This window comes from Flavobacterium sp. 2755 (genome assembly GCF_031455715.1).
GTDB lineage: Bacteria > Bacteroidota > Bacteroidia > Flavobacteriales > Flavobacteriaceae > Flavobacterium.
The window spans coordinates 1-57,671 of record NZ_JAVDTG010000001.1; the positions used below are offsets into that span (position 1 = coordinate 1).

The 57,671-nt window shown below is 33.6% G+C and carries 37 protein-coding genes (1 of these 37 running past the window's edge); 24 read left to right on the forward strand and 13 right to left on the reverse strand.

Features of this window, described 5'->3' with window-relative positions; genetic code table 11:
* The first annotated feature begins 358 nt into the window (after nucleotides 1-358).
* From J2Y38_RS00005 to J2Y38_RS00015, 3 genes are all read left to right on the forward strand, one after another.
* On the forward strand, nucleotides 359-1,273 hold the full coding sequence (locus J2Y38_RS00005; protein WP_309838353.1) for a helix-turn-helix transcriptional regulator: 915 nt from the start codon (nucleotides 359-361) through the stop codon (nucleotides 1,271-1,273).
* Nucleotides 1,274-1,351: 78 nt separating this feature from the next.
* Entirely contained in the window at nucleotides 1,352-2,158 is an 807-nt protein-coding gene (locus J2Y38_RS00010) for an inositol monophosphatase family protein (protein WP_309838355.1), read from the forward strand.
* On the forward strand, nucleotides 2,159-2,785 hold the full coding sequence (locus J2Y38_RS00015) for an SDR family oxidoreductase (protein ID WP_309838357.1): 627 nt from the start codon (nucleotides 2,159-2,161) through the stop codon (nucleotides 2,783-2,785).
* Nucleotides 2,786-2,882: 97 nt separating this feature from the next.
* Here J2Y38_RS00015 and J2Y38_RS00020 read toward each other — a convergent pair whose 3' ends face one another.
* Entirely contained in the window at nucleotides 2,883-4,160 is a 1,278-nt protein-coding gene (locus J2Y38_RS00020) for a glycosyl hydrolase family 8 (RefSeq protein WP_309838359.1), read from the reverse strand.
* A 389-nt stretch (nucleotides 4,161-4,549) separates the two neighbouring features.
* On the opposite strand from J2Y38_RS00020, the gene J2Y38_RS00025 reads away from it, so the two are divergent.
* Nucleotides 4,550-6,013, forward strand: coding sequence for an MFS transporter (locus tag J2Y38_RS00025; RefSeq protein WP_309838361.1), 1,464 nt, complete (start codon nucleotides 4,550-4,552; stop codon nucleotides 6,011-6,013).
* Nucleotides 6,014-6,376: 363 nt separating this feature from the next.
* Here J2Y38_RS00025 and J2Y38_RS00030 read toward each other — a convergent pair whose 3' ends face one another.
* The 6 genes from J2Y38_RS00030 to J2Y38_RS00055 form a co-directional block, all read right to left on the reverse strand.
* Complete coding sequence (locus tag J2Y38_RS00030; RefSeq protein WP_309838363.1) at nucleotides 6,377-7,873, reverse strand: RagB/SusD family nutrient uptake outer membrane protein; 1,497 nt, start codon at nucleotides 7,871-7,873, stop codon at nucleotides 6,377-6,379.
* Nucleotides 7,874-7,881: 8 nt separating this feature from the next.
* Nucleotides 7,882-10,890: a TonB-dependent receptor gene (locus J2Y38_RS00035; protein ID WP_309838365.1), complete on the reverse strand. Its 3,009-nt coding sequence runs from the start codon at nucleotides 10,888-10,890 to the stop codon at nucleotides 7,882-7,884.
* Between the two features lie 516 nt (nucleotides 10,891-11,406).
* Nucleotides 11,407-15,537, reverse strand: coding sequence for a two-component regulator propeller domain-containing protein (locus J2Y38_RS00040; protein ID WP_309838367.1), 4,131 nt, complete (start codon nucleotides 15,535-15,537; stop codon nucleotides 11,407-11,409).
* Nucleotides 15,538-15,641: 104 nt separating this feature from the next.
* Nucleotides 15,642-18,236 carry a xylan 1,4-beta-xylosidase gene (gene xyl3A / locus J2Y38_RS00045; RefSeq protein ID WP_309838369.1) on the reverse strand — a complete coding sequence of 865 codons (2,595 nt, stop codon included), beginning with the start codon at nucleotides 18,234-18,236 and terminating at the stop codon, nucleotides 15,642-15,644.
* Between the two features lie 47 nt (nucleotides 18,237-18,283).
* A complete protein-coding gene (locus tag J2Y38_RS00050) occupies nucleotides 18,284-19,972 on the reverse strand; it encodes a sialate O-acetylesterase (protein ID WP_309838371.1) in 1,689 nt (562 codons plus the stop codon).
* 45 nt (nucleotides 19,973-20,017) lie between these two features.
* Nucleotides 20,018-21,748 carry a glycoside hydrolase family 43 protein gene (locus J2Y38_RS00055; RefSeq protein WP_309838373.1) on the reverse strand — a complete coding sequence of 577 codons (1,731 nt, stop codon included), beginning with the start codon at nucleotides 21,746-21,748 and terminating at the stop codon, nucleotides 20,018-20,020.
* 840 nt (nucleotides 21,749-22,588) lie between these two features.
* On the opposite strand from J2Y38_RS00055, the gene bglX reads away from it, so the two are divergent.
* The 8 genes from bglX (at nucleotide 22,589) to J2Y38_RS00095 (ending at nucleotide 38,740) form a co-directional block, all read left to right on the forward strand.
* Nucleotides 22,589-24,868 (forward strand): beta-glucosidase BglX, encoded by a 2,280-nt coding sequence (gene bglX, locus J2Y38_RS00060; protein ID WP_309839712.1) that lies wholly within the window; start codon nucleotides 22,589-22,591, stop codon nucleotides 24,866-24,868.
* A gap of 393 nt (nucleotides 24,869-25,261) precedes the next feature.
* Complete coding sequence (locus tag J2Y38_RS00065; RefSeq protein WP_309838375.1) at nucleotides 25,262-29,413, forward strand: two-component regulator propeller domain-containing protein; 4,152 nt, start codon at nucleotides 25,262-25,264, stop codon at nucleotides 29,411-29,413.
* A gap of 439 nt (nucleotides 29,414-29,852) precedes the next feature.
* The gene (locus J2Y38_RS00070) at nucleotides 29,853-32,957 is read left to right on the forward strand and encodes a TonB-dependent receptor (RefSeq protein WP_309838378.1); all 3,105 of its coding nucleotides are present in this window, start codon (nucleotides 29,853-29,855) and stop codon (nucleotides 32,955-32,957) included.
* A gap of 60 nt (nucleotides 32,958-33,017) precedes the next feature.
* A complete protein-coding gene (locus J2Y38_RS00075) occupies nucleotides 33,018-34,541 on the forward strand; it encodes a RagB/SusD family nutrient uptake outer membrane protein (protein WP_073488549.1) in 1,524 nt (507 codons plus the stop codon).
* 6 nt (nucleotides 34,542-34,547) lie between these two features.
* On the forward strand, nucleotides 34,548-35,651 hold the full coding sequence (locus J2Y38_RS00080; RefSeq protein WP_309838382.1) for a hypothetical protein: 1,104 nt from the start codon (nucleotides 34,548-34,550) through the stop codon (nucleotides 35,649-35,651).
* A 127-nt stretch (nucleotides 35,652-35,778) separates the two neighbouring features.
* On the forward strand, nucleotides 35,779-37,170 hold the full coding sequence (locus J2Y38_RS00085; protein WP_309838384.1) for an endo-1,4-beta-xylanase: 1,392 nt from the start codon (nucleotides 35,779-35,781) through the stop codon (nucleotides 37,168-37,170).
* Nucleotides 37,171-37,225: 55 nt separating this feature from the next.
* The gene (locus tag J2Y38_RS00090) at nucleotides 37,226-38,152 is read left to right on the forward strand and encodes a glycoside hydrolase (protein ID WP_309838386.1); all 927 of its coding nucleotides are present in this window, start codon (nucleotides 37,226-37,228) and stop codon (nucleotides 38,150-38,152) included.
* 204 nt (nucleotides 38,153-38,356) lie between these two features.
* A complete protein-coding gene (locus J2Y38_RS00095; protein ID WP_309838388.1) occupies nucleotides 38,357-38,740 on the forward strand; it encodes a VOC family protein in 384 nt (127 codons plus the stop codon).
* A 64-nt stretch (nucleotides 38,741-38,804) separates the two neighbouring features.
* Here J2Y38_RS00095 and J2Y38_RS00100 read toward each other — a convergent pair whose 3' ends face one another.
* From J2Y38_RS00100 to J2Y38_RS00125, 6 genes are read right to left on the reverse strand one after another with little or no spacing between them, the layout of a single operon-like run.
* Nucleotides 38,805-40,568 (reverse strand): STN and carboxypeptidase regulatory-like domain-containing protein, encoded by a 1,764-nt coding sequence (locus J2Y38_RS00100; protein WP_309838390.1) that lies wholly within the window; start codon nucleotides 40,566-40,568, stop codon nucleotides 38,805-38,807.
* Between the two features lie 12 nt (nucleotides 40,569-40,580).
* The gene (locus J2Y38_RS00105) at nucleotides 40,581-41,561 is read right to left on the reverse strand and encodes a FecR domain-containing protein (protein WP_309838392.1); all 981 of its coding nucleotides are present in this window, start codon (nucleotides 41,559-41,561) and stop codon (nucleotides 40,581-40,583) included.
* Nucleotides 41,558-42,163, reverse strand: a complete 606-nt coding sequence (locus tag J2Y38_RS00110) for an RNA polymerase sigma-70 factor (protein WP_309838394.1) — start codon at nucleotides 42,161-42,163, stop codon at nucleotides 41,558-41,560. The genes J2Y38_RS00105 and J2Y38_RS00110 overlap by 4 nt, the downstream gene beginning before the upstream one ends.
* Nucleotides 42,164-42,199: 36 nt before the next feature.
* Complete coding sequence (locus J2Y38_RS00115; protein WP_309838396.1) at nucleotides 42,200-42,484, reverse strand: hypothetical protein; 285 nt, start codon at nucleotides 42,482-42,484, stop codon at nucleotides 42,200-42,202.
* The gene (locus J2Y38_RS00120; RefSeq protein WP_309838398.1) at nucleotides 42,406-43,437 is read right to left on the reverse strand and encodes a sterol desaturase family protein; all 1,032 of its coding nucleotides are present in this window, start codon (nucleotides 43,435-43,437) and stop codon (nucleotides 42,406-42,408) included. The genes J2Y38_RS00115 and J2Y38_RS00120 overlap by 79 nt, the downstream gene beginning before the upstream one ends.
* Nucleotides 43,438-43,456: 19 nt before the next feature.
* Nucleotides 43,457-44,134: a DUF6134 family protein gene (locus J2Y38_RS00125; protein ID WP_309838400.1), complete on the reverse strand. Its 678-nt coding sequence runs from the start codon at nucleotides 44,132-44,134 to the stop codon at nucleotides 43,457-43,459.
* A gap of 509 nt (nucleotides 44,135-44,643) precedes the next feature.
* On the opposite strand from J2Y38_RS00125, the gene J2Y38_RS00130 reads away from it, so the two are divergent.
* The 12 genes from J2Y38_RS00130 to J2Y38_RS00185 form a co-directional block, all read left to right on the forward strand.
* The gene (locus J2Y38_RS00130) at nucleotides 44,644-48,030 is read left to right on the forward strand and encodes a SusC/RagA family TonB-linked outer membrane protein (RefSeq protein WP_309838402.1); all 3,387 of its coding nucleotides are present in this window, start codon (nucleotides 44,644-44,646) and stop codon (nucleotides 48,028-48,030) included.
* Nucleotides 48,031-48,043: 13 nt separating this feature from the next.
* Nucleotides 48,044-50,044 carry a RagB/SusD family nutrient uptake outer membrane protein gene (locus tag J2Y38_RS00135; RefSeq protein ID WP_309838404.1) on the forward strand — a complete coding sequence of 667 codons (2,001 nt, stop codon included), beginning with the start codon at nucleotides 48,044-48,046 and terminating at the stop codon, nucleotides 50,042-50,044.
* Nucleotides 50,045-50,632: 588 nt separating this feature from the next.
* On the forward strand, nucleotides 50,633-51,424 hold the full coding sequence (locus J2Y38_RS00140; RefSeq protein ID WP_309838406.1) for a polysaccharide lyase: 792 nt from the start codon (nucleotides 50,633-50,635) through the stop codon (nucleotides 51,422-51,424).
* A gap of 233 nt (nucleotides 51,425-51,657) precedes the next feature.
* The gene (locus tag J2Y38_RS00145; RefSeq protein WP_309838407.1) at nucleotides 51,658-52,404 is read left to right on the forward strand and encodes a ThiF family adenylyltransferase; all 747 of its coding nucleotides are present in this window, start codon (nucleotides 51,658-51,660) and stop codon (nucleotides 52,402-52,404) included.
* 272 nt (nucleotides 52,405-52,676) lie between these two features.
* The gene (locus J2Y38_RS00150; RefSeq protein WP_309838409.1) at nucleotides 52,677-53,006 is read left to right on the forward strand and encodes a hypothetical protein; all 330 of its coding nucleotides are present in this window, start codon (nucleotides 52,677-52,679) and stop codon (nucleotides 53,004-53,006) included.
* A gap of 88 nt (nucleotides 53,007-53,094) precedes the next feature.
* The gene (locus J2Y38_RS00155; RefSeq protein ID WP_309838411.1) at nucleotides 53,095-55,095 is read left to right on the forward strand and encodes an adenylate/guanylate cyclase domain-containing protein; all 2,001 of its coding nucleotides are present in this window, start codon (nucleotides 53,095-53,097) and stop codon (nucleotides 55,093-55,095) included.
* Nucleotides 55,096-55,174: 79 nt separating this feature from the next.
* A complete protein-coding gene (locus J2Y38_RS00160) occupies nucleotides 55,175-55,507 on the forward strand; it encodes an NHLP leader peptide family RiPP precursor (protein WP_309838412.1) in 333 nt (110 codons plus the stop codon).
* A 105-nt stretch (nucleotides 55,508-55,612) separates the two neighbouring features.
* Entirely contained in the window at nucleotides 55,613-55,966 is a 354-nt protein-coding gene (locus tag J2Y38_RS00165; RefSeq protein ID WP_309838414.1) for an NHLP leader peptide family RiPP precursor, read from the forward strand.
* A gap of 31 nt (nucleotides 55,967-55,997) precedes the next feature.
* Nucleotides 55,998-56,348 carry an NHLP leader peptide family RiPP precursor gene (locus J2Y38_RS00170; RefSeq protein ID WP_309838416.1) on the forward strand — a complete coding sequence of 117 codons (351 nt, stop codon included), beginning with the start codon at nucleotides 55,998-56,000 and terminating at the stop codon, nucleotides 56,346-56,348.
* 24 nt (nucleotides 56,349-56,372) lie between these two features.
* Nucleotides 56,373-56,741: an NHLP leader peptide family RiPP precursor gene (locus tag J2Y38_RS00175; RefSeq protein WP_309838418.1), complete on the forward strand. Its 369-nt coding sequence runs from the start codon at nucleotides 56,373-56,375 to the stop codon at nucleotides 56,739-56,741.
* Between the two features lie 22 nt (nucleotides 56,742-56,763).
* On the forward strand, nucleotides 56,764-57,120 hold the full coding sequence (locus J2Y38_RS00180; protein WP_309838419.1) for an NHLP leader peptide family RiPP precursor: 357 nt from the start codon (nucleotides 56,764-56,766) through the stop codon (nucleotides 57,118-57,120).
* 520 nt (nucleotides 57,121-57,640) lie between these two features.
* On the forward strand, nucleotides 57,641-57,671 hold the 5' portion of the coding sequence (locus J2Y38_RS00185) for a JmjC domain-containing protein (RefSeq protein ID WP_309838421.1). 1,184 nt of this gene lie beyond the right edge of the window; 31 of the gene's 1,215 nt are visible here — the first part of the coding sequence; it begins with the start codon at nucleotides 57,641-57,643; its stop codon lies beyond the right edge, outside the window.

Consider the following 57,671-nt stretch of genomic DNA (forward strand, 5'->3'; position numbering starts at 1 on the left):
TGTTTTGAAATCTCTTTCAAAACGGCTGTCAATTCAATATGTCTACGAACGTGTCTTATTTTCTTTTTCGCTTGTCTCTCAAAGCGGGTGCAAAAGTAGTGAGTTTATCAGCATTTACAATACTTTTTATCGCTTTTTTTTAAAATATTTTAGCAACTTTTTCTTAACTCTCTGATAATATTAAGTTTGCATCACAATTTTTTATTTTATATTTTAAGATTTTTCCTATTTTTAATATTTTTCAGCAAAAACAATATTTATAAAAACCATATTTCTACACATTTCATAACAAATATTCTGTTTTTAAGAGAGACTTGTTAGCCTTTTGTAATTTGTTTAGGAATGAAATCTGAAACATTTGACATTTTTAATCTCTATTTTTGCAAGCAGTATAAATGATACTATTATAAGCTTGAAAAATCAAAACCAAAATATTCAACAATTTGAACTCCCACCTTCTGCAAGAGCAGGAATTATTATTGTTAATATGGAGGATAAAGAGATAGAGAATCACGACATCTCTAAACCTCATCGGGATGATCATTGTCAATTAATGTTTGCCTTAAACGGAGAGTTTAAATTAAATATTGATTTTGAAATTATAGAATTTACCGGACCTGCCTTACTTTGTATCTTTCCTGAAGAAGTACATCATATTATAACAGTAGAAAATCCGAATGGATGGATGATTAGTTTTGATTCATCGCTGGTTAATAAAGAGCTCCTGCAGCTTTTAGAAAATAAAATCAATAATCCATTTTTATTACGAGAAGAATCTCCCTTTTTTCAACAGCTTAAAATCCTAATGGATTTAATTGAAAAAGTGCAGTCTGAAAATACAAATACCTACATTCAAAAAAGTATTCATTCTTTATTAAATGCACTTTTAAATTTAATTTCAGGGGAACTCGTTTCTAATTCACCTCTTAGTAAATCCAAAGAAAGTCGCAGTATTATCATTAAGGAAGCTTTTATAAAATTAACAAAAGAACATTATAAAACATGGAAACAACCAGCACAGTATGCTTCAGCTCTCTCTATTTCAGCTGCACATTTAAATGATACTGTAAAATCATTAACAGGAAGTCCGGTCTCAGCTCATATTCAAGAGGCATCTATAACAGAAGCCAAAAGACTGCTTTACTTTACAGACAGCAGCGTAAAAGAAATTGCTTATGAGGTTGGTTATGACGAGCCTGTTTATTTTGGAAAACTTTTTAAAAAACTAACCAGCCTTACTCCTCTTGAATTTCGGAAAAAATTCCGTGATTAGGACTATCCTTCCCTTCATTCAAACTACATTAAAGATCATCCTCTAATTAATTTTGCATTGTAATTAATTTATAATGATATGCAAAACGAAATCAATATCCCAATCATACTAGATGCAGTACGAAAAGTGGGAAACGTCTTTTTAAAAGACTATAAGCAAAATGCGATTCCACAATCTATGGATGAGCTTTTAAAAAAATTAGAAGATATTGATACTTTGTGTCTAAGTTCTTTAAAAGAAGATTTAGAGCTGCAGTATCCAAATATCCCTTGGCACATAGGTGACGAGTTTGATACCGATTCACAAAGAAATCCTTCAAGCGATGAAGAGTACTGGCTTTGCGATGCCATGGATGGTGCTATACAATACCTTCATCATATTGCAGGATGGACAATAAATTTGGCGCTCATTCGTCATGGAAAACCTTTATTTTCTGTAATTTTTGATCCATTGGCTAATGAAATGTTTTGGGCAAAAGATGGTGAAGGCGCATTTATGAATGGCAAATTACTCGAACTTAGCAACAAGACAGATCAATCTGTTATGCTTGCTGTTTTTGAATATGGACATCAGGACAAATCAAATAATGATTTAAATAAAAAAATAGGTACTACGGTTACTAATTTGATTCAGAATTTTGGAATTGTTAGAAATTACGGACCACACGGATTGCAATTGGCTTATGTTGGTGCAGGCAGGATTGATTTGTTTGTTCAGGAAGATCTCGACACTTATAACTGGATTGCAGGATTGCTTATTGCCAAAGAAGCTGGTGCCGAAATCCTAACAACAACAGGAACTCCATGGAAATGGGGAAGCGAAAGCGTACTCGTGGCACAAAAAAGTATTACTGAAAAATATCTGCAAATTAAATCAACAAACTAAATGAATATAGCAATTATAGGAGCCGGAGCAGGAATTGGGCTGGAATCTGTTATACTGGCTCTTAAAAAAGGCCACATTGTAACGGCATTATCAACAAATACTGATCAGATTCCAAATCATCCCAATCTTATTAAAATAAATGGCAGCGCAACATCGCTAATAGATTTAAAAAATGCCATAACTGGATCTGATGCGGTACTTATAACCGTTGGGACAAAAAAGAAAAAAGCAACTACGTTATTTTCTGATATTGCTAATACATTGGTTAAGATTACTGATGATTTAAAATTCTCTTCGCCAGTTTTGGTCATTACAGGTTTTGGAGCGGGAGAAAGTAAAAATTATTTGAGCTTTTTTATGCGAACGGTGATTTCGCTATTTCTTAAAGACCAATATATCAATAAAACTATAATGGAAGAAATAATCACCAAAAGTACTATGAAATGGGAAATCATAAGACCTGGAATGCTTACCAACGGAAATGCACAGTCAACTTATAAAGCAATATCAGTACTTCAAAAAGGAATGAAAGTTGGTAAAGTTTCAAGAGCCGATGTTGCTCAATTTTTAATTACCGAAGTAGAAAATCCAGTGAGACTTTATCAATACGTTGCCCTAACAAATTGATTTTACAAAAAGGAGTAACAGCGTTTGTACTGTTACTCCTTTTATACATTTACAATTAGAGTGATTTTTACAAGTTGTTCCTTTTTTACTTAAAAAGCTATTTTATTTCCGGAACTATTATTTGATATTTTCCACTAAGATGCATTAGACTAAAAAGATACATCAGCCCATCATAATACGGATCAAAATAACCATCTTCATAAGGCTCGAGTTTAGCATTCCAGACAGCATGAACAAAATCCATACTTGCTTTATCTTTATTTACCAGAGATGCCGTACCCGCAGTGGCTACTAACCCAATGGAATGTCTTAGTTTTTTTACCGAACCTGCCTGAAGAATAAAATCAGGAGTAGAACCATCCAGATTAAACTGATCTTCATAAGTATCTAATCCTTTTGATCTCAGGAAATTTTGAAATCGCTTCGCATAATCTTCCTGCCATTTTTTATCTTTTCCATACCACGTATAATCCATTGCAATATTCATAGGGACACGCCAGGAATCATAACGGAATCCGGGCGGCATCCAGGGCGTTGGATGTGGTTCTCCGTTAAATTCGGTATAATCTGAATTTAGACCCGTTACAGGATGACAGGCTTTATGTAAAAAATTACGCGAAACAACCGCACATTCTTTATAAAACTGTTCGTGACCGTCTTTAGCATATAATGCCCAGATTTCGTAAAATGCAGGAACATGATAAGAAGGATCTGTCCAATTGTAGCCGCCTCCTTCCGGTACAAAAGAAATCTGCTTGTGTTCTGTATTTATAATATTATAGATATTTCCAGTGCCGTCTTTTTTCCACATGGCATCTAATATTCTTCTGGCTTCTTTGTAGTAATTTATTCCTGTATCATTGCCCCATTTGTTAGAAGCAAAAAGCAGACTGGTTATATAATACAATTCCCCGTCTGAAGCAGAACCGGGAGAATTCTGTTTTTTTGTCTGCGGATTTACACTCCATGCAAAATAAGCTTCTCTTGGTCCATCCTGATGCTGCATGTATTTTACAGACCATCGCCAAAGACGATCAAAAACTTCTTTTTTGTTGAGCTGAACAGCAACCATCATTCCGTATGACATTCCTTCAGTACGGGCATCTTTATTTTTAACATCCGAAACATATCCTAAAGAATCTCCTTCTTCAAAATATACTCTATTTGGCCCTTCAAAAACATCATAATAAGCTTTGGCTAATTTGCTGTCAATTTCAGCCTGGCTGTAACCTGCTGCTGCAAAAAGATTTTGGTACTGAGGTTTATCTGTTTTGTTTTGACTAATGAGAAAAGCAGGAATAATTAAGGTGAAAACGATAATAAAAAATCGGATTTTAACCAAATATTCATTTGTAATAATTTGATATACAGTCATATTATCTAGGTTTATTTGTTAGTCTTTTTATAATAAATTAAATATACGCAAAAACAATAAACACACAACTGGTTGCATAAAAATAATATCAATAAATAAAAGACATAAAAATCAAAATTATATCTTAATTTATTATTCATTAAACAACTGGTTGTGTTTTTAATTAAATCATTTAATAGATTTATTAAAACAAACTCATGCTTCAAATATGTTAATATAGGCTTCAAAAATGATACACTTTTTTCAACTTTCAAGCTATTTTTACATTAAACCTTTCAGGTAAAACAGAGTAAAATGAAGTGTTATTTTTTTGATAGAAATGCGCCTCAAAAATAATTTGCAATTAATATAACAGGCTATAAACCTGTAAAAGCAATCCTTAAATTTTTATGAGTAATACATCCCAAAAGCTTTCTATACTAGAAAAAACAGGTTACGGTTTAGGTGATTTTGCAGCGAATTTGATTTTTCAGACTCTGCTGACTTTTTTAGCTTTCTTTTACACAGATGTTTATAAAATTCCAGCCGGAACAGCAAGCATTATTATCTTTGCCGGAGGTTTTACTGGTGCTTTTTTTAATATCATTATGGGCGTTATTGCTGATCGTACTCAAACGAGATGGGGAAAGTTCAGACCTTGGATATTATGGACGGCTTTGCCTTTTGGAATTGCTGCTGTGCTTTCTTTTTTAACTCCTGATTTTGGAATATCAGGTAAGATAACTTATGCATTGCTGACTTACTTTTTTTTAGTGCTGCTTTATTCCGCAAATAATTTACCGTATGTTGCTTTAAGCGGCGTTTTAACTGGTGATATGAAAGAACGAAATAGTCTTTCCTCCTATCGCTTTGTTGCTGTAATGATAGCTCAATTTATAGTTCAGTCGCTTTTACTTCCTTTTGTTTTGATTTTAGGAAATGGAGATAAAGCAGTTGGTTTTAAAAACACCATGATACTATTTGCTTTTATTGGGATAATTTGTTTTCTGGTTACTTTTTTTACTACTAAAGAAAGAATCATTCCTGCAAAAAATCAGGAATCTTCTGTGAAGCAGGATTTTATTGATTTGTATAAAAACGGACCCTGGCTGGTTATGTTACTGGTCACTATTTTAGTATTTATAACTTTGTCTTTAAAGGGCGGCATGTATGTTTTTTACTTTAAATATTATTTAGATCCTGCTGCTCAGGCTATTTTCTTGAATGATATTGGTTTTACTGCTTTTATTGAAAAAGTAAATAATTCCTTAACAGCAATGGGTTTTGTAGATCTTCAATGGCCAAAAGATGCTCCAACTTCTGCTTTTAGCCTTTTTAATGGCGGAGGGATTATTTTTATGATATTTGGAATCCTGTTTTCAAAATCTCTTGCTGATTCGTTTGGCAAAAGAAATATCTATATCACTTTCATTTTCTTATCTGCTTTGAGTTTACTGCTGTTTAATTTCTACAGCAGAACCGCTATTGCAATGGTTTTTTTAACCCAATTATTACATGGTTTTATTTACGGTGTAACAATTCCTTTATTGTGGGCCATGATTGCTGATGTGGCTGATTACAGCGAATGGAAAAACAATCGAAGAGCTACTGCTACTGTTTTCTCAGCTATGATTTTTGGATTAAAAATTGGCATAAGTATAGGCAGTGCTTTAGGTGCCGCTTTTTTATCTAAGTATGGTTATGTAGCCGAAGAAGTGAATCAGGTTCCGGCTGCTGTTGAAGGTATTAAACTTTCAGTAAGTATTTATCCGGGCTTTATATTTATTATAAGTGCAGTTCTGTTATGCTTTTATGCAATAGATAAAGAAATGGAAATTCAAATTGAAACAGATTTGAAGGTAAGAAGGGTATAGATTGTAGATTGTAGGTTTTTAAACCTGAAACTTTTTTATTTAACGCAAAGCACACAAAGATTTTTCTGCATATAAGATTTTTATAAAAATACAAAGTTCGCAAAGCTGGATCAACACAAAGCTTTGCGAACTTTTTAAATCTAATAGTTTAACACTATAAAAAAGCCTTGCGAACTTTGCGTTAAAATATCCTCAGTTCAACCTGAAACTTGAAACTTAAAACTTAAAACTTTAGACCTGAAATCTAAATTCTAAAATCTAAAATTAACTCTGTCCTTACCAAAAAAATAAACAGTGCATTACAAGTGCACTGTTTATCCAAAATACTAACTTACTTAACTCAAACTAACATAATTTAATCATTTAGTACCCAGGATTATTATCACTTGGTTTTATATTTGGATTAGAAGATGTTTCTCTATTAGGTATTGGCCACAACTCATTTTTACCTGCCTGAAAACCAGTGTTTGCTAATTCTGTGCTGGCATTTCCCCATCTGATGATATCGTCAAAACGGCTTTGCTCTCCTGCAAATTCTACTTTACGTTCATGAACAATTGCAGTGAAAACAGCTTCTTTTGTTGGAGTAATTGTAGTGGTTAAACCTGCACGATCTCTAACTTCTTTTATAAAAGCAATAGCTGCTGTTTGAGAGCCTCCGTCTCTTTGGTTTTCACATTCTGCTTTCATAAGCAATACATCTGCATAACGCATAACTTTAAAGTTAATACTGGATTGTGTAGCTTCATCTTCTTTTTTATAATAGTTCTGATATTTTTTCCAGCCTGCATTTCTAAGACCTGCCGATGTATTAAAGTTTTGTGCTGTCATAGTACGTGTTCCGTTTAAATATTTGGAACCCGGTACATAAAAAGTATCTCCAAAACGTAAATCTCCAGCTTCATAAGAATTTAGCAATGCATCTGGCGGATATACGTTGAACCAGCTTAAATTACCATATTCCTGACCTCTCAACGTTGATTCCGCAAAACCAGTTCCGCCGCTGTTTCCTGCATCATCCCATTTGTTACCAGTTCCGTTGTTTTCATTAAATTCAACTTCAAAAACAGATTCTTTACCGTGCTCCGTTTCTTCCATAAAGTTGTTGTAAAAACTGCCTTTATCTTCAAGGCTGAATCCTGTAACGTTATTAAGGGCTGCTAAAGCCAGATCATATTTCTTTTCGTATAATAATACTTTCCCTAAATAAGCATAAGCCGCTTCTTTAGTCACTCTTCCTACAACTTCTGTACCTCTAGGCAGCAAATTTTGAGAAGCAAATTCTAAATCTGCCCTGATCAAATCAAAAGCTTCTGCTTTAGGGCTTCTTGCTGCACCTGCAATAGTTCCGGTTTTATAAATGGGCACATCCCCAAAACGATTCACTAAAAGAAAATAATAATAGGCTCTTAAAAAATGTGCTTCTCCTAAAAATTTATTCTTTCTTGCTTGTGATAAAACTGAATCTGGTAAATCATTAATTTTACCTTCATTATCTAATACAAAATTTGCTCTGGAAATTCCAAGGAAACAAGATTCCCAGTAATACTGAATAATATCATTTCCTGCATTAAAAGAAAAATCCTGAAAAGGTTTTTTATTACCTTCTAACTGCGGATTTCCTGCTGCATCCTGCGCCATAAGATCCATTGCAAAAGCAAGATTTCGGGCATACAATCCTCTTGTCTGTAAATTTGCATAAGCTGCATTTACAGCAGATTCTACCTGCGCTTCGGTTTTAAAGAAAGTCTCCGGCGATAATGTGTTTGGATTAGTTAATTCTAATTCCGAAGTGTCACATGAACTTATTGCGAAAACTCCCAACAATACTGCAACTATATGTTTTATTTTTTTCATCATCTTATATATTAAAATTTAACATCAAGTCCAAAAATTACTGATTTAGGCTGTGGATACCTTCCTAAGTCGATACCCGCAGAATTTGCATTAGTATCTGCACGTGCAATTTCAGGATCTAACCCAGAATAATTTGTAATCGTAATAAGGTTTTGACCACTTATATAAAATCTTACATTTGAAAAATGGTTGTCAAATGTTTCTCCTGATAAGGTATATCCTAAAGTGATATTTTTTAATCTTGTATAAGAACCATCTTCAATATAACGCTGATTAGCCGAAGACCAGTTGATATCTGCTCCCTGCGCTCTAGGCAAAGTTGCTGATGGATTGGTTACAACACCATTTACAACAATTGCTCTGTCTAAAACTTCTGTACTGGCATTAAACAAACGATTCATCCCTGTTAAGTCAAATTTGTTTGCATTGTAAATATCGTTGCCCTGAACTCCTGTTATGAAACAGTTGAAATCAAATTTTTTGTAGGCTGCTGTAAGGTTTAAACCATAAGTAAAATCAGGATATGGATTTCCAATATTAGTTTTATCATTTGAATTGATGATTTTATTACCATCACGATCCACAATGCGAATATCTCCTGGTTTAATAATAGTTTGACCCGGGCCAAAAACAGCATCTACTTCTGCCTGATTTTGATAGATTCCATTTGTTTCGTAACCATAAAAGTAAAATAACGGCTGACCTACTTCCAGTCTTGAAAAGTTCTCCAGACCAGCTCTTGCTGTTGGACCGCCTAACACACTGGTTACTCCCGGCGCTAAACTTGTTACTTCGTTTTTGCTTGTTCCTAAATTAGCTACGGCAGACCATGTAAAATCTCCTTTTCTGTCATTGTAACCTAATGATATTTCATATCCTGATACCTTCACATCGGCAATATTCTGAATTTGAGTTCCACCGCCTGCAGATCCTACAGAGGCCGCTAACGGAACTGCAAAAAGAATATCACTGCTTTTATTATTAAAATATTCAAAAGATCCCGTGAATTTTTCGTCAAACAAACCAAAATCTAAACCGATGTTTCTATCTTTTTTAGATTCCCATTTCAAGTCAGGATTAGAAGCAACTCCAAGAGAAACACCCGGTGCATTTCCTCCGTTAATTGGATAATTATAATCAGCAAGTAATGTCGCTGCGTATTGATAATTGTCTATTCTGTCGTTTCCTGTTGTTCCTGTACTTGCTCTAAGTTTCAGTGTACTAAAAACAGAATCTGTCATAAAACTTTCTTTGGCTATATTCCATCCCACAGCAAATGAGTAGAAATTACCCCAACGGTTATTCGCTCCAAAACGAGATGAAGCATCTCTACGCCCTGAAACCGCAAGTATATATTTATCATCATAATCGTAATTGATACGGGCGATATATCCAATATTTTTTTCTTCAAAATTTCCTGAACTCAAACTTCCTTCATTATATCTCAGCTGATCAATTTCGTTTGAAATATAGTAACGGCTTCCTGCTGCTAAATTTTGCCCTTTTCCGTCAATTTTAGTGATAACTCCTAATACCTCAATATTATGCTTTGCCGCGATAGTAGTTTTATAAGTTAAACTATTATCAAAAACAATATTTTGACCTTGGGTATTGGTTTCATTAGTTGTTGAAAACGCTTGTTTATGATAAGAACCGTCACTAAAACTAGGAATAAAAGTATGATCCTTGCTTGTAAAATAATCTAATGAAACTTGTGACTTAAATTTCAGTCCTTTATAAATTTCCAGTTCAGCGTAGATGTTTCCTATTATAGATAAATTATTGATTTTTTGATATCCTAAATTGGCTACACGAACAGGATTTTCGGCATCATTACCATCAATTGCGCTAGGGCCTTGATAACCACCTAAATTTGCTCCATTGTAAACCGGTAAATAAGGTGCCATTTTAATAGCATGCTCTAATAATGTTCTTCCTCCTGAGTTACGCTCCGGATTGATTTTACTGAAAGAAATTCCGATATTGCTTCCTACTTTAAGTCTGCCAATATCTTGCGTGTTATTTGCTCTAAATGAATAACGTTCAAAACCAGTATTGATAACGGCTCCTTCCTGTTTCAAATATTCAGCAGAATAACGGGATGTAGAAGTTTCTGTACCATTTGAGAAACTCAAATTATAATCCTGCATTACACCGCTTTGAAAAATCTGATCCTGCCAGTTGGTATTTGTATTGCCAAATTCAGCAGCTCTTGCTGTTAAATCACTTCCTAAATCTTTGGCATACTGCAGGTATTGCTGTGTATTTAAAACATCATATCTTTTTGTAATAGTCTGAAAACCGGCGTAAGTGCTAAAATTCAATTGTCCTGGTCCTTTTTTTCCTTTTTTCGTAGTAACCATAATTACTCCGTTAAAAGCTTTTGAACCGTATAAAGCTGTTGTTGAAGCATCTTTTAAAACAGACATCGATTCAATATCATTAGGGCTCAGTCCAGATAAGTTATTCGTTAAAACTCCGTCAATTACATACAAAGGAGCGCTGTTTCCCATGGTAGCCAAACCACGAATCGTAACCGTAGGATTAGAACCCGGAGCACCATTTACAACAGTTACACCCGCTGCTCTACCTTGTAAAGCGGACTCTGCATTTGTAATAGGCACTGCGGCAATATCTTTTGAACCTACTGTAGAAATTGCTCCGGTTACTTTAGTTCTCTTTTGAGTTCCGTAACCTACTATAACTTCATTTAAGCTTTGTGTGGATAAGGCTAAAGTAACGTCAATCGTATTTCTTGTTCCTACAGTGATTGTTTGTGAAATTAAGCCAACAAACGAAAATGTAATTTTGTCTGTAGGGTTTACACCTTTTAAAGTATACTTTCCGTCAAAATCTGTAGCGGCGCTGTTTTGTGAGCCTTCTACATTAACACCGGCACCCGGAAGAGGAAACCCCGAGGGATCTGTAACTATCCCCTGTATGGTCTTTGACTGTGCCATCATATTATGACTGCTGATTATCAGCAATGTGATTATTGCATATTTCAATTTTAACATCATTTCAATTGGTTTTTTGATTAGTTTAAATAGTTATTTGGTTGTAAAGTTTTAGTTATCGTAATCTTTATTTTAAAATTTAAAAGTGGTTTTTATGTCTATTAAATTTTAATGCAAATAAGGATTCAATAAATGATTTGGTTTTCATTTCATACTGTAATTTTTAAAAAGGTTAATACTTGTTTTCCTGGGTTATTTAATTTTTCTTACATCCAAAAATATAAGCTTAACCTAAATTTTGTCTATTAAAAATGATGCAAAAACTATCAATTTTGTAGCATGAAAACTACAGAAATAGCCATATTGACGGTTTTTAAGTGATTTATCGAAAAAAACAGAAATAGGATTTTAATAATAATGTTATTCCTTTTTTAAGCATGAAATAAAAAAAGGCTTCAATTACAATTATTCAATAATTACTTAAAAAAGGTTTTAAGTGTTAATTACTTTTATTTTAAATATTTAGGAACAAAAAAAGACGGTATAAACCGTCTTTAAGTGGAATTCAAAATGAATAAGCTATTTGCTGTGTGTAGGCAGCTGACCGTATTTTTCTTTATAACATTTTGTAAAATAAGAAGGAGAACTAAAACCTGTTTTAATACTAATTTCAGTTATATTGTCATTGCCCAGCTCTATTAATTCTTTGGCTTTTTCTAAACGAACATTTCGTATAAATTCATTGACCGAAACACCAGTTAAGGTTTTAATTTTTCGATACAGCTGGCTTCTGCTTAAAAATACCTTTGATGCCAAAACCTCAACGCTCAACTCATATTCATTGATATTTTCATTAATATAATTGAGGACATTTTTTATGAATTCATTATCTAATGTGGTCGTTTTTTCTTTTGCCTTTGGAGTAATGCCATTATAGAATTTATTAAACATAATCTGCCTGCTTTTAAGCAGCTGTACTAAACTGGATCGTAAAATATCCATATCAAATGGTTTGCTCAGATACATATCGGCACCGGAATCTATTCCTTCTAATTTATCTTTGACCAGCGCTTTTGCGGACAGCATCATTAACGGAATATGGCTGGTTTTTAAATCTGCTTTAATGTTTTTGCATAACTCTAAACCATTCATAACTGGCATAATTACATCGGTCAAAATCAAATCAGGCTGCTTTTGCAAAGCTGTTTCTAAACCAATCTGACCATTTTCTGCCGTGATTACTTTATACTCTTTCTTGAGCTCATTTTTTAAATAATTCCGTAATTCTACATTATCTTCAACAATCAAAATGGTATAAACACGGTCTTTTTGTTCCTGATCATCTGGTGATTGAACGGTTTCTTTTTCGATGGCTGGTGTGAAACTTATTTTTTTCTCCTTTTTAAATTCTTCCTGCAGTATTTCATTTTCATTGAAGAAATCTTTTCCAATCGGGAATATTAATTTAAAAGTGGTTCCGGCTCCCAATGCACTTTCTACTTCAATAACTCCTTTGTGCAGTTCTACAAATCCGCGAACTACTTCCAAACCTATTCCCGTGCTTCCGTAATAGGCTTTATTTAAATTATTTACCTGATAAAAACGGTCAAAAATTCGCTTAATGTCTTTTTTATCTAATCCCGCACCGGTATCTTCAACAATAACCGAAAAAGAAGGATTACTGTAGGCAGGTTTTAGTGATGGAAAATAAATTAATTCTTCGTTGACTACTACTTTTACTGTTATTTTTCCGTTATCCGGAGTAACCTTAAAAGCGTTTGAAATCACATTAAAAATAATTTTCTCGAACATTTTAGGATCAACCCAATCGTTTAATGTTTTTTTATCTGATTGAAATTGCAGCTGGATTCCGCGGCTTTGCGCTTCTTCATCAAAATAGCTTACAATTTCTTTTGTAAAACCCACTACCTCTAATTGCTGTACTTTCAATGGCATTTTATTAAACTGAAGCTGATTAAAATCCATCAGCTCGTTGATTAATCTGGAAAGTCTGTCAGAACTTTTTTGAATCGTCTGCAGTTTATTCAAAACACCGCCCGAAAGTTCCTGCGTATTGTTCTTGAGTATATCTGCTAAAGGATTTAAAATTAAAGTAAGCGGTGTTCTAAATTCATGCGAAATATTGGTAAAGAACTGTAATTTTTTATCATTTAATTTTTCAATCTGAGCTGCTTTTTTCTGTTCAAATTGTATCAATTGTTTTTGTTTGAACCTGTTTTGATAATATTGATTTCCGAAATAAATTGCCGCCAGTACTAACAGCGAATAAAAGAGATAAGCAAATGATGTTTTCCACCAGGGCGGTAAAATTTCAATTTTTAATTCTAATGGTTTCTGGCTCCAGGCTCCGTTCTTTTCAGATGCCTTCACCTTAAAAACGTACTTTCCCGGAGCTAAGTTTGTATAAGTTGCAGAACTTTTACTGCCCACATAATTCCACGAATCTTCAAAACCTTCTAAATAATAAGCAAATTCATTTCTGGCAGGAAACGAATAATTAATCCCAATAAAGTCAATTGTAAAAACGGACTGATCATGTTTAAGAATTATCTTTTTTGTTTCTGATATTACTTTTATTAACGGTGAATTTTTTTCAAGCGGTCCTACTGATTTATTGAAAAGTTTCAAATCTGTAAAATAAATGGGAAGCTGCTTTTTGCTTTTGACCAAATTTTCAGGATTAAAATAGTTCAAACCTTCGTAGCCTCCAAAATACAGAATTCCGTTTTCATCTTTTAGAACCGAATTATTATTGAAATCATTTCCAAATAAACCGTCATAAGTAGAATAATTGACTGTTGTTTTGTTTTTTAAATCCAGTCTGCTGATTCCTTTTTTTCCGCTTAACCAGATTCGCCCGTCATTCGATTCTATAATGGAGGAAATTGATTTTTCATGAAGTCCATTGAAATTTATATACCATTTTAAAGCATCGGTTTTTTTATTGTAGCTAAATAATCCTGCGCCGTCTGTACCAATCCAAATTTCTTTATTTTTTGCCTGATATAAAGTATTAATAGTGTGTATGCTTTTATGATTTTTAAGCTTTTCTGACATTTTATCGCGCAGGGAAGTCACAGAGAAAGAAACAAAATCCTTTGTACTGACTTTATACAAACCGGTTGTTGAACCAACCCAAACAGCATCATCTGAATCTACCATTACTTTCCTAATGTCTAAATTCACCATCCCGTTGGCATAAAATGGTTTCTGATTGCAATGATGAAAACGACCGTCTGATGGAGTATAATAGTGTAGCCCTTTTGCAAAAGTTCCAATCCATATTACGCCTCCCGAATCTTCGGTAATACTCATAATATTGTCTGAGGCAAGATCAGGAGTATTTTTGGTGTTGTAATTAATAAAGTTTCGGCTTCCTTTCTTCAAAAAAAAGATTCCCTCATTCCAGCTCGCCAGCCAGACATTTTGTTTTTTATCTATAAAAACTTTAGTAATGTTATTATTCGTTAATCCCGAATAAAATTGAGTGTCTGATTTGGTAATATGTTTAAAATTATTGGTTTCCGGATTGTAAACATCGACGCCTCCGCCTTCCATAGAAATCCACAACTGGCCTTCATGATCTTTGGCAATTCCGGTAACACAATTGGTTTGGAGTGACTGCGGATTTCCGGCTAAACTTTCAATTCCTTTAACCTTATTGTTTATCCTGTCAAAAACACCTAAACCTTTATTATAATATCCCAGCCATATTCTTTTTTCTTTGTCTACATATAACGACCAGACAGAATTAGAACCTAAACTGCGATTATTGAATTTACTGTTTTCATATTTTTTTTGAACAACACCTTGTTCGTTTACAACAATTAAACCGTCATTTTCTGTTGCGCAAAGAATAGTTTTGTCATCAGCTCCCACAATCGACATAATTCTTTTTCTGGTAATAGGAAAAGTAACAGCCTGTTTTTCTTTAGAATACAAACTGGCTTTAACCAGACCTTTGTATCCGTTACCAATCCATAAGTTTTGTTTACTGTCAAAAAACATAGATATAATGGTCCCTGACAGCAATTCATTATTTTGGGTAATTTTTACCTTTTTTACTTCATTTTTTAGTGGGTCAACTACTTTTAAACCCGAATTAGTTCCTAAATAAATCGTTCCATTTTTATCCTTTACTAAACAATGAATCAAATAATTTACAGCATTTGGAGTATCGAGTTTAAGGCTTGTAATTTTCCTTGACTTCACATTTAGTTTCAGCAGACCATTATTAAATGTTCCTAAAAAGATATTGCCGTTATTGTCTTCAATAATGCTTCTTACCGAAATTACAGTTTCTTTTTGACTTGGTTTCCGAAGATCAATATTTTCAAAAGTATCCAAATTCCGATTGTAAAGACACAATCCTTCATCGGTTCCTGCCCACAAACGGTTTTGCGTATCTACATAAACCGTATAAATTAAATTGCTGTTAATCGAATTGCTGCGTTTTGAGTCTTGCTCGTAACCCACATAATTTATTCCGTCATATTTATATAAACCTGCGCCATTTGTTCCCATCCACATAACACCAAACTGATCTTGCGCAATGGTATAAATGCCGCTTTTTGAAGTCTCATTATCTACCAGACGAAATTGATAGTTTTCAAATGTATTTTGAGAAAACAAGCTATTGATTATAAAAAATAAAATAGCAATGGCTCTAAAACATTTTTTTGAAGACATTATAAAATGATTATTAAATTAAAGTTCAATTTTATATTGTTTTATAAAACACAATATTGGGATTGTTATGTTTAGATAAAGAAATTCAAAATGCACTATTTAGTTTATTGAATAGTTAATTTTGTCATTTTTAAATCTTTAGCATCAGAACTGTTACCATAATACACTTCGTATTCTCCTGAACTAATATTCATTGCTCTGGTTTTGGCATCATAAAATTCAAATGAAGACGAGGGTAAATTGATTGTTACATTTTGTTTTTCGCCTGCTTTTAGCTCCATTCGTTTAAATGCTTTTAATGTTTTTAACGGGCCGTCTGCGTCATTTAATTTTCGAATATAAACCTGAACAATCTCTGTTCCGTCGCGTTTGCTGGTGTTTTTTATTGAAAATTTTATCTGCGTATCTTCATTAGATTTTATCTTGTTTTTGCTTAAATTTCCTGCTTCAATATCGAATTTAGAATAGCTTAAGCCAAAACCAAATGGGAACAAAACATCTGTTGTATAACGATACGTTCTTCCTTTAAGTGAATAATCTTCGAAGTCACCTAATTTATCTGAATTTTTATAAAACGAAACGGGCAGTTTTCCCGCTGGGTTATAATCTCCAAAAAGAACATCGGCTACAGCCTGACCTCCAGATTCTCCCGGATACCAAGCCTGCAAAATAGCGTCGCAGCTTTCTGTTTCCGGCGTTAAAGCAATCGCAGATCCTGAACAGTTTACAAAAATTACTTTTTTGCCAGCTGCTTTAAGTTCCTTTAAACATTTTCTCTGTACCGCAGGAAGTTCGATATTGGTTCGGTCGCCGCCTTTAAAACCCGGAAAGGAAACTGGCATTTCTTCTCCTTCAAGTAAAGTCGAAAGTCCGCCTGCAAAAATTACGGTATCAATGCCTTTTAGTTTTTGAATTAAACCTTTGAAATCAATATCAAATTCTTTTCCAAAATCAAATTCTAAATTCGCCTGCCAATCGTTTGACTGAGCAAAAAGAATTTCGATTTTATATTTTTTTCCGGCTTCAACTGCAAACGGAATTTTGCCCGGAACAGTTCGCCAATTGGTATACTTTGCTATCGATTTTCCATCTACAAATAATTCAAAAGCTCCTGTTGCTCCAGTTTTAAAAACAAGATTTTCAGTTTCTTTCGCCGTAAATTCGGTTTCATATTTTGCCGAAAATCCTTCGAGTTTAACTCCCGAAGCAAATTCATGCTGACCTGCTGTGGTCATTTTTATAGGATTTAAAACTTGCTGCGAAACAACGCTATTTCCTTCTCTATTAGGATTGTTCCAATAAGTGGCTTTCATTCCTTTTTTTCCTTCAAAAGAAAATTGATCAAAATAAGTATCTGTGACTTTATCTTCGACTAAATCACAAGATTTATCGTATAGGACTTTATTTGCATCAAGTTTTGTTTCGATTCCTTTTTTAATGGTAATGGTTTTATTAGGTGTTCCGTTATAATTTCCCCATAACATAGGTTCATTATCTGCATTTGGCCCAATAACGGCCACTTTATTGATGGCTTTATTTAAAGGAAGAATATTATTTTTATTTTGTAAAAGCGTCATTGATTTTTGCGCCATTTCCAATGCTAACTGCTGATGTTCTTTGCTATTAAGTACCGTTGCCGGAATTTTAGTCCAGGGCACAATCGAGTCATCGTCCATTTCGCCCAAATCAAAACGACCGATCAAAACACGAAGCAGACTTTTATTGATTTCTTCTTCTTTAATTAAATCTTTGTCAACGGCTTCGGATAATTTTTTAAAAGAGTATTTATCCCAAACACATTCAACATCTGTTCCTGCCAATACAGCTTTTGATGCGGCATGCACATCATCTGATGAAACTTTATGGGTGGTATAAAAATCAGTAACCGCGCCGCAATCTGAAACTACCAAATATTGAAATCCCCAATCGTCGCGAAGAATTTGCTGTAAAAGTCTTGTATTACTGCAGCAAGGTTCGTCGTCTAAACGCTGATAGGCACACATTACTTGTCGAACATCTGCTTCCTGAACCAAAGCTTTAAACGCCGGAAGATAGGTTTCGTATAATTCGCGCGGATCTACATTATTCAAATTCAATTCATGTCTGCTCCATTCAGGGCCGGAATGAACGGCAAAATGTTTGGCACAAGCCAAAAGCTTTCGGTATTTTGCATCAGCTGGTCCCTGAAGTCCTTTTACAACCGAAACTCCCATTCGCGAAGTAAGATAAGGATCTTCGCCATACGTTTCCTGTCCGCGTCCCCAGCGTGGGTCCCTAAAAATATTGACATTGGGTGTCCAGACTGAAAGACTTAAAAAGCGTTTGTTTTCATTTCCGTTTTGAATCCACTGATTGTATTTCGCACGGGCTTCATCTGAAACGGCATCAAATACACGAAAAACCAATTGATCGTCAAACGAAGCCGCCATACCTATAGGTTCAGGAAAAACAGTAACATTGTCGTTATTAGCATAGCCGTGCAAAGCTTCGCTCCACCAGTTAAACTTTTTGATTCCTAATCTGGGGATAGCATCACTTTGATCGCACATTAATGCTGCTTTTTCTTCGAGCGTTAATCTGGAAATTAAATCTTCTGCACGCTTTTTAGAACTAAGCGACGGATCTTTATAAGGATATTGCTGTGCATTTAAATTGAAAAAACATAGCAAACTTAAAAGATATAGATAATTATTTTTCATGTTTTTTGATTAAAGATTTGGAGCTTTCGTATTGCTTTAAAACTGTATTACGGATTAGTCTGAGCCGGATTCCCTAAAATTGTATAGTCCGCAAATTTTGACTGATCGACTGGCTTAAATAAAAACTGCGAAAACATATATAATCCATTTTTCCATACTTTAAAATCATGTACTCCCGGTTCGATGTAGTAAATATGAGGCACATTATTTTTTGATAAATAATCGTGTGTGCGGATACTGTTTTCTATAAGCCAGTCTTTATCACCGCATGAAATCCAAAGCAGTTTAAGTTTCTTTTTTGCTTCTTCGGGATTTGGCAGTAAATCTTGCGGCAACTTCGTATTTGGCGCTGCCGAAAATGCTCCTACCCACGCAAACTTATCTAAATTTCCTAATCCGAAATTCAAAGATTGTCCGCCTCCCATAGATAAACCAGCGATTGCACGATGTTCTCTATCTTTTAAAACCGGATATTTTTTTTCAATAAATGGAATTAAATCATTTAAAAGATCCTGTTCAAAAACGCTGAAAGCTTTTACCTTTTCCGGATCCATTATATTTCCTGTAGCGCTGTCATCTTTCATTGCCCTTCCATTTGGCATCACGACAATCATAGGTTCAATTTTTCCTTCGGCGTAAAGATTATCTAATATAACCTGCGGATTTCCTCCATGCAGCCATTCTTTTTCATCGCCTCCTATTCCGTGTAAAAGATATAAAACAGGATATTTTTTCTTTTTACTGAATCCAGGCGGCGTATAAACAGTCGCTTTTCTAACGGAACCTACCGTTTTAGATTCATAAGTTACGGTCTCTATTTTTCCTTCTTTTGCATTTGGATCAGCCACATCAAATCCAAGCGGAGCCTGAACTATAAAAGGTTCTTTTCCATTGGATAATCCATAACCGGATAACGATAACATTTTTTCGGCATAACGTCTGCCTAATTCTCTGTAACCATCTGCATTAAAATGCAGAAAATCAGGTTCAGCCTTACATCCTTTTGAAGAAATAACATAGGAGTTTGGTATAACCTGAGGCAGTTTTGCAATTATCGTATTCATACTGCCGCATTTACCGTTCTGATCTTCATTTACAGTTTCTCCAGAAAGTAACGGTACTTTTTTAGGATCCAGATTCAGGTCTTTTATTAAATTATCATATACAATTTTTACTTTTTTAGGCCAAAGCGTATCGCCTGTATTCGATTCTCCCTGATGCAATAAAATTCCTTTTATGACTCCTTTTTGCTGCGCAATTTTTGCCATTGCTACTAATCTTGCATATGGATTTCCGTCGTATTCTTTTACAATGTTTTTTAGCCAGTCCGGAGAACCTGCGACATACGTTTCAAAATTATCTTTATCAAAAAGTTCTATTTTACAGCCTCCAACAGCAACATTTAAAACACCTACTTTTATTTTCTCCGGAAGATTGGATATCATCGTTCTTCCAAAATAATCTATCGGAGTAAGCCCCGTTGTACATCTGCACAAAGGCGGAACTGCTGTATACCATTTTCCCATTTCACGTCCCATTTCAGGACAGTTGACTGTGGCTAAAACCTGAAAACGCGGATTTACATTCACTTTATCTTGCGGTTCAATTTTAGCGTAACCTTCCATATTGGATTGTCCTAAACTCAAATAAATATGAAAATCTGAATCTTGTGCATATCCATTTTGTACTATAAAAAAAAGAATTACGAATTTTAAAAACCTGTTTATTGATTTCATTATTTACAAATTTGTTTTTGGTTTGAAGATTTAAAAAATGAACAACTATTGTGGATGCGCATCATTTGCAGCCGTAGCATATAAACCGATCAATGCTCCGGTAAAACCTCCTGCGACATTGGTTGAAAGAATATCTCCGGAAACTGCTCCGCCTAAGTTTTCAAAATCAACACCATTAAGGGCATAACTAAATTCATAGCTGTCTCCTTTTGCTTTAACCTGAAGATGTAATGAATTTGTTATTTTGATTTTAGAGCTTGCTACAATTTTTGACTTTCCTTTTTCTGTTCTTTCTAATAAAATAAAAGTATCATTTCCTTTTTTTGTGATTCCAAATACATAATTAGAACGCTCATTCTGAAGACAGACAATACCCGCCAAATCCTTTTCTGACTGTGGTTTGTAATCAATAGTGGCAGTAAATGAAAATGTATTATGCTGCTGTCTGTAAAAAAGTGTAGAGGTTGGTTTAATTTCTTTTATGTTTACTTCAAAAGGTGTTATTTCTAAGCCTTTTTTACTTACTGAAATAAAGTTTTCGCGCGGGCCTCTTAAACCAATCCATCTGTAATCTAATTTTTTTGAGGTGAAATTTTCGGTAAACGTGAAATTACCGTTCGGAAAAAAACCATCTTTTCCAGTTTTATTGGTAACTCCCTCAGGCATTTTTAATTTGGGCTGCATTGGAATTAATCCGTTTTCAAAAACAGGAAAATCACCAGACCAGTCTACAGGAAGTATAAAAGTTTCTCTTCCGGTGTTTACCCTGTTTTGATTATTTGGGCGAATGCCTAAAAAAACACCGTAATATTTATTATTTGGTCCCTGAATTACATCTGCGTGACCCGTCCAGTCTACTTTGTTGGTTCTGTCATTTGGAAAATAACGCTGCTTAAGTATCGGATTATTTGATGAAGGTTTAAAAGGCCCTTTAGGATTATCACTTATAAAAATAACTTCGCTGTGATTATCTCCTGTTCCGCCTTCAGCACACATTAAATAATATTTTCCATTTTTTTTAAATAAATGCGGCGCTTCAATCCAGATTGGTTTTTTAGAAAGATCAACGCCGCCGTCTACAATAATTTTATCGGTTCCGGGAATTACTTTGTCTGTATTGAGATCATATTCCCAAACTTTTATAACACGATGTCCTTCGTACAATTCTTTTCCTTTATCGGGTGCATCATTGTGAACAATATAACCTTTGCCGTTTTCATCAAAAAATATGGAAGGATCAATGCCGCCAAAGTCTAATTTTACAGGACTTCCCCAGCCTTTCATAGGATCTTTTGTTTTCACAATAATATTTCCCAGTCCACCGGAAAATGCGGTCACAATCATATAAAAGGTATCATTATGCGGATTGTATGTAATTCCGGGAGCATAAACGCCTTCGCTAATTCCGGTATTATGCGGATTAAATTCTGAAACATTATTTAAAACACCGCCCAAATCTGTCCAGTTTACTAAATCTTTAGAATGAAAAATGGGCACACCGGGAAACATGGCAAATGAAGAACAGACCATATAATAATCATCGCCTTTTTTTGTAATGGCAGGATCAGGATAACAGCCTTGCAAAATTGGCGTATAAAATTCATCTGCTTTTAATGGATTGTCGTTATAAACCTGATCGTCGCCTATATAACTGACATTAGAAAAAACAGCGGTTTTTTTAGGCTGTGTTTTTTTCGGATTCGCGTTTTGAGCCGTCCCTTCAAAAAAACACAAACTTAGTACTGCTGTCAAAAAAAAGATATTCCTTTTAATCATTTTGTATACTCTTTATTTATTAGAAAATTAAAAGCCGGAAGAATGCCTCCCGGCTTCAACTAACAAACCTAAAACCAGTATAAGGTAACTGTAAGATTAACACTCATTACTAAATTAAATTTGTTATATAAGTTTAAATAATGCCTGAATTTTTATAACCGCTCTCAGCGATTTATGATAAAAATGTTAATCCTAAAATTGATTTAAATGAAGTCAAATATCAACTTATTCAATAAGTGTATTTGAAACAAATATAACAAAAAACAAATACAACACAATCGGTTGTTTATTAATTTTATTAGAGATATTTAAAAAATAAGCTTAAAAAAAATAATTAATTAAATTTTTAAGTAAAATAATTAAATTATGCTTAAATAAACATTTCTTAGGAGATGCTTAGTTATGAAATATAAAATGATCTTTTAGAAATTTTAATAAAAAAATAAAAACACGCTGAAATATCAAAATTGAGAAAAACGAAATAAAAATATATTTTTAAATAAGTTATTTCGTATAATTTACTTAAAATTTATTCTGTTTTAATAACAGCAAGCAATTACGCCAGAGATAACAGATTCAATAAAAATCAATTAAACAATCGGTTGTTATAAATATAAAAAAGTAAATTATTTTTTCTTGTGTACAAATTAAAACATCAAATACAAAAGCACTTTCAATTTTGCTAAATGTGGTTATTTTTTTGTTTTTATCTCTTGTAAAGGCTATAAATACAACATTTCTATTATATAATGCTTCAAATCTACTATTGTAATTATCACTGTAAAACTACATTTACAACCTTGAATTCAAACTATCTAGTACAAAACCAAAAACACAATGATGAAAAAACAAATTAAGAGATATGCATTTTTAGTGCTGATCGTTTATGGAAACAGTTATGCTCAAACCAAAAAACATATGGATGCTAATAAACCAATTGAAGACCGCATTACACTTTTGATGAAAGAAATGACATTAGAAGAAAAAGTTGGACAAATGAATCAATACAACGGTTCATGGGATGTTACCGGACCAAAACCGGAATCTGGATCTAATGAAGAAAAATACAACAATATAAAAAAAGGATGGGTTGGTTCTATGTTAACCGTTCGAGGCGTTAAGGAAGTTCGAGCTGTACAAAAAATCGCCGTTGAAGAAACCCGTCTTGGGATTCCGCTTATTTTTGGTTTTGATGTAATTCACGGTTACAAAACCCTGAGCCCTATTCCACTCGCAGAATCTGCAAGCTGGGATTTAGAAGCCATTAAAAATTCGGCTCGTGTGGCGGCACTTGAAGCTTCGGCTTCAGGATTAAACTGGACTTTTGCACCAAATGTTGATGTAGCCAATGACGCACGCTGGGGACGAGTAATGGAAGGCGCTGGTGAAGATCCTTATTTAGGAAGTAAAATTGCTACGGCAAGAGTAAAAGGTTTTCAGGGCGAAAAATTTGATAATACCTCTATTATAGCTTGCGCGAAGCATTTTGCTGCGTATGGTTTTGTAGAAGCCGGCCGTGAATACAACAGCGTTGATATGAGTAATTCAAAGCTTTATAATACCGTATTACCTCCTTTTAAAGCAACTGTCGATGCTGGAATTCGAACTTTTATGAATTCCTTTAATACATTAAATGGAGTTCCTGCAACCGGAAACGTCTTTTTACAAAGAGATATTTTAAAAGGAGCTTGGGGATTTAAAGGTTTTGTAGTTTCTGACTGGGCTTCTATTGGCGAAATGATTACACACGGTTACGCTGCTAATACCGCCGATGCCGCTAAAAAAGCAGCGATTGCAGGTTCTGATATGGATATGGAATCTAATGTTTATGTATCAGAATTGGTTAAGCTGGTCAAAAACGGATCGGTTAAAGAAAGTGTAATTGACGATGCTGTACGCAGAATTCTTCGTGTAAAATTTGAATTAGGTTTATTTGACAATCCGTATAAATATTGTGATGAAGACCGTGAAAAAGCAAACATTGGCAGTAAAGCCAATAATGACGGCGTTCTGGACATGGCAAAAAAATCGATCGTTTTATTAAAGAATGATAAAAACCTTTTGCCTCTGAAAAAATCAGGCGCTAAAATTGCTTTAATTGGTGCTTTGGCAAATGATAAAAACAGTCCGTTGGGAAGCTGGAGAATTGCTGCTGATGATAATACAGCCGTTTCTGTTTTAGAAGGAATGCAGCAATATAAAGACAACTCGTTAGTGTATGAAAAAGGAACAGATGTCGCTGTAAATAAACAATCATTTTTAAACGAAGTACAACTTAACACCACTGATTTTTCTGGATTTGAAGCGGCAAAAACAGCTGCAAAAAATGCCGATGTTGTCGTAATAGTTTTAGGTGAAATTGGTTTTCAAAGCGGTGAAGGACGAAGCAGAACTGAATTAGGTTTACCTGGAAATCAACAGCAATTATTGGAGGAAGTTTATAAAGTGAATCCAAATATCGTTTTGGTTTTAAATAACGGACGTCCGTTGAGTATTCCATGGGCAGCAGAGCATATTCCTGCTATTGTCGAAGCATGGCATTTAGGAACTCAAACCGGAAATGCAGTTGCACAGGTTTTATACGGAGATTATAATCCAAGTGGAAAACTGCCAATGTCTTTCCCAAGAAATGTAGGCCAATGCCCTATTTACTACAATTTATACAATACCGGAAGACCGACAGATAAAGATCAAAATGTTTTTTGGTCGCATTATTCAGATGTGGAAAAAACACCTTTATATCCTTTTGGTTATGGATTAAGCTATACTTCTTTCGCTTATAAAAATCTAAAAATTGCAAAACCTTCTTTCCAAAAAGGAGAAAAAATAGAAGTTTCTATTGATGTTACCAATACCGGAAATTTTGACGGAAAAGAAGTTGTTCAATTGTATCTAAACGATCCTGTAGCAAGTATTGTTAGACCTGTAAAAGAATTAAAAGGTTTTGAACTTATCGAATTAAAAAAGGGAGAAACTAAAACAATTCAGTTTACTTTAACCGATAAGGAACTTGGTTTTTATGACAACGATGGTAAATTTTTAGTAGAACCGGGCTTGTTTAATGTTATGGTGGGCTGGAATTCAAATGAAGGACTTACGACTAAATTTGAACTAAAATAATTAGAAAAATCTGTTTTTATCAGCGTTTTCGCTTTAGCGAATCAGTAAAATCAGCGTCTAATTTTGACGCGGATAAAACAGATTTACTTCGTAAAGACGCAGATAAAAACGGATTTAATTAACAATAATTTTATTTTTTAAAAGCTTAAACCAATGCCATTGTCCGAAGCATCTGGATTTATTCTTAAGCAAACAACCTAATAACCTGAGTACGATAATACCTTTTTAAGGTTATTAATCGGCTCAGGTTTTTTTGGTGACAGGCTAAATTTCTATAAAAAAGTAAAGGTTCAATTTAGTTTTATTAATATTGTTTCGTATATGCTTAAAATAAAATCAATTGCAAATTTTATTTTCAATTAAAATTGACCAATAACCACATTAAAAATGCAAATGAAAAATATCCAATATATTCTTGTATGCTTCTTTTTGCTTACAAACTGCCTGTTTTCACAAGGTAAATTTGACAGCTATCAATTTAGAAGCATACAGGAAACTACTTCAAAAAGAGCTGTTTCTTCTATCATTCAGGATAATAATGGTTTTATCTGGATTGGCACAAACGGCGCTGGTTTATACCGATATGACGGGGTAAATTATTTTGGATATAAATATGATAAAAAACCCGGATCTGTAAACAGTAACTTTATTTATACCACTTTTATTGATTCCAAAAATAATCTTTGGGTGGGCACAGATGAAGGTTTGTGTTTGTACAACAGGGATTTAGATAATTTCACCAAAATCAATATTGAAGATGTAATACGAAAAGGCTACAGCGAACCTATTACCGTAAAAACAATTATTGAAGACAACAACGGCAATTTATTCTTAGGCGCGTATGGTTTCGGGTTATTTAAATTGAATACTAAGACTTTAAAAGTAACTTTAGTTCAATCAAAAGTATTGGACAAACCTAATTTTCTAATAAAATCTTCGGTAAAAAATAAACAGGGAACTATTTATTTAGGAACCAGTTACGGTCTTTTAGAAATTGATTTAAACGGAAAAGTCAAACAGGTTTATAAAGATAAATTTAAAAGAGAACCTTTGCTGGATGATATTGAAAGTCTTGTTGTAGATCAATTTGGCTATATCTGGCTGGGAACAACAGAAAATGGCCTGATAAAAATTAAACCTGAAACCGATAATTATCAATTTGAAAAATACGCTATTACCAAAAACAAAATCTTATCGATTGTAAAAAGCAGTCTGGATTACATTGTATGCGGTACCGAAAATGACGGATTATTGGTTGTAAATTATAAAGGACAAGTACTTAAAAAATACCTGCATAGTAAATACAATAGTTTCAGTTTACAATCTAATTCTGTCTGGTCGTTATACGAAGACAAAGAAAAACGACTTTGGTTAGGATATTTCAATAAAGGACTTGGTGTTTTTGATAAACCAAATAACAAATTCAATTCGCTTGAATCTCTTGTTAATAATGATAATTCTTTACAAACGAGCTTTGTAACTTCTGTTATAAAAGATAAAAAAGGAAATTTATTAATTAGTAACGAAGGCGGCGGACTTGATATTTATAATCTTACGGATAAAAGTTATATTCACGTTAATCAAAATAATCAAAGCTATTATTCTGGTTTAGATGCAATTGATATTCAAACGATATTTATAGACAGCAAACAAAATATCTGGATAGGAAGCTGGGATCGCGGCATCTATTTTTTAAAAAATGGCACTACCCGATTCGTAAATTATAATACTTCAAATACAGGATTAACATCCAATCGAATTTTTAGTTTTTCAGAAGATTCAAAAGGCCGAATCTGGATTGGAACTTTTATAAAAGGACTGCATTATTTTGATAACAAAACCAACACATTTGTACATTGCGATTCTAAACCATTTGCCGAAAATGCTTTAGACAATGCTTTTATCCGTAAGGTTTTTGTAGACTCAGATAATGTGCTTTGGGTTGGAACAATTTTAGGATTGTATCAGGTAAATCTAAAAGACGAATCGAATTTTAAAGTCACAAAAATGCGCGACGCCATGTTCAGCGGTATTAATAAACACAACAGTATTCAAAGTATTTTATCTATTTATGAATCAAATGATAAAACAATTTGGTTAGGAACTGACGGTCAGGGATTGTTTAGTTACAATAAAAAAAATAAGACATTTTCTAATTATGATGATTTTCCGGGTTTTAAAGAGAAATCTGTTCGTGCGATAATTTCAGACAATAACGGTTCTTTATGGGTAAGCGGCGGATCTGGCTTAACAAAACTGGATTTTAAAAATAAAAAAAGCACCAATTTCAACAAAGATGATGGTCTTATTGACAACGATTTTAATAATAACGCCGTTTTTAAAGATGGAAATGGAGAGTTGTATTTTGGCGGTTATGAAGGCGTAAATTATTTTAATCCTAACGAAATTAAAAAGGCCGAAAAAGCGCCAAGATTGTATTTCAGTGATTTCAAATTATTCAATCGATCCGTAAAACCAAATGAAGAAGCTTCGCCGTTGACCAAAGTAATTTCGCAGACTAAAGAAATTACGCTTAACTACACACAATCGGTTTTTACGATTGAATACGTGGGAATCAACTATAATTATTCTAAAAAAAATCAATACGCTTATTATCTCGAAGGTTTTGAAAAAGACTGGAATTATGCCGGAAATAACAGAACAGCAACCTATACAAACCTTGCACCGGGCAATTATACTTTTAAAGTAAAATCGGCCAATGCAGATGGTTCCTGGAGCGATAACCAATTAGAATTAAAAATAAAAATCCTTCCGCCTTGGTGGAAAACAATCTGGGCTTATTTGATATATGCCGCTATTTTAATTTTCCTGATTCAATATATCAATAAAATTTATCAAAATCGTTTTAAAGCGAAACAGGCTATCATTTTAGAGAAAGAAAAATCCATTCAGTTAGAAAAATTGAACAATAAAAAGTTACAGTTTTTCACGAATATCTCGCATGAGTTCAGAACACCTTTAACGCTGATTATTAATCCGCTGGAAGATATTTTAAAAAGCAAAAAAATATCTCCAGAAATACATAACAAATTAAAAATCGTTCACAAAAGCTCTGACAGACTTTCCAGACTGATTAATGAGCTTATGGATTTTAATAAATTAGAGTTCAATAAAATTTCGCTTCAGGCAAAGAAAATTGAAGTCGTTGCTTTTACAGAAGGAATTATTGACTATTTTAATGAAGAAGCCGCGGCCCGAAACATTAAAGTTAATTTTGAGTCATCACAAGATGAACTCGAAGACTGGCTCGATCCTAAAATGCTGGAAAAAATACTCTTTAATATTATTTCAAACGCATTCAAATTTACACCTGATAATGGTTCAATAACTATTACTATAGATACATCTGAAACGGAAAATGCTTTGATCATTTATGGAGAAAAAGTGCCTTCATTCTCCATAACTATTACAGATACCGGCTCAGGAATTCGCAAAAAAGATTTGAACAGAATTTTTGACCGATTTTATCAGGTTAATAATGTCAATAAAGATTATTACGGCAGCACCGGAATTGGTTTAGAAGTGGTAAAACAATTTATTGAACTACATAAAGGAAAAATTGAAGTGGAAAGTGAAGTTGGCGAAGGCACAAAATTTAAAGTAACATTTCCTTTAGGGAATTCTCTTTACAAGAAAAATGAAATCGTTAATGAGGTTTTTAAAATAGAAAAAAACAAAAACCAATTTTTATTTGAGGCTGTTAATAATCAAACAGATGAAGACGATTTTACAACTGAAATTATCGACAATGCTGAAGAAGAAAAAGCAAAATCATATACGGTTTTAATTGTAGAAGATAATCCTGAATTGCGTAATTATTTAAAAGAAGAATTAAGCAAATCATACAAAGTAATTACTGCCGAAAACGGCAAAAAAGGCTACGAACTTGCGGTGCAGAAATTACCAGATTTAATTATTACCGATGTTATTATGCCGGTTATGGACGGATTGCAGTTGTGTAAAAACATAAAAGGAGATTTAAAAACAAGTCACATTCCGTTGTTAATGCTGTCGGCAAAAGCAATGGTAAAAGACAGATTAGAAGGAATCGATTCTGGTGCCGATATGTATTTGAGTAAACCATTTGAACTGGATATTTTAAAATCCAGTCTGGCGCAGCTTATTACAAGCAGACAAATTATGTTTAAGAAATTTTACAGCGGCATCACCAAACAAGGAAAAGATAAAACAACATCGCTGGATAATGATTTCATTCAAAAAATTCTGCATTTTATTAATGAAAATATCAGCGAACCAGAATTGACGGTAGAACTTTTATCTTCAAAAATTTACTTAAGCAGAAGTCAGCTGTACCGAAAAATAAAAACATTGACAGGTGTTTCGGTAAACGAATTTATTCGAAATGTCCGTTTAGAAAAAGCAAAACAATTGATTGAACAAGGCAACAATAATATTAATGAAATAAGCTATAAAGTTGGGTTTACTTCTCCCTCCTATTTTGCTAAATGTTATAAAGTAAAATACGGTCATTTACCTAATCAGGAAAAAAAGACAAAAGAATAAAACTATACAAAAACTAATTCTAAAGAGCTTCGGTTTAAAACTGAAGCTCTTTTTTTGTCAGTCAATTTTTTCAAAAACCGCAGCTTTTAACTTCCAATAAAAATCAACATATCAAAAATATTCCTGTTCTTTTTTAAACAAACACTATTTTTTAAGTGAAAATTTTAGCAATACTTCAGCACTCATTTTTTTACCAAAGGGGCTTATTTGGCTTATAATAGGGGTTTAGATGTTTTTTTTGCATCATCTGTTGCACAATATGCATCATCTGTTCTACAATACAACACCTCTACAATTTACTTTCGTTAAGAAATATTTAAGAAAAAAATTTTCCTGCCAAAACTCAAAACAATCAACCAGCAGAAGATCAAAATTTTAAATGTTTTTCAAAAACTTAACGATTAACTAATTATTTCAATTAAACTAACAACCAAATTTTATGCAGAAAAGAACATTAAAAAAACTATTGTGCTTAATAGTATGTATGTGGGGAAATTTTTTCTACGCACAAACTGTTAAAGGTAAAGTAACATCTGGCGGAGCCAACCTACCGGGTGTTAGTGTAATAGTACAAGGAACAAAAAACGGAACGGTTACCGATTTTGACGGGAGCTTCGTTTTAAACAATGTAGAACCAAAAGCGTTGCTGCTTTTTAGTTATGTGGGATATAAAAATTTATCAATCCCGGCAGATACAAAAGCAATTATGCAGGTCACAATGGTAAATGACCTGGAAAAATTAAATGAAGTAGTTGTAATTGGGTACGGAACTTCAAAAAGAAAAGATATCAATGGAGCCGTTTCTTCTATCAAAGCTTCAGAAATTCAGGACAAACCTTTTGTCTCTATCGATCAGGCGCTTGTGGGTAAAGCTGCGGGGGTAAACGTTACTCAAAATTCTGGAACTCCCGGAGGAGGAATTTCGGTACAAATTAGAGGAATTACTTCTATTAACGGAAATGAACCTTTGTATGTTATTGACGGAACTCCGGTTTTTGCAGATAAAAACAACGAAACTTTTTCATTCAGCGCATTGGGCGGTGGAAACGGACAAACTAAAAATTCGGCTTTGTCTGGTTTGAATATTTCTGATATTGAAACTATTGACATCTTAAAAGATGCATCGGCAACGGCAATTTATGGTGCAAATGGTGCAAACGGTGTGGTTTTGATTACAACCAAAAAAGGAAAAAAAGGAAAATCAAAATTTGCATACGAAACCTATTTAGGAACTCAGGAAATAACTAATACCGTTGATGTTTTAAACTTACCTCAATATGCTAAATATCAGGCAAAAATTTACACATTAAACGGTGAGCCTGTTCCCTATCAATATCAAAAACCAGATTTATTAGGAAACGGAACAAACTGGCAGGACGAACTTTTTAGAACCGCAACAATGTACAATCACCAATTGTCATTTTCGGGAGAAAAAGAAGGAACACGTTTTTATACTTCTTTGAATTATTTTGATCAGGAAGGAATTGTTTTAAATTCAGATTTCAACAGATTATCAATGCGTTTAAATGTTGATTCTAATGTAAAATCATGGTTAAAAATTGGTAACAGCTTATCTGTAAGTAAATCATCTCAGCAAGTAGTTCGAAACGATGACCGCGGCGGATTAGTAATGAACGCTTTAAGACAATCTCCGGAATTACCGGTTAGAGCTGCAGATGGATCTTATGCAGGGCCAACAACAGGTTTAGGATCTTCGGCAAATGAAGCAACAAACCCAATTGCTTTGTCAGAATACAACAATTCGACCACAGAAAGATTTAAAATCAATGGTAATTTATTTGCAGATTTCACTTTAATCAAAGGATTGGTTTTTAGAACAGAGTTAGGATACGATTTAAACTTTTCAAAAAGTGCCACTTTTGCCCCAAAGTATACTTTAGGAAATGTGTCTGAACTTTTAAATAAATCATTCAAACAACAAGATCAAAGTTATTACTGGAACATCAAAAATTATTTAACGTATAATAAAACCATAAACGACAAACATAATTTTACTTTCTTATTAGGTCAGGAAGCGCAGGAAAGTCGATATGAATACATCAGCGGTTACAGAACCGGAGAGTTTTTAAACAAAGATTTTACCAACTTAAACATTGGTGATATTGATACTTCATTAAACGGAAACGGTTCTGGAAGATGGTCTATGTCATCTTATATTTCGAGATTGAACTACAGTTTTTCTGATAGATATTCTTTCTCTGCTTCTTTAAGAGCAGATGCTTCGTCAAACTTTGGCCCAAATAATAAATGGGGTTATTTCCCGTCATTTTCGGGAGGTTGGACAGTTAGTAACGAAAAGTTCTTTGAGCCTTTATCAAACAGTATCAATTACCTAAAATTTAGAGCAGGTTACGGTTTGGTAGGAAATCAAAATATTCCGGCAAACAGATACCAGACTATTCTAACATTGCTTTCTTCTCCTTTTGGAGGCGTTTCGCCAACAATTGACAATTTAGGAAACCCGGACATTAAATGGGAATCTCTTAAATCTTTTAATGCTGGTTTTGAATTGGCGATGCTTAACAACAGAGTAAAATTAGATTTTGACTATTATATCAAAAATTCATCTGATTTCTTAACCAAACAAATCAACGATGAATCGAATCAAAGTGCGCTTAATTACTACCTGAATACAGGAGAAATTGTAACGAAAGGAATTGAGCTTACGCTGAATACGAGAAATATTTCTACAGAGAACTTTACTTGGGACAGCACGATTATCTTTTCAAAATACAATAACGAATTGACAAGTTTTCAAGGCGAAGGAAAATCATTATTAGGAAAAGTACAATTTGATTTATATACCGTTACCAGAACTACAGAAGGCGAACCAGTTGGACAATTTTACGGATATGTAACGGATGGTTTGTTTAAAAATGCTGCTGAATTAGCTGCAGGGCCAACTCAGGAAACTGGAACCGGAATTGGAGATATTCGTTTTAAAGATCTTAACGGCGATGGAAAAATTGACAGTAAAGATCAAACAGCTATAGGAAGTGCAATTCCTGATTTTACTTATGCTTTTACCAATAACTTCAAATACAAAAACCTTAGTTTATCTGTTGTTTTAACCGGAAGTCAGGGTAACCAGATTTACAATTTTACACGTCATTATACTGATGGAATTTATCCGGGATTTGGCGATAGATTCGGAAATGTAAGTACTCAGGCCATGCGCGCTTTTGAACCGGGCGTAAACGAAAATACAGATGTACCAAGAATTACGCTTAACGACCCAAATGGTAACGGAAGAATTTCAAACCGATTTGTGGAAGATGGTTCGTATTTAAGAATTCAGAATGTTTCGTTGAGCTACGATTTACCAAACAAAATATTCGACAACTCTTTTATTTCTAAAGTAAGATTGTATGTAAACGTTCAAAATTTATACACGTTTACAAAATATACCGGCTTTGACCCAGCTCTTGGAAATTTAGATCAAAACATAACCTTAAGCGGAATTGATTTAGGACGTTATCCTGTGCCAAGAACGACTTCTGTTGGAGTGAATTTAGAATTCTAAGATTGATAAAAAAACACATTTAACTTAATGATTCATACTCATTAACATAAAAATATAGTTATGAAAAAACTTTTTAAACTTTTTATGATGGGAATGCTGATACCATTGCTGTCTTTATTTTCTTGTTCAGATGACTTTTTGGATGCACCATCTGAAAATCAATTAACACCAGCCGATTTACCCGAAGGAGTTACCGCTTTTGACGGAATCGCAGAGAGTTTGTACTTTAAACCGTGGTTTACTTTTAACGATAAATTCCTAATTGCCGTTGGAGATATGTACGCTGGAAACGCTTTTACTTTTGACGGTGCTTATGCACAGTTTAAAGATGCTCAGGTAACGTCACAAAACCCAATCCTGACAGAAGGATATGTTTCGTTGTTTTCGGTTATCGATCAATCGAATAATTTAATGAGTTTAGTCGAAGACAGAAAAAGCGAACTTCCGGAAGCATCTTATAAAAATGCAATTGCAATTTCTCGATTCATGAGAGCAAATGCTTATTTCTATTTGGTGAGAACTTTTGGAGCTGTGCCAATTATCAATAAAGCAGGTTCTGCAGCGCAGCCAAAAAGAAATCTTGTTGCTGATGTTTATAAATTCATCAAACAGGATTTAGAATATGCTGTTGCAAATTTACCTGAAAGAGGTGCAAAAAAGGGATATGTTACTAAATATGCTGCGATGGGTATTTTGGCAAAAGTACATTTGACTTTAAATGAATATGGCGAATGTGCTGCTTTGACCCAAAAAATTATCGGAAACCAATATATTTTGATTCAGGAGTACGGAAACTTGTTCAGCAGTCCGGAGAATAATAATAGTGCCGAAAGTATGTTTGCTTTACAGTGGAAAGCGATTGCTACAGAATGGGGAACACAAAATACCAATCAGGCGTATATTGTTCCGGGAGGTACAGGAATCACAGGCGGTGGTGACGGATGGGGAGTTTATCTTCCTTCTATTTCTTTACAAAATGGATTCGAACCAAAAGATACCAGAAAGAAAAGTACAATCATGACGGATGGTGATTTTTACCCTGAATTATTAAAAAATCAAGGTGGTTTTACGTATAAAAAAATATACTCTTCTACGGCGGCTAATTTCAGAAAATACATTGTAGGTTCTGCTGCCGAAAGAAACGATGTGTTTTTTATGAGAACTTCTCAAAACACTATCATATTAAGATATTCTGATATTTTATTGATGAATTCTGAAGCAATTTTGGCCGGAGCAGGTTCCACTACTTCTGCATCTGCTTTAAGTTCTTTTAATGAAGTAAGAGCGAGAGCCGGATTACCTGCTAAAACGGTATTAACAAGAGATGAACTTTTTAATGAAAGAAGAATTGAATTTGCACTTGAAGGACAATATTTCTTCGATTTAAAGCGCCGCGGACTTTCTGAAGCAACAGCAATCATTTCGCAGCAAGAAGTTGGTTTTTATTCTGATGATGCAAGAACCGATTTGATTTCGAGAAAGATAACTCCGGGAAGCAACTACTTTGAACTGCCATTACCGCAGTCTGCTATTGATACTAACCCATCATTATTAGAGCCTCCAGTTCCTTTTAACTTTAACTAACTTATTATGATCAATAAAATAAAATATACAATTCTAATTCTTTTCGCATTGACTGCTTTTACAGCTTGCGATAACGACGATGCAGTTACTGCAAATGTAGATGCAATGGTTGCAGAACCGGGAGATTTACTTAATCAGGCTTTTCCATTAAACAAAGTGAGAGTTGAAGGTAAAGGTTTAGAAGGATTAAAAAAGATAACGCTGGATAACAAAATTGACATTAGTTTCAATCCAAACTACAATTCAGATAAATCGTTTATTTTCACTATTCCTTTTGATGAAAAACTAGGAAGCCGATTTGGAAAACAGCCTATTACATTTATAACCGGAACGGGGTCTTTAACTAAAGAGATTGAAATTTTACAGCCAGTTCCAACCATTACAAAAACAATTCCGGCAGTAGCAACTCCGGGATTTCCGTTAGAAATTGAAGGAACATGGTTTTATAATATTTCATCGATAACCTTAGGTGGAAAAACGTTGAGTTATACGGTAAAATCGTCTTCTTCTGTTATTATTGGTTTACCTGCCAATGCCGTTTCTGGATCTGAATTAGTAATTACTACACCAGGAGGCGCTGCCAAACAAGTAATAAATTTTGCTACAATCGTTTTGGTATCTGATTTTGACGGAAATGGCGTAAGAACCGAGTGGACTTCTTATGGTGATATCGAAAGTTTTAATGCGAGTACTCCGGGCGGACCAACAGGAAATTACACCACATTAGTTTGGGGAGGTTCAAATGCAAATGGTTATAACGGAAGCAGCGCCGGCGGAGGAGCTAGTTTCTTAAGTACATCAAATACAGATGCGACAAAAGCTTATATTGATATTGATGTAAGTGCCAATGTGGTTGGGGCAAATTTTGCCATTCAGTTAAATACGATCGACGGTGTAAATTATGGTTATAATTTTAAAGTAACCGATGTAAACTGGACAACAAAAACCATATCAATAGCTGATTTTAAAGATAATTACGGTTTTGGTTCAAACACCGCTGCTGCACTTAATGTTTCTAAAATTAATGAAATTAAAGTTGGAGTTGCTCAGGGAGATTCGCCGAATCCAAGTGCTATTAAATTTGATAATATTAAAATTCGTTACCAATAATTGATTGGTCTTTAACTAAAAAAGAGGCTGTTTCAATTACAGCCTCTTTTAAAAGTAAACCAAATAAATAAATAAACTATAAATAAGGACATTCTTTCTAAAAGAATATTCTATAATAAAAAACAGTATGAAAATTAAATTTTTACTAATGCTGACCAGCGTCGTCTTCTTTTTAAATGCCTGCTCAAAAGACGACAATGAAGTTGCTGAAACTTTAGAAACGCCAGTTGCAAACGCTCCAAAAGATGTAAATGACAATGGTTTTAAAGCAAAATGGAATTATGTTTCCTATTCAAAAAGCTATCTTTTAGACGTTTCAACAACCGAAAATTTTGCCAGTTTTGTCCCAAATTACAATGCAAAAGAAGTTACTGATTTAAACGAAGTTGTAGTAGGTTTAACCGGAGGAACTCAATATTATTACCGAGTAAGAGCTAAAAATCAAACAGAAATTTCAGGTTATTCAAATGTGATTAGTGTTGTAACAACAGGTTCAAGCGGTATTCCTGAAGATCCTACTTTCTTAAAAATAAAAGCAAATAAATTAGCCAATCCGTTTTTTGTTGGTATGGCGATAAAAGCTTCACAATTAACAAACGGAAGTCCGTATGATATTATTTTAAAAAATGAATTCAGCAGTATTTCTGCCGAATACGAAATGAAAATGGATCAAATTTCGACTGCAAGCGGTGTTTACAACTGGACTGTAGCCGATAAAATTGTAGCGTACGGAAATGCTAATAATATCAATGTTCACGGACATGCTTTGGTTTGGCATAATTCAGTACCGCAATGGTTGAAAGACTTCTCAGGTACGGATGCTGAATTTGCTGCCGAAGTAAAAAAATACATCACGGATGTGGTTACGCATTATGCAGGAAAAGTAAAATCCTGGGATGTGGTTAATGAAGCTGTAGATGATAATGGCGGTGTTATGAGAAATACTATTTTCTTGCAGCGAATGGGACCTAATTATGTAAAAGACTGTTTTCAATGGGCAAGAGCTGCTGCAACTGCCGCTGGTGATACATCATTATTGTTGTTTTATAATGATTATGCAACCTCAGCTAATACTGCAAAACAAAATAAAGTTTTTAGTATTGTAGATGATTTAAAAGCAAGCAATGTGATTGATGGTGTTGGTTTTCAAATGCACAATACTTATTTAAGCCCAACAAAAGCTCAAATAGAAACTGATCTTAACAAAGCGGTATCAAAAGGATTAAAAATTCACGTTTCTGAATTAGATATTCAAGTAAACCAAGCTAATGATATCTCTAGTTTTACAAACGAAAGAAGATTAGCCCAAAAAGAGAAATACAAAGAAATGGTGAAAATTTATAATGCGCTTCCGGCAGCAAATAAATACGCCTTAACTATTTGGGGAATGAAGGATAATGAATCTTGGATTCCGTTTAATGCAGAACTGAATCACCCAGGAAATGACTGGCCTTTATTATACGATTCGAATTTTGCAATCAAAAGTTCACACACTGGATTCCTTGAAGGTTTAGATTAAATTTTTAAAACTATAATACTTTACTTCAACTATTAATAAACCAAAAAATTAAATTATGAAAAAATTAAATTTGTTAGCGTTAACAGTGACATGTGTATTAAGTTTAGGTTTTACGTCCTGCGCAGATGACGCAAGTCCTGCTGCAAAAGACCAATCAGCAAGTGCAAGTACAAAAAACAGTACAAGCAAAGTAGCCGGCGCACCTTGGGTTAAACAATTTGAAGATACATTTGATGTAGGCTCAAACTTGTCACAATGGACAAAGGAGCAACGAGCAGATTATAACTCCTGGTATTGCGACTATTATAGTTCAGTACCCACAACACAATGGAGAGATGGAAAACAATGTTTGGAAATCAAGACTACAAAATTGAGTACGTATAAATATCAATCCGGATTCATTTCTTCTAATTATCAATATAAGCCTGAAAACAATACAGAGTATATGCTTTCTGCCAATATTAAATTAATAGCAATGGATGGCGGAACTTACAAGTCTTTTACAGAAACTTACGGTGCATGGCCTGCCTTTTGGTCTGTGCAGCAAAATGCCTGGCCAACTAAAGGAGAAATAGATATTATGGAAGGTTATTCTTTTGCTCCTAATGCAAGTCGTTTTACTTCAAATCTTTTTTATGGAACTTCTTCCGGAGCAAATTTATTAGGAAACGCTGCTGAAAGAAACTATCCGGGTAATTTCAATATTAACGGAAATGGCGGATGGCATTTGTATGAATCATTTTGGAAAATACAAAACAATGTCGTAACAGTAACGATAAAAGTGGATAATGTAACAGTTTCAACGTATACAAATAGTAGTGCAGGCAATCTTAACTTAAATAATTTTGGACCACACTCTATTATATTTAATCTGAATGTTGGATCAAAAGATTCTAACTTTATTGACCCTAATAAAATTAACTTATTTTCAACTGCAATGATGTGGGTAGATGATGTAACGGTTTACAAAAGACCAATCTAATACTCAAAAAGAGTATAAAAGCCAAAAAGAAAGTTTTTCAGTCTTTTCAAAAAACCATAAAATGTGGTAAACCTGCGAATCATTGATTTGCAGGTTTTTTGTTTTAAATTGCTTTTGATTGGGATATAACGGTTTTAAAACTATAAAATCAGTTTAATTTTTTATTTTTATATAGATAATATTTACTCATTTAATTTCATTAAGATGATAAGAATTAAAACCACAATCAAACCTTTTCTTACAGTAAACAATGCCAATAAAGCAGTTGATTTTTACATCAATGCTTTTGGAGCCGTTGAATCAAAAAGATATTCGCTTGAAAACAATAAAATATCATCAGTTATCACAATTGAAGGTGCTGAATTTTATTTAAGCGACGAAGAACCTTGTGATGGCAATCAAATTGCTCACTCATTTAATACGCCAATAAGAATAATTTTAGAGACTGAAAATGCAGATCAAATATTTGAAAATGCATTAAAATATGGCGCTGTAGAAATTTGTCCCATAATAACAGAAGAAGACTGGAGAATCGGAAAGCTAAAAGATCCTTTTGGACATATTTGGGAAATTGGCTACCCATTGTAAAAGATTCATTCTCTAAATTGATTTATCGCAGAAAAAAAATATTTATGATACATTTTAAATAGAATTAAAACAGCGTAACACCAAAACTCCAGCCAACCCATCCTGTTATGCCTTTGTTATTATCTTTTATGACATTATAACGTTTGGTTCGATCCTGAACAAAAGTTGAAGTATTGTTATCCGGCGCATTTTTATCTCTTTTTTCAGAAGTATAAATATTGAAAGATGGTCCGGCAGATATAGCAAAACCTTTGAAAATACGAAAAGTAAAAGGAGAATCGAATTTAGATAAAGAGTTATAACGGTCCCAATTTCCTAAATAAAGATATTGCGAACTAATTTCAGGGTTATATGTAAAACGTTTTCCTAAAAGGATATTGGTTCCAAAACCTATTCCAAAAGAAGTCATTTTTTCTTCGTCGCTTCGTTCGCTTCTTCCTGCCATTAAAATAGTGTAAAGTTTATTATCACCCGTTTTTACTGCAACATTTATATCGGATATTTCATTACTGGTAATACTTATTTTTTTATAACCATTCTTTTTAAAATTCAATAATCCCATACTATAACCAGATGGAGAATCGGTAATGTTGATTAATCCAAATTGGAATCCATCTAATTCTTTCGCATAATTTAAAACTCCTGCTATTTGGGCACCGCGCACAATTCCGCTTCCTGAATTATAAATACCCGAAATCTGCAATCCGTTTTGAGTACCTTTTACCGTATTATAAATAGCAGACATTTGCATTCCTTTAGAATCTTTTTGTACACTGTTGTAAATACCAGTAAGCTGCAAACCATTTTGCGAACCTTTTATGCTATTATGAATTCCGCTCATTTGCAGTCCGTTTAGATCACCAAAAACATTGTTATAAATTCCGGCTAACTGAACTCCATTTACAGAACCTCCTACGGTGTTGAATATACCAGCCATTTGCAAAGCATTGGCATTCATTCGGGTAATATTGTAAAGACCAGCCATTTCTAAACCACGAACCCCTCCTGTGTATCCTCCTAATAAGTTTAAAGAAAAGCTACTGTTTAATTGTGAATTCATCATACCGCGCGTGCTCAAACTCGGAATTATCGAAGCTTGTACCGGAACTTCAGAAATAAACCCTCCCAAATTGAGTGATTGTATTTTTTGTTTGGAAGAAATAAAGAAACGTCCAATTCCTGTTCGTTCAACGGCAGAGAAATCGCCATCAACATAATCTGAATTTGATTTTCTGGAACCCATTTGAATTTTAACTTCCGAGAGAAAAATGGTGGTAATGGTTTTATAATTTTCTTTTACAACCGTCAGTTCAATGGTTTCGGGTACATTTTTAAGTTTAAGTTCAAAACCTCCTTCCTTATCTGTTAAGGTAGACTGCAAGGCATTTTTTTCGTAGACACTCGCGTTTTCAATCCGCTTGCTGGTTTTTACATCCATAATATAACCACTTACAACCTGATGATCGCCCACAACATTGTTTTTTTCCAACACAAGTGCGAGTTCTAAAGGCGCATAACGCAGAATAATAAAACCTTTTGATTCTTTATATTCGTACTTATTACCTAGTAATTGGTCTAAAACATCTTTTATCGTAGATTCCTTAGAATGAATGGTAACGGCACTATCTTTTACAACTAATTTACTGTAATAAGCAAATCTAAAATTTCCTTTTTGTTCCATTAAATCCAGAATATGGCCTAATGGTTTTTTATCTGCATCGATAGACATTTCGGTATCTAAGATAGATTGGGCATGAGCGCCAAAAAAAGCACTTGAAATAAGTAAGAATAAAACTTGTACAAAAGTAAATTTTGAATTGATGGGCATATAAAAAAGGAATTACTCTAATATAATTTGATTGTTTTTACGTTCAATTTCGATCCGGAAGGTTTCTTGAATTACTTCTAAAACCTGATCTAAGGATTGATCTTTAAATACCGTTGTTAATGGTTTTTCTTTTAAAGAAGGATTTTTAATGATGATATTGACATCGTATATTTCGTTAAGTGCCTCAACTAAATCCTGCAATGGAGTTTCATCACAAACTAATTCTTTGTTGCGATAATAATTATATAATCTGCCTTTACTGGTACTTTTTAATAATTCCGAGTTCTTATCAGCAATGACAACTTTTTCTCCATGTCTTAATTCTACCTGATCTTTATTTTTGCTCACTTTTACAATTCCGGTTTCAACGTCTACCGTTGTTTTTCCGTTTTTGTTTTTCACATTAAAAGAAGTTCCTACGACTTGTACCGTAACATCATTAATTGTAATGATAAACGGTTTTGTTTTATTTGGAGAAACATTAAAAAAAGCTTCGCCCTTTAAAGTAACCGGGCGGGTTTTCCCTTTAAACTTGCTGGCATAAGACAAAGATGAATTTTTATTTAAAGTAACCGTTGTACCATCTGGTAAAGTATCATTTAAAGTAGAGTTTGAAGCATATATTTGAATTAATGTGTTTGATTTATTTTCGAAATAAGAATAACCAAGCCATCCTAAAGTACTAATTAAGAGAATAGAAGCCGCAATACGCAGCCAATAGACGGAAGATTTTTTAGGCGTTAATACCTTCACCTCTTTATCATGAATGCGATTTTGCAGCCGTTTCCAGGCCGCATCTTCATCTATGGTTTTATTTTCGGCGGCAATTAAAAGGCTGTCTTCCCAAATTTTTTTAAAACCATTGTAGTAGTTCCGGTTTTTTTCATCGGCTTTAAGCCAAAATTCTACTGCTGCATTTTCGTCTGCATCAGTTTCGCCAACTAGGTATTTCACTAGTAAATCATCGTTCATATTCATATTGTTTTGGCTCATGATCTTCGGATTAAATGTAATAAGGATAATAGAAACGGAAGATATTCAACCAGTTTTGATCGTAATACTTTAAGGGCTTTACCCATTTGGTTTTCGACTGTTTTTATCGAGATATTCAATTGATCGGCAATTTGCTGATATTTGAGCTGTTCAAAACGACTCATTTGAAAAATAGTCCGGCATTGCGGCGGCAATTCGCTGATTGCTTTTTGAATATCGTTTTCGAGTTCAGCTGCAACCATTTGGTTTGATGCATCTTGATTTGAGGATTCCATATTACCTGAATACTGGAGTTGAAATGAGTTTTTTATTTTAAGGTGTTTGAGATGATTGAGACTTTCATTATGAACTGATCTGTAGAGATATGCTTTTAATGAATCGTCAATTTGCAATTGCTCTTTTTTTTCCCAAATCCTAAAAAATACATTTTGTACAATCTCTTCGGCAATGATATCATCTTTCATAAAAGTGTAGGCAAAAGCATGAAGGTTTCTAAAATACGTTTTAAAAACCTTTTCAAAAGCTGCTTCGTTTCCGTTCTTTATAGAACTAATAGGATCTATATTACTATACTCCACTATTACGTTTTGACATTCAATCAAAGATATATACTTTTTATATTACTATTATTTTTTTGATTAATTGTAAGAAGGACTCGGCTGATCGTATATAATATTATGATTGGCCAATAGCTGAATAAAAGCATCAATCGTGGTATCGAGATCGAGATCTGTATTCAGGCTAAATTCATAACAGTGAACAATACAACTGTGATCTGAGAGATACGTAAAAGACAATCCTTTATCTGTTCCTTCGGTAATTACAATTTCGTTCCCAATGGTTTTTACACAATTATCTTTTCGGCTAAAGTATTCGAATAGCTGCTGTTGAAATGTTTGTTGTTTTTCTTGACTTGTTGGCATGATATAGGCAGTTTAAGAGGTTGAGTTGTTTCTTTTTTCAATTTGCTTTTGGCAATAATATCAGGACTGGCAAAAATGTAATACATCTTTTTCCGGAAACCTTTTGCTTTTTTTACATCGCTGATAACATCCTGAAATTCATGTATATTGAGATATAAAGGATTGAGTTTGCTTTTGAGTAAAGTGGTAATTCCGTAGCGCGGTTTTTCTTCTTCATATTGAAAAGAACCAAATAAATGATCCCAAATCATGAAAGTCGCGCCAAAGTTTTTATCGAGATATTTCTCCTGACTTCCGTGATGTACACGATGGTTAGAAGGAGTTCCGAAATATTTCTCTATAAAGGGATGCAGTTTTCCAATGGCTTCCGTATGTACCCAGAACTGATATAAAACACTAAGCTGATTGGCAATAAAAAATACGGCTGGGTGAAAACCGGCAAAAATTAACGGAATAAAAAATACAATTTTTATATACTGAAACCAGCTCTGCCTAAAACTTACGGTAAGATTATATTGTTCTGCAGAATGATGCACAACATGAGTCGCCCAGAAAAATCGGCAGTAATGAGAAATTCGGTGTGTCCAATACGAACTAAAATCATACAATATAAAACACGGAATTAAGCTCCACCAGTTAAATTCCATTCGATAAGGAAGAATATTGTAAATCTCGACTACGGCATAAAGTAATCCCGTTTTCATTATTAAGTTTACGGTTAAATTCCCAAAACCTATTAGTACAGATCCCAGAGTTTCTTTTTTATCGTATTCTTTTCGTTCTAAAAAATAAAAAACAACAAATTCAAGTACCGTAAAAAACAATACAACGGGCAGCGCATAAACTATTAAATTGGGAGCACTTTTTTCTACTTCATAAATTTTGTCCATTTCAATAGGCTTTGCGCCAAAAATGGTCAGCTTGATAAACAGGTAATTGATGATTTTGATCATGATGATTTTTTTGATTGATTTATGCTTTTTGAATGTTGATTGTAAATAGAGAATGATGCAATTCGACTTTTTGACATATACCATTCTGGAAATGATAATCATTATAATTTCCGTCAGGCAATTCAATACGATACGTGTGATTGTCTGTTTTTTTGATTGTTAAAAATTGCTGAAAACTATCCGAATAAACTTTATCTTCACTTACAGGTTCTTTACTGTAAAGCAGCATAAGGTTGTAATTGATATAGGATTGTTTAATTTCTCCTTTTCTATTTTCATCCGAAGTTTTATAATTTGAATCTATGAGCTGCGTTGTTTTATTGGCTTTTTCTTTTCCGTTAACATGACGCTTTACGTAGGAGGATATTAATTTTCCATTTTTAAAATGAGAGCCTTCTTCTGTTTTTACATTGATGCCAAAAATCAATCGGGTTTTTACTTCCGAAGAAATTTTCAAAAAAACTTCGCCATTATTATTGTTTTGGTAAAACTGCATTTGCCCAATGATAGCACCATTTCGAAGTACATTATAGTTTACCGTCTTTTCCTGCGCGTAAGAGATAGCTGTAGAAAGAAAAAAGAACACGACAGATTTTACCCGAAGATTTATGGTTTGAAAACTGAAAATCTCATGCAGGGAAACGCATTTTTTAAATAACCAAAATAGTAATGCGAAAGTGATAATTAAGGATATCATAAAGCAATTGAGATTAAAAGTTAATAATTGTACTCTTGCTACAGCAGTAATACAACCGAATAACACTTCACCCCTATTTCAAAATGAATTTTTTTTTCAACTCAAAAAAAGTAATACAGAAAACAACTCAAAAACCGCAGCTATGGCTTTTGTCACCAATATTTATTCATTGGCAGTATAATAAATGTACCTATTTTGCAGGATGCTGATTTTACAGCTATAAATCCATTAAATGATTTTAAAAAAGCATAATAGTCATTACAAGTCAGGACGAAATCGTAGTTTTTTATGTATTCAATATTTTTTTAATACTTTTTCTTACAATAATAAATTTTTAAAGCTAAAAAAATATCAAAAATGATCTCACAAGACTTTTAAATACCCTAATTCGTATTTTATTACTCCTTACAAAACCCATTATTATTCATTTTTGCACAGTTAATCACTTATCCACCAAACCATAGTGATTTTCATACTAACTAATTATTAACCAAAAATGAAAACCAAAAATGACAAATTTTATTAGGATTAAAAAAAGTCCTGATTGCGAATCTGTGTTTAATTTGAAAAAGAAAATGATGATGCTCTGTGTATTATTTTCTTTATCTCAGGTTCATAGCTACGCAATTAGTTCAAAGAGTACAACTCACCCAAAAAATGTACTGGAACAAAAAAACATCAACGGACAAGTTAATGATGAAAATGGTATGCCTCTGCCGGGAGTTACTATTTTAGAAAAAGGAAGTAAAAATTCTACATTAACAGATTTTGATGGAAAATTTACTTTAAAAACAGATAATGATAATGCTGTCCTGATAATATCTTATTTGGGCTATACAACCAAAGAGATTACTTTAAAAGGAGAAACTTCAATTACTGTAAAACTCCAAAAAGCAACAACATCACTAGATGAAGTTGTGGTTGTAGGGTATGGTAAAATGAAGAAAAAGGATTTAACGGGGGCAATTGTTCAGATAACACCTGATAAACTGGCGAACCAAAATCCGCAGACTGTTCAGGATATATTAAGAGGTACTCCAGGTTTAAGAGTAGGTTATGACCCATCTGCAAAAGGAGGTGGAAATATCCAAATTCGTGGGCAGACTTCTGTATATACCGGTAATGATCAAAAAACGGGAGGACCTCATAATTCACCGCTTATTATTTTAGACGGAATGCAGTTTTATGGTGAACTTTCAGAAATCAACCCTGATGATATTGCTCAGCTTGATATTTTAAAAGATGCATCGGCAGCATCTGTATATGGATCGAGAGCGGCGGCAGGAGTTATTCTTATTTCAACTAAAAAAGGTAAATCGGGTAAACCTATGATTAGTTTTACGACAAACACAACCATTAGTAATAAGAGTGCTTATCGTGGTGTGTATTCTCCAGAGGGCTATTTAAAATATCGTGAAGATTGGGAAACTGCCCAAACTTATGGTATCAACACAGCAACAGGACAATACGAAGCATGGATATCAGGAACAGTTGCTAATGGTAAACCAGGCTATTTCTCAAATCCTAATGATTTAGGTAAATGGGGAATTACAGAAGCACAATGGTTAGCGTATCAACCAGCTGCTCAAACAAATGGAAAAAGCCCTAAAGAGGTATGGGGAGCACGTTTAGGATTGAATTTTGATCCTTCGCTAATGGCTAATTTCCTGGATGATAAAACACACGACTGGAGCGACAGCTCTTTTAGAACGGGGATTAATCGTGATAATAATTTGAGTATTTCCGGTGCAGGAGAAAGAGTTAATTATTATATGTCTTTTGGTTATTTAACCTCACAAGGAGCAATTGTTGGAAATGATTATAAATCCGCTCGTTCTAATATGAAAGTTGATGCTAAAATTACAGATTGGCTTGACTTTGGGGCAAACATTAATTTTCAGGATCGTTCAGATGGAGATATTACGCCTTCTTTAGGTACAAATGCCGGGGATAATAACATGATGAGAACCAGCCCGTTTGGAACCTTTAGAGATGAAAATGGTAACTATGAGAGACAACCGATGGGGAAAAATGTTTCTGGACAGAATTATAACTATTACTACGAACGCCAATTTATTGACAAAGAGACAGGATATACAACATTGAATTCTATTTTCAATACAAAGGTGACTTTACCTTTGGGTATTACCTATTCATTTAACATTGCTCCTCGTTATCAATTTTTTCATGATCGTTATTTCAGGTCAACACAAAATCCAAACTGGCCTGCAGCTACTACAGGAGCAAATAGAAATAGTGCTATAAGATTTGATTATAACCTGAATAATACCATAACGTGGGATTATACATTTGCTGAAAAACATCACATCGTTGCAACTTTTGTTCAGGAAGCAGAAGAACGCCGTTATTGGTCAGATGGAATGGATGCTTATAATATTCAGCCTTCAGATGCTTTAGGGTTTCACCTTGTAAATACGGCAACAATGGCTAATAGTGCCATTCGATCAAACGATACGCATGAAACGGCAGATGGATTGATGGCAAGGCTTTTCTATTCGTTTGATAATCGTTATATGCTAACAGCGACTATTCGTCGTGATGGATATTCAGCATTTGGAGCTTCAAATCCTTACGCAGTTTTCCCTTCTTTCGGGGTTGCTTGGAACTTTAAAAATGAAAACTGGTTTCCATTAGATGCTATGAGTACCGGTAAATTGCGTTTGTCTTGGGGTAAAAACGGAAACAGGTCGCTTGCTGACCCATACGTTTCTTTAGCAAACTTAGTAAACACGGGAACTATGGGATATTTAGATCCTTCAGGAAAAGCACTTGAGATCAAATATTTAGCACTTGATCGTTTGGCAAATCCAAATTTGGAATGGGAAAAAACAACCTCAACAAATATTGGTCTTGACTTAGGTTTCTTAAATGATCGTATTACTGCGACTTTAGACCTTTACAGAGCATCTACTCATGATATGATTATGAGTCAGTCCCTTCCTGGTTTTACTGGTTTTTCATCAATCGCAACCAATCTTGGAGAGGTTCAAAACCAAGGTCTTGAATTGAGTATCAACAGTCTTAATATGAAAAACACAAACTTTGAATGGCGCACTTCATTTGGAATCTCTTATAACGAAAATAAAATTGTGTCATTGTATGGCAATATGGTAGATATTAAAGATGAAAATGGGAATGTTATCGGAACGCAAGAAGGAAATGATTCTGCTAATGGATGGTTTATAGGCAGACCAATCACTCAAATTTGGGATTATAGAGTAACTGGAATCTGGCAAAAAGACGAGTGGAAAGAAGCTCGAAGATATGGACAGCGTCCCGGAGATCCAAAAGTTGCAAACAGCTATACAGCAGATGATGTAGATGCCGTAGATCCAGATGGTGTTCCTTATAAAAAAGCAGTTTATAATGAAAAAGATAAGCAGTTTTTAGGGAATTCAAACTCTCCTGTACAGTGGTCGATGCGCAATGATTTTAAAATTTATAAAAATTGGGATTTGGCTATCAGTATGTACTCCAATGTGGGAGGTAAATCACTTAGTTCAATTTATATGAACACTTTCAACGATGCCAGTTTGTATAAATTCAACTTCAATCCATATGTAAATCCGTATTGGACACTTGACAACCCAACTAATGACTGGGCACGTCTTGATGCTAAAGGTCCTGCGGGAACTCCGGTTGCACCGGGAAGATTGTATGATCGTAGTTTTATTCGTCTGGACAACATTTCGTTAGCCTATACACTTCCTAGAGATCTTTTAGATCGCGCGCATATTAAAAGTATAAAAATTTATGCTTCAGTTCAAAACGTAGCAACATGGTCTGCTTCTAAAGAATGGAAATATTTTGGAGATCCGGAAACAGGAGGATTAGCTACACGACAGTTTAATTTAGGTTTTAATTTCCAACTTTAATAATTATTCAACAATGAAAAGATATATAAAAAATAAAATTACAAGACTAGTGCCCTTTGTTCTATTGGCCGCATTATCCAGTTCTTGTTCAAAAGATTTTCTCGATTCAGATCCCCTTTCATTTTACGAACCTGGAAATACATTTACTACAGAAGCCGGGTTACAGGCAACTTTAGCGCTGTGCGATAAACAGCTGCGTAATAATTATATTCACTATGGTTTTTCTGGTGTAAGTGTGCCTATTGGTACTGAGTATCTTTTCTCGGACATGGCTCAATATGGAAAAACAGACACAGGAAGTAATATTGCTGATTATGCCAATACTATTGTTCCTACCGGAGATTTTCGAAGAGATCCAAGTGGAGAATCTATTTATCTTGGTTTTATGTGGACTGAAGCTTATACTGGTATTAAAAATGCGAATACTGTATTAACATACATTGGTAGTGTGACAAGTTTATCAGAAGAGGTTAAAAATAAATATATTGGGCAGGCTTATTTTCACCGCTCATACCGTTATTTGAATCTGGTTTATCAATTTGGAGACATCCCTTTGATTACTAAAATTTTGTCAGTTCCAAAGCAAAGTTACTATTCTACTAAAAAAGAAGCCATCATTGAAATGATTACAGCAGATATGGAAAAAGCTGTACAATATGTGCCAGAGCAATCAAAAATAGGATATGTTGGAATGGTTAGCAAAGGAGCATGCCGTCAGTTACTAATTAAATGTTATTTAGCATCGGGAAGATTTGCTGAAGCTGAAGCACAGGCCAATATTTTAATTGGTCAATCAGGTTATTCTTTGGTACAAAACAATTTAGGAATTTTTGATCCGGGAGGAAATCCTACGGCATGGCCTATTACAAGAAACGTAATCTGGGATTTGCACAGACCTGAGAACAAAGTAATTTCTGCTAATACTGAAGCTATTTTGGTTGCACCAAATGGAGGAGCGCAATCGTTTTTAGCATTTGCTTCGATGAGAATTTTTGGACCAAACTGGAATGATGCCAATTTAATTACTCCTGATGGTAAAACCGCTGCACCGCGTTTTCCATTGACTGATAAAACAAATTATAATGCAAAATATGATTATCAAAGAGCATTAGGACGTGGTATTGGTACTATCAGTGGTTCTTATTATTCACAACATCCTATGTGGGTTGTAAACAATGTTGAAGACAAACAGGATCTTAGACATAACAGTACAGTTGGAAACTGGGTAAACATGGAAGACCTTAAATACGCTCCCGGAGCTGGTGGTAGTGCAACATGGGCTGGGCAGAATTTCAGAATGAGAGAAGCTGGCAAATTGTTAGCACAAGATTCTATTCGTGACTGGTTTGATTTCCCGCATTATAAAATCTATTATCATGATGTTGTAGCTGAAGGAAATCAAGCGGCAAATGATTTTCAAGGAGCTACTGCAGGATCAAGCGCCCATATGTACATATACCGCTTAGCAGAAACTTATTTATTACGTGCAGAAGCTCGTTTTTATCAAGGTAATGTTTCCGGAGCAGCTCAGGATGTTAATGTTGTAAGAGCAAGAGCGAAGGCTTCACAAATGTATGCCACAGTAACTATTGGTGATATTTGTGCAGAAAGAGGAAGAGAACTTTATATGGAAGAATGGAGAAATGTTGAATTAAAACGTATTTCACACTGTTTAGCAATGAGCGGTAAACCAGATGAATGGGGTCATACTTACAGTTTAACAAATTGGGATAAACAATCCGGGACAGATGCAGCCGGAGGAAGTTACTGGTATCAGCGTATTGTGCATTATACCCTTTACAACAAATATCCAGCTGGTATTTCTCTTAAACCAGGTGTTAAGTTTTATACTATGGACAAGCGTAATAATTACTGGCCAATTCCATTTAGACTTGCTATAGAACCTAATATCAAAGGTCAGTTAAGTCAGAACTTTGGTTATGATGGTTACAATGCAGGTGTTAAAATCTGGGATAAATGGCAGGATGCTGTCGAGGATGAAAGTAAAATTTAAACTCTTTTATTTATTTTAAATTGAAGATTTAGAAAATGATGGATAATAAATAAGCTTTATTCAAAAGAAAGCTAAAGCAAAAAGCGAGTTAATATATTTAACTCGCTTTTTTATTTTAGGAAATCTTGCTTCTCTATTTCAATTAACATCAAACTTCTCCAAATCAAATAAATATACAGTCTTTTTTAAATAGACATACTAAATCTCAAATTATTTAAACTTTGTCTGCTTTTTTTACCTCTTTTTTATTGATACCATTTTTTTAACCTGAAAAAAATGCACAAAATACATACACAAGATTTTTTTGTACCTAAATACGTACTTTATTACTCCCCTTTCGAATTGTTTTTAATCAACTTTACATTATCAAATTACTGAGTGCGCAACCACCGCAAATGTGATTTGCATGTAAAGCAATGTCTAGACAAATTGCATGACCCATACGTAAATAAAAACATTTTTTCCTTACGTATACATTGATGCCGATTTCGAAAATTTTAAAAATTTTTGTTTTAGTAGCCAATGCTATTTAACTATCAATTTTACTAACCATTAAATTAATTATTACTAACCTTTAATTATTTAAAAATGAAAAAATTCCTAAAATTAACAAGTTTCCTATTTATTACAGTATTAGTGTTTAATTCTTGCGACAAGGAACAAGATGCAATTGAGCCACAAAGCGTGAACAAAGAAACGCAGCAAAGCAATAACAAAGAAGTTTCTTCAAGCACTGCAGCGGCAGACCCTCTTGCTGAAGCATTAGCAGGCAGCGCCGGAGCCAGAACGATCACATTACAAACTAATACTCTATCGTGTCCTGGTGGATTGTGTACATCGTATGGTGTTTGGTCAACGGGCGTTTACACTGTTTGGTTCCAAATGAGATTTAATTCTGGATTTTATTGGAGCCGAGGCGGAAAATGCGGATATGGTATCCTAATTGGTGATCAAAATACTGGTGGTGATCCGGGATGGGATGGTAATGGCGGAAGTGCCAGATTTATGTGGTACTGCCCAAATGGGTCAAATTCTGCTAAAGGAAGCGGTGCTTATCTTCAGCCTTACGTTTACTACAGAGATCAGCCTACAAAGTTTGGTAATGATTTTGGAAAAAAATACTACATACAAGAAAACGTGACATATAACTGTCAAATATCTGTTAAGTTAAATACTGGATCAAGTACTAATGGATACGTAAAATATTATGTAAATGGAACAGAGATTTTAAATCAAACTATTCGCTGGGTGACTAACGATGCTAAACGTAATGTTAATGCAGTAAGTCTTCATACTTTCCGTGGCGGCAGCCAAGAATATTGGAAAGCTCCTGTAACAAGCTCTATTTATTATCCTAGTGCATCTTGGGATGCTCTATAATATTTAAAATAACTTTAAATAATTTGACCCCAATAAAATAAAAAGGGTAAGCCTGCAAATTCAAGATTTGCAGGTTTTTTTATTTAAATCACTTTTCAATATTTGCAAAACGTTTAATTTTTTTGTTGGTAAATCACTACAAAAAATAACAGATCTTATAAAATTCAGGTATTTTTGTTCTTCCCTATCTCTACTCAAAAAAGATAAATTTTAATTATTGTAAAAAAATAAACATGAATGAACGGCATATAAGAAATAGGCTTTATATTACTCCTGAAGAACAGGAAATTATAAAAAATACACCCATATTATTAGGCGGAGCCGGTATTGGAAGTGTTATTGCAGAATGTTTATTAAGATTGGGCTTTGAAACCCTGACTATAATCGATGGTGATGTTGTCGAATTATCCAATTTAAACAGACAGAATTATATTGAAAAAAACATCTCACAACCAAAAGTGGAAGCTCTTAAGGAAAGATTGCTTTCTATTAACAGTAACGCAAAAATTACGATTCATAATTGTTTTTTAACACCCGAAAATGTTGAAGAATACATAACAGATTATAAAATTGCGATTAACGCTTTGGATTTTACTTCGGATGTTCCGCTTATGTTTGATTCCATTTGTCAGAAGAAAAAAATACCCGTTTTGCATCCGTATAATTTGGGATGGGGCGCATTGGTATTAGTTATTTCAGATGATGAAGGACTGGAATCCTTGAGAAAACCAAATGAAAAATTTACCGAAATTAATGTAGTCGATTATGTTTTAGATTATATGCGATTTTGGGAAAACCCTCAACGATGGCTTGAAGAAATCCTGGAGCAATATAAAAATGAAGGTAAAAATCTTTCTCCTCCCCAACTCTCTATTGCATCCTCGCTAGTTGCGGGAATTTGTGCCAATATTGCATTTGATATCGTTACTAATAAACCTGTAAAGGTATTTCCTGAGTTTTATTTAACGACTATCAAATAAAAAATTTACAAAAATCTGTTTTTAATAGTTTATTTTCTCTGATATAAAAGATTTTTCTTAAAAGCTGCTTTCAAAAATTTATTTTGAAGCAGCTTTTTCTATTAAAATTTGAGCTTCCTTTTTTATTTTCTTTCCACTTTTCAAGTAACTATTGTAAAAAATAAGGTTAAAAAAGCAACCTTTTTGTCAGTCTATTTGGCAATTCTATATCACTTAATGCAAATAATTTTACAATAGCAGAACAATTAGGTCTAATTATAAATCATAAAAAAATGGAATTAACTAAAGAACAAAAGGTTTTAGAATCTATTGTAAAAAAAGCATGGAGCGATCCGGTGTTTAAGGACAATTTAATAAAGGGTCCTGTCGAGACAATAGAAAATTTCTTAGGACATCCAATCCATTTACCAGAAGGTAAAACGATAGCCTTTGTAGATCAGTCCAGTTCTTCTACAATTTTTATTAATATTCCTGCCGAACCAAACATGGAGGATGTGGAATTAAATGAAGAGCAATTGGATATAATTTCAGGAGGAACCGCTGATCATACGCCGCCTATTATTGTGAGTGCAAGTAATTATACCCCAGGTATTTTTGGTTAAAAACAAATACCGCAGGATAATTAACGTGAAATAAAAACGTATGTGCTCACTATGAACATATGCGTTTTTTTAATTTAAAACTACTATTGTGAAAATCTTGTTTACATATTTATTGCTTTTTTTATTTCTGGTAAATGGAACAGGTCTGGATGCACAAACAAAAGTGTTATCTAAACCTGCCGTAAAACATATTCCTGAAAATAAACAAACGGCTGATAGTTTATTAAACGTTGGAGAAAAATACCAAAATGCCGGGAAGTTTTTAGAAGCAATGTCTTTATTCGAAAAAGGTTTAAAGATCTATCAAAAATCAAACAATCAAAAAGGTATTGGAGACAGTTACAATAAAATAGCAACAAACTACTATTATCAGGGAGATTATTTAAAAGCCCTTTCTTACTTCACAAAATGCAAAAAAACTTATGAAAAAGCCAATTTTCATAAAGGAGTTGCCGCAGCATTAAATAATATGGGAGCTGTTTATTATTACTTGGGCAATTATCCAAAGGCATTGGACTTTTACAGCCAGGTAATCAAAATTCAGAAAAAAATAGGCGACAAAAAAGTCATTGCTGCAGCTACACAAAACATTGGAGGAATATACGTTGATATTAGAGATTATTCTAATGCGATGGTTTATTCTCAAAAAGCCAATGCCATTTACCGAGAATTAAAAGATTCCATAGGAATTTCTCATAACTTAAATGGAGCAGGTAAAATTTATATGATGCAAAAAGAATATACAAAAGCTAATGATTTTTTCAATCAGGCTTTAGCTATTGCAGATAAAATAGACGACAAACAAAAAACAATAGAAGTACTTTATAATTTGGGAGAACTTTTTAATACTCAGGGTGATCTTTCCAAATCCTTATCCTATTATAATCTTTGTTTAGCCTCTTCTCAAAAAATAAACAGTTTACAATATATAAGCATTACACAAGTAGCAATTGGAAACATACTAAATAAACTTGGTAAAAGCGATAAAGCACTCAAAAAATGCAAAACAGGCCTTGATATTGCAGAAAGCCTGGGAGCATTATCTGTTAAAAAAGATGCCTGCAAATGTCTTTACGAAATTTATAAAGCAAGAGGCAGCAATAATCTGGCACTTAATTACTACGAAAAATCAAATGATTATAAAGACAGTTTACAATCTGAAGAAACTTCGAATAAAGTATTGAATATGGAGTTTCAAAAAGCAATGTTGATTGACAGTATTGCCTATGTTACAAAAGTGCATAAAATTGATCTCAAACATAAAGAAGAAGTTCAGAACAAAGAGAAACAACGAAACTTAATCATTATCTCTCTTGGATTTATCATATTGATTACAATCGCTCTATGGAACAGGTTAAATTATGTTAGAAGATCCAGAAAAGCATTAACAATAGAAAAAGACCGTTCTGAAAAATTACTGCTCAACATTCTGCCAGAAGAAATAGCCGAAGAACTAAAAGAAAAAGGCTTTGTAAATGCCCGCGATTTTAATTTGGTTTCTATTCTCTTTACTGATTTTAAATCTTTTACACAGACTGCCGAAAAAATGACGCCGCAAAATCTTGTTGAAGAAATAAATGTGTGCTTCAAAGCATTTGACTTTATCTCTGATAAATACAACATCGAAAAAATTAAAACCATTGGAGATTCTTATATGGCTGCGGGCGGCATTCCTAACCCAGATAAAAATTCATTAAAAAACATCGTTTCTGCCGCATTAGAAATGCAGGAATTTATGATTCAGAGAAAAATAATCAATATAGCTGCAGATGTACCGGCTTTTGAAATGCGTTTGGGTATTCACGCCGGGCCTATTGTAGCGGGAATCGTAGGAGTAAAAAAGTTTCAATATGATGTTTGGGGCGATACAGTAAATACAGCAAGCCGAATTGAAAGCAACGGAATGGTTGAAAAGGTAAACATTAGCGAATCATTATACAATTTAATCAAGGACGAAGAATCTTTTGTGTTTGAATACCGCGGGAAAATTTATGCAAAAGGCAAAGGAGAGATCAAAATGTATTTTGTCGAGAAAAGCGCTGTATCACTGGTAAATACTCCTATCGTATTAGATCACAGCTATATATAAACAATGTTTTGTCAGTTTTTTTGGCATTTTTATAATATTTTGAAGGACTAATTTTACATTATACAAAAGGAAACAAATCATGGAACAGAAAAAAGAAGAAGAGGTTTTACGATTGGTAATTTCTAAAGCCTGGGAAGATTCTAATTTTAGAAAAAGCTTAATTGCTGATCCTATAAAAGCAATCGAAAATCTAACTGGAGCTAAAATTGTATTACCCGAAGGAAAAACACTTGTTGTAAACGATCAGACAGATAAGTCTAAAGTTTACATGAATATTCCAAGCGAACCCAACATAGAAGATATTGAACTAACAGAAGAACAGTTAGAGATTATTGCAGGAGGCGGACAAACAGTTTGGATTGATTTAGTTAATAATTTATTTCCTGCCTTAAAAGATTACATCATAGTTTAAAATAAAAGGGCAAATTAAACAGTAACCCTGTTTAATTTCTAAACCGACCCTCTTACATACTTTAAATCAACGATTTCTATTAATCAACTTTAAAATTTATTTATCATGGAATTTACACAAGAACAAAAATTTTACGCACAGATCGTACAAAAAGCATGGGAAGATGCTGAATTTAAAAAAGAATTAGTAGCAAACCCAGTAGCTGCAATTGAAAAATTTACAGGTAAAAAAATGAATTTACCAGCAGGAAAAACATTAGTAGTAAAAGATCAAAGTGATGATACTGCTATTTATATCAATATTCCAGCTGCTGCAAAAAAAGAGGCAGATACAGAATTAAATGAAGAACAGTTAGAGGCAGTAGCCGGCGGTGTTATTGACGGAGGATGTTTCCCACCAGATTTTCCAGGCGGAATCTGGCATCCAACTCCAACATTCCCAACAGACCTTCTTATCTAAATAAATTAACTAATCTAAAATATTATATATCATGGAATTTACACAAGAACAAAAGCTGTATGCAGAAATCGTACAAAAAGCATGGGAAAATGCTGAATTTAAAAAAGAATTAATAGCAGATCCAGCAGCTGCAATTGAAAAATTTACAGGAAAAAAACTTGATTTACCAGAAGGAAAAACTTTAGTAGTAAGAGATCAAACAGATGAGTCTGTAGTTTACATCAACATCCCTGTATCAACAAAAACAACTGTAGATGCTGAATTAAATGAAGAGCAGTTAGAGGCAGTAGCCGGAGGAACAGCATTAGATGTATTTCTTCCTAAGTTACCTTTTCCTATCTTAACTACAGGACCATTTATTCCAATTTTAACAACTATCTAGTATTAACTTCTAAATCTAATTAAGATGATAACAACGCAAGAACAACAAAAAAGAGGTGTGGAGTTAATGAAAACTCTAGTAGAAAAAGCATGGGAAAATGCTTCATTTAAAGAACAGCTGCTAAATAATCCTATATCAGCAATTAAGGAAGCTACAGGCTCAAATTTTACTTTACCAGAAGGTAAAAGACTTATTGTAGAAGACCAGACAAATGATTCTGTACTTTACTTAAATATTCCTGTTAAACCAAATTTAGATGAAATGGAATTAACAGACGAACATCTTGAAATGATTTCAGGTGGAGAATTTGTAGTAGGAGCAGCAATTGGTCTTGGTTTCGCAGCAGTAGGATTATTTGCAGCGGGAGTAGCCATTGGTCAGGCAATGAATTAATTAATTTTTAAATCTAAGTAAAATGATAACACAAGAACAACATATAAAAGGGCAGCAATTGATTAATGAATTAGTTGAAAAAGCATGGGAAAGTGCAACCTTTAAAGAGCAATTAATTAAAAATCCTTCAAAATCAATTGAAGATATAACTGGACAAAAAGTTCAGCAAAATCTAAAAATAGTAGTTGAGGACCAAACAAACTCTAACCTTGTATACTTAAACATTCCGGCTAGACCAAATTTAGACGAATTGGAACTAACAGATGAGCATCTGGAGCAAATTTCTGGCGGAGAATTTATTGTAGGCGGAGTAATTATTGGAGTAGCTGTAGGTGCTGCCCTTTTAGGAGCAGGTATCTATGTAGGTTCACAAATGTAATAAGTTCATAAAAAATCTGACACTAGATGCATTAAGATATTTTATCTTTTCTGTGTCAGATTTTTTTTCTATAACCATTAAATTATATTAAAGTGAATAAGGTAACCCCATTTTTTTTCCTGTTATTCGGATTAATATTAATTCCGATAAGCATAGCATTTACCAATACTACACTTCAGTTAGTTGTGTTGGCATTTTCTGTTTTGTTTTTAATTTTAAGTATTTTTATGTTCATAGGGCAGTTAAAAAGAAGAAAGCAATAATTTGATCATATTATTTTCATGTTCTATTTTTTGAAATGAAATAGGAATCATCATCAATAACTATATATAAACACACTTGTTTAAATATTCAACACTTCGTTTCTCCTACTCTATTTTATTACACTTAAAATAAGTATTCTCAGACTTTTTGTTATAACCCGTAGTTTAAACACTTTGCATCAATCTTAAATAAATGTTTACATTTCATTGTATCCTATTTTATGTGAAAAGTATTTAAACTCATAAAAAAAAATATTATGTTCACAGATATTGAAACCAAGAAAAAAT

Excerpts from the sequence above, each read along its gene's own strand:
- J2Y38_RS00150 (WP_309838409.1), top strand. The coding sequence starts at position 52,677 with ATGGAATTAACTAAAGAACAAAAGGTTTTAGAATCTATTGTAAAAAAA.
- J2Y38_RS00040 (WP_309838367.1), bottom strand. The coding sequence starts at position 15,537 with ATGTCTTCAAAAAAATGTTTTAGAGCCATTGCTATTTTATTTTTTATA.
- J2Y38_RS00145 (WP_309838407.1), top strand. The coding sequence starts at position 51,658 with ATGAATGAACGGCATATAAGAAATAGGCTTTATATTACTCCTGAAGAA.
- J2Y38_RS00030 (WP_309838363.1), bottom strand. The coding sequence starts at position 7,873 with ATGATGAAAAAAATAAAACATATAGTTGCAGTATTGTTGGGAGTTTTC.
- J2Y38_RS00140 (WP_309838406.1), top strand. The coding sequence starts at position 50,633 with ATGAAAAAATTCCTAAAATTAACAAGTTTCCTATTTATTACAGTATTA.
- J2Y38_RS00050 (WP_309838371.1), bottom strand. The coding sequence starts at position 19,972 with ATGAAATCAATAAACAGGTTTTTAAAATTCGTAATTCTTTTTTTTATA.
- J2Y38_RS00020 (WP_309838359.1), bottom strand. The coding sequence starts at position 4,160 with ATGACTGTATATCAAATTATTACAAATGAATATTTGGTTAAAATCCGA.
- J2Y38_RS00180 (WP_309838419.1), top strand. The coding sequence starts at position 56,764 with ATGATAACACAAGAACAACATATAAAAGGGCAGCAATTGATTAATGAA.
- J2Y38_RS00165 (WP_309838414.1), top strand. The coding sequence starts at position 55,613 with ATGGAATTTACACAAGAACAAAAATTTTACGCACAGATCGTACAAAAA.
- J2Y38_RS00075 (WP_073488549.1), top strand. The coding sequence starts at position 33,018 with ATGAAAAAACTTTTTAAACTTTTTATGATGGGAATGCTGATACCATTG.
- J2Y38_RS00010 (WP_309838355.1), top strand. The coding sequence starts at position 1,352 with ATGCAAAACGAAATCAATATCCCAATCATACTAGATGCAGTACGAAAA.
- J2Y38_RS00170 (WP_309838416.1), top strand. The coding sequence starts at position 55,998 with ATGGAATTTACACAAGAACAAAAGCTGTATGCAGAAATCGTACAAAAA.
- J2Y38_RS00095 (WP_309838388.1), top strand. The coding sequence starts at position 38,357 with ATGATAAGAATTAAAACCACAATCAAACCTTTTCTTACAGTAAACAAT.
- xyl3A (WP_309838369.1), bottom strand. The coding sequence starts at position 18,236 with ATGAAAAATAATTATCTATATCTTTTAAGTTTGCTATGTTTTTTCAAT.
- J2Y38_RS00160 (WP_309838412.1), top strand. The coding sequence starts at position 55,175 with ATGGAACAGAAAAAAGAAGAAGAGGTTTTACGATTGGTAATTTCTAAA.
- bglX (WP_309839712.1), top strand. The coding sequence starts at position 22,589 with ATGAAAAAACAAATTAAGAGATATGCATTTTTAGTGCTGATCGTTTAT.
- J2Y38_RS00085 (WP_309838384.1), top strand. The coding sequence starts at position 35,779 with ATGAAAATTAAATTTTTACTAATGCTGACCAGCGTCGTCTTCTTTTTA.
- J2Y38_RS00115 (WP_309838396.1), bottom strand. The coding sequence starts at position 42,484 with ATGCCAACAAGTCAAGAAAAACAACAAACATTTCAACAGCAGCTATTC.
- J2Y38_RS00055 (WP_309838373.1), bottom strand. The coding sequence starts at position 21,748 with ATGATTAAAAGGAATATCTTTTTTTTGACAGCAGTACTAAGTTTGTGT.
- J2Y38_RS00175 (WP_309838418.1), top strand. The coding sequence starts at position 56,373 with ATGATAACAACGCAAGAACAACAAAAAAGAGGTGTGGAGTTAATGAAA.
- J2Y38_RS00090 (WP_309838386.1), top strand. The coding sequence starts at position 37,226 with ATGAAAAAATTAAATTTGTTAGCGTTAACAGTGACATGTGTATTAAGT.
- J2Y38_RS00070 (WP_309838378.1), top strand. The coding sequence starts at position 29,853 with ATGCAGAAAAGAACATTAAAAAAACTATTGTGCTTAATAGTATGTATG.
- J2Y38_RS00100 (WP_309838390.1), bottom strand. The coding sequence starts at position 40,568 with ATGCCCATCAATTCAAAATTTACTTTTGTACAAGTTTTATTCTTACTT.
- J2Y38_RS00065 (WP_309838375.1), top strand. The coding sequence starts at position 25,262 with ATGAAAAATATCCAATATATTCTTGTATGCTTCTTTTTGCTTACAAAC.
- J2Y38_RS00125 (WP_309838400.1), bottom strand. The coding sequence starts at position 44,134 with ATGATATCCTTAATTATCACTTTCGCATTACTATTTTGGTTATTTAAA.
- J2Y38_RS00015 (WP_309838357.1), top strand. The coding sequence starts at position 2,159 with ATGAATATAGCAATTATAGGAGCCGGAGCAGGAATTGGGCTGGAATCT.
- J2Y38_RS00025 (WP_309838361.1), top strand. The coding sequence starts at position 4,550 with ATGAGTAATACATCCCAAAAGCTTTCTATACTAGAAAAAACAGGTTAC.
- J2Y38_RS00105 (WP_309838392.1), bottom strand. The coding sequence starts at position 41,561 with ATGAGCCAAAACAATATGAATATGAACGATGATTTACTAGTGAAATAC.
- J2Y38_RS00080 (WP_309838382.1), top strand. The coding sequence starts at position 34,548 with ATGATCAATAAAATAAAATATACAATTCTAATTCTTTTCGCATTGACT.
- J2Y38_RS00120 (WP_309838398.1), bottom strand. The coding sequence starts at position 43,437 with ATGATCAAAATCATCAATTACCTGTTTATCAAGCTGACCATTTTTGGC.
- J2Y38_RS00135 (WP_309838404.1), top strand. The coding sequence starts at position 48,044 with ATGAAAAGATATATAAAAAATAAAATTACAAGACTAGTGCCCTTTGTT.
- J2Y38_RS00035 (WP_309838365.1), bottom strand. The coding sequence starts at position 10,890 with ATGATGTTAAAATTGAAATATGCAATAATCACATTGCTGATAATCAGC.
- J2Y38_RS00130 (WP_309838402.1), top strand. The coding sequence starts at position 44,644 with ATGACAAATTTTATTAGGATTAAAAAAAGTCCTGATTGCGAATCTGTG.